Genomic DNA, 57,671 nt, shown 5'->3' on the forward strand with positions numbered 1-57,671 from the left:
ATAATCCCCACATTCATCCCATCAATATTTTTAATAATAAAAGGGGGAAATGCAGGCTTGCCTTGATACAAAATATTCGCAGAGATAAAAGGGAAACGGGATTTTTTATTTAGTGTCAGCAACGCCTGCCCGCCAAAAATAAAATCGGCATTACCTGGCGTAAAGGCATCATAGCCCATCATGTTCATGGCGGTAATATTTGTCTCGCCGAGCGATAAATCCGTAACCGGTACGCCGCTAACCGCATCACCGACGTCCAGAAACAGCACGTTATCTGTTGTATTACGCCGTTCCTTTACATAACCACTTATTTTTCCGTACCCAATTCCCTCTTTGCTCATCCCCCGGCCGTGCGTATCACCGGTATGCAGTATCGTTAGTGTGACGTCGCGGGCGCTGAGTGAAAAGGAGGTAATAATAAGCACACTACAACACAGCCATTTTTTCATTTTATCTTCCCTATATTATTTACAACTATACTTCGATATTACCCATGTTTATTCATGATGAATAAAAACAAAAAAAACCTGAAATCCAAAAACCGTCGAAACGGAGTGTGCGGATTTCAGGTTTAGCCTTAAGAGAGTAACAATCCTGATGTAAATAATTTATCGGGCATTAACATGAAGAACAATAGTGTTATTTCCGGGTATGTGAAGACCATCACCGGAAATAAGATACTTAAATTCATTCTGCTCTTTTTTCTTCGCCAGCAACAGGGTCCCCTATTTAAACACCGTTTTATGCCGCAATTCGCCGCAGCGCCTGCGCGAGCTGGATACGAGTAAAAGGTTTACGCAACAGTTCAACATCCGGCAGTGCGGGGTTATGCGCCGGACGCAGATCCTGGCCGCTAATCAGCAGCAACGGTAAATGCGGGTAGTGCTGGCGCGCGGCGCTAATCACGTCGGCCCCGCTTAAACGTCCGGGCAGCATCAGATCGCTTATCACTATGCCAATCTCTTGCGAGGCTTCCAGCAGTTGCAACGCCTGTTCACCGTTTTCCGCCTCCAGCGTCAGATAGCCCAGTTCATGGAGCTGTTCACAGAGCGTCTGGCGCACATCGGCTTCATCTTCCAGTACCAGGATCAGCGTGTCGCTGGTGTCGCGCACCTGCGCCTGGTCAGCTTCTGCATGACTGCGTGCCTGCACCGTCGCACGCGGGAGTTGCAAACGCACCGTCGTGCCCTGCCCTGGCGCACTCTCAATTTCAACCCGACCGCCAGACTGACGCACAAAGCCGTAAACCATCGACAACCCCAGTCCGCTCCCACCGCCGGTCTGTTTGGTGGTAAAAAAGGGCTCAAACACCTGCGCTTTAACCTCCTGCGACATCCCGCAGCCATGATCGATTACTTCCAGCGCTACCATATCCTGTTTGCGTCCGTCACGGCGGGTTACGCGCTGGTTCCAGGTCCGGATCTTGATGACTCCGCTTTGGCCTTCCATCGCATCGCGGGCATTCATCACCAGATTGATGATCGCATTCTCCAGTTGCCCGACATCTATCCAGGCGGGCCACGCCGGGTGCTGCGCTTCAATGTCCAGCGCCAACGTGGTAGGGAGCGAGTGGCGCATCAGCTCGCCAAGGTTCTCTAACAGAGGTTGCATATCCACCGCATGGGGATGCAGCGACTGTTTGCGGGAAAATGCGAGTAGCCGCTGCGTGAGCAACGCCCCTCGCTCAGCAGCTTTCAAGGCGCGGGAAATGCGCGGGGCATCCGGTGAAGCGGGATCCACCAGTTCGAGGCTGCCGATAATCACCGCCAGCAAGTTGTTGAAATCATGCGCCAGACCGCCGGTAAGCTGCCCCACTGCTTTCATTTTCTGGCTGTGCAACAGCGCTTCCTCCAGCCCCTTACGTTCCGTGCGATCCAGCACCACGTTAACCATCCCGCGCCCCGGCACCGGGCTGAAACGCAGTTCGATAGTGCGGTTGTCTGCCAGCCGCAACTCCTGCGCTTTCGGCAGCGGGCGGGCAAGATTCTCCTGCACGTGCGCAGGGAAATCGCTCACCTGCCGCAGCAGCATTTGATAATGCTGACCGCGCTGTAATGCCTGCGCCGTTAAGCCGAGCAACAGTGGATATTGCGGATTCCACACCACCAGGCAGCCCTGGTTATCAAACAACGCAAACCCATCGCGCATAGCGTGAAAGGTGGTTTCCAGTTGCGTACTTTTCTCTTTTAGCAGCTTCGACGTGTGCTCCAGCGAGGCGGTATTACGCGCAAAAACGTTGAAAGCGCGCGCCAGCTCACCCAGTTCATCACGGCGTTGCAGCGCAGGCACCGACACATCCTGTTCGCCATGCGCCAGCCGCGACATAGCGCGAGAAATCGCCGTCAGATTGGAACCCAGATTACGGTAGATATACCACCCGGCAAACCCGGTGATCACCAGCGCCAGCAGCGCAAATCCACTGATAAAGAAGATGATGGAGCGCATCTCCTGATGACGCTGAGCGGTGCGCAGATCCGAGGCCTGCGCCACGGCGGCAACATAGCGGTTGATATCACTGTTCAGCAGCGCCACCAGCGCTTTGATATGAAACATCGACCAGTTGATCGCCAAATCACTCTCTTCAAGCTGGAGCGACAGCGGCCCCAGCTTGCGCAGTTCGGCGCTAAAATCCGGCAAAATAAATCCTACCGCGGAACTATCGATACGCTGCGGTAACTGCCCCATGATATCAGTGAGTTGCCGGACGGTGGGACGTGGTGAGGGGGTCTGAATCGCAGCGATAATGAGCCGATCCATCTCCTCCAGCAGTTGCTTATCAGGAACATTGCCGCCATCACGGGCATTCACCTCTTGCAGGTGGCGCAAATAACTCTGGTTCTGGTAGAGCGAGCTGAGCAGCGCATTACGCTCCAGATGGCGGCGCTGCCCGCGTTGCAGCATCTCGGTGACGCTCTGTTGCAACTCATGGCTGCGCCGGGTGATTTGCGCCACCAATTGTGGCTCCTGATGTGCCAACGGCGCATTCGCCAGTTGGCTTAGCGAATACTGGAGCGCGTGTTGGGTTGCCTCCAGCCGTTCCGCTTCACCTTTGTATTCCAGCGCGCCAACCACCTGCGACAACCGCACCGCTGCCGTGGCAACGCTGGCGGTATCCCGCGCCAGATTCATGCTGCTGGTCATATCGTCCAGCGTCTGCTGCTGCACCTGCTCCTGGATCTGGCTGGCATGGCGAAAACCCAGCACCGCCACGCCGCAGACCATTAACGTTACCGCCACGACCAGCAAGTTGAAGAACAGCAGTCGCCCACGTGTGCTGACGAAAAACGAATTCGCGCGATACGGCATAACAGCTCCAGGAGAGAGTTAAAACAGTTTCTTAACGTCACTATGACAAATATGAACAGCTTCTGACATTTTGCATTTACTAACGTGTGATGAAGTGCGGATATCGTTCTTCTCAGGAGCCAAGACATGAGCAACATGCCCGTGCTGGAGATGCGCAATATTGCCAAAGCATTCGGCAAATTCTTTGCGCTCAAAGGGGTGGATTTGACCGTCTGGCCCGGTGAGATCCACGCGCTGATGGGCGAGAACGGCGCAGGAAAAAGCACGCTGATGAAAATCCTTGCCGGCGCTTACAGCGCCACCAGCGGCGAGATCTTGATCGACGGACAGCCCTACGTCATCAAAGGGCCGAAAGATGCACTGGCAGCGGGCATTACCCTGATTTACCAGGAGATGCAGCTCGCTCCTAATCTGACCGTGGCGGAAAACATCTTCCTGGGCAGCGAACTGGCGCGCGGCGGGCTGGTACAACGCAAAGAGATGGTAGCCCAGGCACAGGCGGTCATTGACCGTCTCGGTGCCCACTTTAAGGCCACCGACCGGGTGATGAAACTGACCATCGCCGAACAACAGCAAGTGGAAATCGCCCGCGCACTGCACCGCAACAGCCGCATTCTGGTAATGGATGAACCCACCGCCGCCCTCTCCTCCCGCGAAACGCACCGCCTGTTTGAACTCATTTTACGCCTGCGTGACGAAGGAATGGCCATTATCTACATCAGCCATCGCATGGCGGAAGTGTATGAACTTTCCGATCGCGTCAGCGTGCTGCGCGACGGGCAGTATGTTGGCAGCCTGACGCGCGACAAACTGAATGCCTCCGAACTGGTACGGATGATGGTCGGGCGTCCGTTAAGCGACCTGTTTAATAAAGAGCGCGATATTCCACTCGGTAACCCGCGGCTGAACATTCACCACCTGACCGACGGTGAAAAAATTCAGCCCGTCAGTTTGTGCGTTCGCGCCGGGGAAATTGTCGCGCTGGCCGGGCTGGTGGGTGCCGGGCGTTCAGAGCTGGCGCAACTGATCTTTGGCGTACGTAGAGCCACCGGCGGCATGATCGAAATCGACGGTGAACCGGTAGTGATCCACTCCCCGCGCGCGGCGATTGATTTAGGTATTGGTTTCCTGACGGAGAACCGCAAAGAACAGGGCTTGTTCCTTGAACTGGCTGCTCAGGAGAACATCACCATGGCAACGCTGGAACGCGACGCGGCCTGGGGCATGCTTAACCGTAAAAAAGCGCAGACTATCTCCGATGACGCCATCAAATTGCTCAACATTCGTGTCCCGCATGCGCAGGTTCGGGCAGGCGGATTGTCCGGCGGCAATCAGCAAAAATTGCTGATCTCCCGCTGGGTCGCAATAGGTCCGCGCATTCTGATCCTTGACGAGCCCACCCGTGGCGTCGATGTCGGCGCGAAAAGCGAGATCTACCGCATAATGAACCAGATGGCGCGCCAGGGCGTGGCCATTCTGATGATCTCCAGCGAACTGCCGGAGGTGGTCGGCATGAGCGACCGCGTCTACGTCATGCGCGAAGGCAGTATTGTGGGCGAGTTGCATAACGACAACATCACCCAGGAAAACATTATGACGCTGGCCACCGGCGTTAACGACTCTCATCACCAGGCGGTGCCTCATGACTGACTCCAAAAACAATACCGCTATGCCGGTGGCGAAATCAGCCTCCGCTAAAAAGATGCTAATGGGCGATCTGATGCAAACGGTCGGTATCCTGCCAATTTTGATACTGATCGTTGCCGTTTTCGGTTTTATCGCACCGAACTTCTTCACCGAAAGCAACCTGCTGAACATCACCCGTCAGGCGTCGATCAATATTGTTCTGGCGGCCGGGATGACCTTCATCATCCTCACTGGTGGGATCGATCTGTCGGTCGGCTCGATTCTCGGCACCACGGCGGTAGCGGCAATGGTGGTGTCACTGATCCCGCAATTCGCCATGCTATCGGTCCCGGCGGCGCTGATGCTCGGTCTGTTACTCGGCATGTTTAACGGCGCGCTGGTTGCGTTTGCCGGGCTACCGCCGTTTATCGTCACGCTCGGCACCTATACGGCGCTGCGTGGGGCGGCGTATTTACTGGCCGATGGCACGACGGTTATCAACTCCGATATCAGTTTTGAGTGGGTGGGCAACGACTACCTCGGCCCGGTGCCGTGGCTGGTGGTGATCGCGCTGGCGGTGGTGGTGCTGTGCTGGTTTATTCTGCGCCGCACTACGCTCGGGGTTCATATCTATGCAGTCGGCGGCAATATGCAGGCCGCACGGCTGACCGGCATTAAAGTGTGGCTGGTGCTGCTGTTCGTGTATGGCATGAGCGGCCTGTTATCGGGACTGGGCGGCGTGATGAGCGCCTCGCGGCTGTACAGTGCCAACGGCAACCTTGGTATGGGCTATGAACTGGATGCGATCGCGGCGGTGATCCTCGGCGGCACCAGTTTTGTCGGCGGCATTGGCACCATCACCGGTACGCTGGTGGGGGCGCTGATTATCGCCACGCTAAATAACGGGATGACGCTGATGGGCGTCTCCTACTTCTGGCAATTGGTGATCAAAGGGGCGGTGATCATCATTGCGGTGCTGATCGACAAATACCGTACCCGGCATCATCAGGCAGCATAACGAAACCCTACAAAACAGAAGCGAGGATTACAGCATGCGTCTTAAACCTCTTGTCACTGCGCTCTGCGCTGGCGCTCTGCTGGCCAGTGCACCTTTTGCGCAGGCCAAAGATTTGAAATCCATCGGCGTCACGGTGGGCGATCTGGCGAACCCGTTCTTCGTGCAGATCACCAAAGGCGCGGAGCTGGAAGCACGCAAACTGGCGGGCGATAAAGTCAAAGTTACGCTGGTCTCCAGCGGTTACGATCTGGGCCAGCAGGTGGGACAGATTGATAACTTTATTGCCGCAAAAGTCGACATGATCATTCTCAATGCCGCCGATTCCAAAGGCATTGGCCCGGCGGTAAAACGCGCCAAAGATGCCGGTATTGTGGTGGTGGCGGTAGACGTTGCCGCAGAAGGAGCTGACGCGACCATCACCTCCGATAACACCCAGGCGGGCGAAATCGCCTGTAAATACATTACCGACCGCCTGAAAGGCAAAGGCAATGTGGTGATCATCAACGGACCGCCGGTTTCCGCAGTACAGAACCGTGTCGAAGGTTGCCAGACCGAGTTTAAACGCCACCCGGATATTAAGGTGCTGTCTGATAACCAAAACGCCAAAGGCAGCCGCGAAGGCGGGCTGGAGGTGATGACCTCACTGTTGGCTGCGAACCCGAAAATCGATGGCGTCTTCGCGATTAACGATCCGACGGCGATCGGCGCAGATCTGGCCGCGAAACAGGCGCAGCGTAACGAGTTCTTTATTGTCGGCGTCGATGGCAGCCCGGACGGTGAAGAGGCGCTGAAACGTAAAAATTCACTGTTTGTCGCCACCCCGGCGCAGGATCCGCAAGTGATGGCGGCCCGCGCGGTGGAAATTGGTTATGACATCTTGCAGGGCAAACCCGCACCCAAAGAACCGGTACTGATCCCAGTGACCCTGATCGATAAACAGAATGTCGGCAGCTACAAAGGCTGGACGGTTAAATAAGGTACATCTCCCTCTCCTGCAAGGGAGAGGGAACGCCAACCCAGGGGATACCATGAAACGCTCTGCGATTAATGAAATTCTCGGTCATACGCGGCAGTTTTTCTCGATGCATGATGTGCACCTGCCGCCGTTCGCCAGTTTTCCACCGACCAAATGGCAACAACTAGACCGGGAAGCCTGGCGCGAAGTCTTCGATCTGAAACTGGGGTGGGACGTCACCGCCTTTGGTGGATCAAACTTCGCCGCTCAGGGTCTCACACTGTTTACCCTGCGCAACGGTTCGCCCAACGGCACACCGTATGAAAAGTGCTATGCGGAAAAGATCATGCATGTGCGCGACGCGCAGGTCACGCCGATGCATTTTCACTGGCGTAAACGTGAAGACATCATTAATCGCGGCGGCGGTAATTTAATTATTGAACTGTGGAACGCCGACGCGCACGAACAAACAGACATGCGTGACGTTACCGTGGTCATTGATGGCTGCATTCAGACTCACGCAGCAGGCAGCCAGTTGCGCCTCTCACCAGGGGAAAGCATCACACTGGCACCAGGGCTGTATCACAGCTTCTGGGGCGAACCGGGCTTCGGCGATGTGCTGGTTGGCGAAGTGTCGTCAGTGAATGATGACGAACATGACAACCGCTTTCTGCAACAGTTTGATCGTTTCAATCACGTGCTGGAAGACGAACCGGCACAGCTGGTGCTGTGCAACGAATACCACCTGTTTCTGAGCTAACTATCCGGTGTAGAAGGAGGCCATTATGCCGATGATTTCTCTTGCCGACGGGCTGGCGCACGCCCGCAAGCATCACTACGCCTTAGGTGCGTTCAACGTGCTCGACTCCCACTTCCTGCGCGCCCTGTTCGCCGCAGCAAAGCAAGAGCGCTCGCCATTTATTATCAATATTGCCGAAGTGCATTTTAAATATATCTCGCTGGATTCGCTGGTTGAGGCCGTGAAGTTTGAAGCCGCTCACCATGACATTCCGGTGGTGCTGAACCTCGATCATGGTCTGCATTTTGAGTCGGTCGTGCGCGCTTTGCGTCTCGGTTTTAGCTCAGTGATGTTCGATGGCTCCACGCTGGAGTATGAAGAGAATATTCGTCAGACCCGGGAAGTGGTGAAAATGTGCCACGCCGTCGGCGTTTCGGTCGAGGCAGAGCTGGGCGCGGTAGGCGGTGATGAAGGCGGCGCGCTCTATGGTCACGCCGATGAAGCGTACTTTACCGATCCTCAACTGGCACGGGACTTTGTGGATCGCACCGGTATCGATACGCTGGCTGTGGCTATCGGCAACGCCCACGGCAAATACAAAGGTGAGCCGAAACTCGATTTTGAACGCCTGGATGCGATTCGCCAACAGACCGGACTGCCGCTGGTGCTGCATGGGGGGTCCGGCATCAGCGATGCGGATTTCCGGCGCGCCATTTCGCTCGGCATCCACAAAATCAACTTTTACACTGGTATGTCGCAGGCGGCACTCGGCGCCATTGAGCGGCAGATGGCAAACCGCCAGCCGCTGTACGACGAGTTTGCGCAACTGCTGCTGGGTATCGAAGAAGCGATAACCGATACCGTTGCCGGGCAGATGCGTATCTTTGGCAGCGCGGGGCAAATCTGATGGACCGTAAAGGGGTTATCGCAGCGGGCAATATGCTCGTCGATCATGTTCACCAAATTGTGCAATGGCCAGAGCGCGGCTGGTTGGCAGAGATCACCCACAGCGAGCGGTCGACCGGCGGCGCGCCACTTAATGTACTACTGACCCTGGCGAAAATGCACACCGGCATGCCATTGCAGGCGGTGGGGCTGGTGGGTGAAGACAGCGACGGCGACTATATTATGGCGATGCTTGAGCAGTACCATGTCAACCGTCAGCACGTGCAACGCACCCACGCCGCGCCGACCTCCATGTCACAAGTGATGACCGATCCCACCGGGCAGCGCACCTTTTTCCATTCACCAGGGGCTAATCGCCTGTTGGATCTGCCTGCTTTCGAGCGCCTTGATAGCAGCATGAAAATCTTCCATCTCGGCTATTTACTGCTGCTCGACAGCCTGGATATGCCGGACGAGACATTTGGCACTCGCAGCGCGCGGCTGCTGGCGCAAATGCGTGAACAGGGTTACGAAACGTCGCTGGATTTGGTATCCCGCAAGGGCGATCCCCGCTACCAGCCACTGGTGCTGCCGTGCCTGAAGCATCTCGATTACCTGGTGATTAACGAACTGGAAGCCGGAGAATTCAGCGGTCTGGAGATGCGTACCGCAAACGACGGGCCGCATATCGATAATATTTCCTGCGCGGCGGCAAAACTGCTGGCAGCAGGGGTGAAACAACGGGTGGTGATCCACTGCCCGGAAGGCGCGTGGGGCGAGGCTGCCGGACAGGCTGGCGAGTGGATCCCTTCGCGCATGTTAAGTCAGGCGGAAATTATCGGCAGCGTTGGTGCTGGAGATGCGTTCTGCGCCGGGTTTTTATATGGCTGCCATGAAGCATGGTCGTTGCAGGCCAGCGTCCGTCTGGCGCACGCCTGCGCCCGCGCCAGTCTGCTGTGCGCCAACGCGATTGATGGCGCAAAAACGCTGGAGGCGTTGCAACAGGAGATGGATCTTTCGGCATAACGCCAGGCGCGAATGAAGGAGCTACGCTGCCTGATGGTTATGGGAAACATCCGCCGCAAACACGTAGCCCAGGCCGCGCAAGGTTTTGATAAAACCGGGTTGGTGAGGATTTGCTTCGATTTTGCGTCGCAGCCGCATAATCAGTACGTCGATGGTACGGTCAAAGACCTCCACGCTTTCGCTGTGGGTTAATGTCAACAGCTGTTCGCGGCTCAACACACGGCGCGCGTTCTGCACCAGCGCCAGCAACAAACTGTATTCGCCCTGCGTCAGGGCAACCCGTTGCTGCTGCGGGTTCAACAGTTCGCAGCGTTCAGGATCGAGATGCCAGCCATTAAAAAGGAAACCGGCGGATTTCGCCGTAGGCGTTTCGGCGGCCAGTACGCCAGTGCGGCGCAGCACTGCTTTAACCCTCGCGACCAGTACGCGTGCATTAAACGGCTTGCCAATGTAATCGTCTGCGCCCATCTCCAGCCCGACCACGACATCCGACTCGCTGCCTAAACCGGTAAGCATCACAACCGGCAGGTCGGGCCGCTGTTTTTGCAACTGCTGCAATACGCGCAACCCGTTGAGATCCGGCAGCACCATATCCAGCAGTACCAGCGCGATATCCGATTTTTCGCCAACCAGCGCCAGCGCATCCAGCCCGTTATGACAGACATAGACCGTAAAGACATGCTCGTTAAGCACATCCTCCAGCAGTGCGCACACCGCCGTATCATCATCCACCACCAAAATCGCAGGTTTCATCAGTTGCGTCCGCAGGCTTCGTTGGGCTAAGTGTGATCCATTCTGTTGGTAGCCAGAGATAAATGCAGTGAATAAATGCCGTTTTTTTAATCACGGTCACATCCCCTCGCCTTTCGACACGTCACTTTTGACGATGAACTGCGTTTCGTCAGTATTTTGACCAAAAATCCACCGTAATATCAGGCAATACCCCCAATAACGCTATGGCATAGAAGATGCATAGTGGGGGGCGACAATGTTAACTGGAGCGAAAGTGATGAAAAAAGTCGTCACGGTTTGCCCGTATTGCGCCTCGGGATGCAAAATCCATCTGGTGGTCGATAACGGCAAAATCGTTCGGGCGGAGGCAGCACAGGGGAAGACCAATCAGGGCGCCCTCTGTCTGAAGGGCTATTACGGTTGGGATTTCATTAACGATACCCAAATCCTGACGCCTCGTCTGAAAACCCCGATGATCCGCCGCCAGCGTGGCGGCAAACTGGAGTCTGTATCCTGGGATGAGGCCCTCGATTATGTCGCCGGGCGCTTAAAAGCGATCAAAGAGAAGTACGGTCCGGATGCCATCCAGACTACCGGCTCTTCCCGCGGTACGGGTAATGAAACCAACTACATAATGCAAAAATTCGCGCGCGCCGTTATTGGAACCAATAACGTCGACTGCTGCGCTCGTGTCTGACACGGCCCCTCGGTTGCAGGTCTGCACCAATCGGTCGGTAATGGCGCGATGAGTAATGCCATTAATGAAATAGATAACACGGACTTAGTGTTTATCTTTGGTTACAACCCGGCGGATTCTCACCCCATCGTCGCCAATCATATTATTCGGGCGAAACAGAATGGGGCGAAAATCATCGTCTGCGATCCGCGTAAAATTGAAACCGCGCGCATTGCTGATATGCACGTCGCATTGAAAAACGGGTCGAATATCGCCCTGCTTAACGCAATGGGGCATGTGATTATCGAAGAAAACCTGTACGACCAGGCGTTCGTCGCCAACCGTACAGAGGGGTTTGAAGAGTACCGGAAGATTGTCGAAGGCTACACCCCGGAATCCGTTGAGGATATTACCGGTGTGAGCGCGCAGGAGATACGCCAGGCCGCCCGCATGTACGCTGGCGCGAAAACGGCGGCGATTCTGTGGGGAATGGGCGTCACTCAGTTCTATCAGGGCGTTGAAACCGTGCGTTCACTGACCAGCCTCGCCATGTTGACGGGAAATCTGGGGAAAGCCCACGTTGGGGTTAACCCGGTGCGTGGTCAGAATAACGTTCAGGGTGCCTGTGACATGGGTGCGCTGCCGGATACGTTCCCTGGCTATCAGTATGTGAAAGAGGATGCGCACCGCGAGAAATTCGCTAAAGCCTGGGGTGTGGAGAGTCTGCCTGCGCATACCGGTTATCGCATCAGCGAGTTGCCGCATCGCGTGGAACATGGCGAAGTCCGCGCCGCTTACATTATGGGCGAAGATCCTCTGCAAACGGATGCCGAACTGTCAGCCGTGCGTAAGGCGTTTGAAGGGCTCGAACTGGTGATTGTGCAGGACATTTTCATGACCAAAACCGCCTCGGCGGCGGACGTCATTCTGCCGTCCACGTCGTGGGGCGAGCATGAAGGTGTCTACACCGCAGCGGATCGCGGCTTCCAGCGCTTCTTTAAAGCGGTCGAACCGAAGTGGGATCTGAAAACGGACTGGCAAATCATCAGTGAGATCGCTACCCGTATGGGTTACCCGATGCATTACAACAACACGCAGGAAATCTGGGACGAATTGCGTCATCTGTGCCCGGACTTCTACGGCGCTACCTACGAAAAAATGGGTGAGCTGGGCTACATTCAGTGGCCGTGTCGCGATACATCGGATGCCGATCAGGGGACGTCTTATCTGTTTAAAGAGAAGTTCGATACCCCGAACGGGCTGGCGAAGTTCTTCACCTGCGACTGGGTTGCGCCGATGGATAAACTGACGGAAGAGTATCCGATGGTGCTGTCTACCGTACGTGAAGTAGGCCACTACTCCTGCCGCTCCATGACCGGTAACTGTGCCGCGCTGGCCGCGCTGGCGGATGAACCGGGCTATGCGCAAATCAACACTGCCGATGCCGCAAGGTTAGGCATTGAAGATGAAGCGCTGGTGTGGGTGAACTCGCGCAAAGGGCGGATCATCACCCGTGCGCAGGTCAGTGAGCGTCCGAACAAGGGTGCTGTGTACATGACCTATCAGTGGTGGATTGGGGCCTGTAACGAGCTGGTGACGGAAAACCTCAGCCCGATTACCAAAACGCCTGAGTACAAATACTGCGCCGTGCGTGTGGAGCCGATCGCCGATCAGCGCGCCGCTGAGCAGTATGTGATTGATGAATACAACAAGTTAAAAACCCGCCTGCGTGAAAGCGCTCTGGGTTAATAACCGAACGTAATCATCTAGTAAAAGACCACCTTCTTAGAAGGTGGCTTTTGAGAATGCCCCCTGTAAGGGGGGCTATTGTCACTTTCCGCTTACTACTCTAGCAATTCCATTTGCTGTTCATGTATTTGTTCCGTTTTCTCCTGATGCCTCACATATCGTCTGATAATTTCCTCGTTCACACCGACAGTATCTACAAAGTAGCCACGTGACCAAAAGTGGTTGCCCCATAGCTTCTTTCTTATGTGTGGGAAACGATTGTAGAGTCTGATTGCGATGCGACCTTTCAGATGCCCCATTAGAGTTGATATCGAGATTTTCGGCGGGACTATTACGACCAGATGTACATGATCTGGCTGAACATTTAGCTCCAGAACCTCACAATCCTTTATTCCGCAGAGAATGTAGATTGTCCTGTAAAGTTCCTTGCCCAACTTATCTTTCAGGATTCTGAAACGGTACTTAGGCGTCCAGACTATGTGGTATTTACAACGCCAATATACATGTGATGAACTCCTGTAAAGCCCCATGTCGGTTTGTCTCCTTTTACTTGTGGTGAGTAAGCAGAGATATTCCGGCATGGGCATTCTTCAGGCTATAGCCTTACAGGATCAATCACCACCTCCCCAGGAGGTGGTTTAGGGGTGACAATTAAAGCGGAGTGATTAATTCACTCCGCTTTTTATTTATTTCAGTACAGATACGAAGCGAATTAATTATTCTGGATCGCGATGACATATAAAGAGGAATGACGCCTTTCTTTTTCGACGTGTGAAATTATGATGCCAGGCAGGGGAACGGACACGCCAGATGGGTTGATACTTCCCTCTTCAATGATTGTCGCCGCGAGCAACAGTGTCATCCGGGATGTGAGTGCAGCGACGCCTCCGCTCGTGTAATGTCGTGGACAGGATCCTCCGGAGTATCGCCTTGAAATTAGCAGAAACAGAGCTGCCGGTAAGTCAGCAGAATAAGAACATCATACGTCTGGCAACGGCGCAGGCGCTGGCCGGGGCGAATTCAGTGGTCTTTTACGCCACCGGGGCAATTGTCGGCAACGCCATTGCCCCAAGCAGCACGCTGGCAACACTGCCGGTTACGGTCTTTGTGCTGGGTATGGCGGCGTGCATTCTGCCGTTTGGCGCACTTGCCCGCCGCCACGGCAGGCGGGCTGCATTTATGACAGGTACGGCGCTGGGAGTGCTGACCGGGTTGACAGCTGCGCTGGCGGTCGTGCTGGGCACATTTACGCTCTTTTGTCTGGCGGCGTTTATGGGGGGTGCTTACGCCGCCGTGGCCTTGTCGTTCCGTTTCGCGGCCACAGATGGCGTGGGGAAAGAGCGACGCGCCAGAGCGTTGTCACTGGTGATGGGAGGTGGCGTAGCGGCAGGCGTGCTCGGGCCAATGCTGGTCACCGCCACGCTGGATCTTTGGCCTGCTCATACCTTTGCCGTCACCTTTCTCGCCCAGGCGGCAGTGGCAGCCCTCTCCGCCCTGGTGCTGATGGGCGTCACATCACCGCCCCCCACGCCGGAAGCCGCCAGCGGTGGGCGGCCACTGTCTGACATTGTCCGCCAGCCGGGTTTTGCGCGCACTGTCTTCGGCGGCGCGATTTCATATATGGTGATGAATTTCCTCATGACCGCCGCCCCTCTGTCGATGCATATGCACGGCATTTCGCTACAGGCCTCCAATCTCGGTTTGCAGTGGCATGTGATCGCCATGTACGGCCCGGGGTTCTTTACCGGTAAGCTGATTAACCGCTTCGGCGCGAATCAGGTTGGCGCTGCGGGGTTGCTGATCACCGCCCTGTCGGTGGCGGCGGGCCTGTCGGGAACCGGGGTGGTGCACTACTGGGTTTCGCTTATTCTGCTGGGGTTGGGCTGGAACTTCGGCTTCACCGGCGCATCGGCAAAAATCATCGACTTCCACCGCCCCGAAGAGAAAAACCGGGTGCAATCGCTGAATGATTTTATTGTTTTCGGCGTGATGATCGTCGGCTCCTTTTCCTCCGGCGCACTGCTGAATGCGTTTGGCTGGAACGCTGTACTCTGGGGCTCACTGGTGCCCGTGGGTGTGGCATTTCTGGCAATTATTCACAAAGGGGTAAGCGGAGTACGTTAAAAAGGGTCACCTGGCCGCGCAGAGGGTAAAACCCACTGCGCTTTTTTTATGCACGCTCATGTCCTTACCACCTGCAACGCAAACTTTTTGCGTCCTCACTTGAAAATTGAAACATTATTTCAATAACACATTGTTTTCACATACTTTCCTGTCTGGCCGCATAAAAAACAAGGATCGATTAGCTCACAGAATAAAAACGCAAAAAATTTTCGTATTGCGCATTAAAAAATCAAAGTGATTTAATCAGGTCATGACGTGTTTTTTAATGACAGGAAATAAAATGAAATCAGCTTCTCTTGAGAATCAGTTAGCGTTATTACTACGAGGATTTACCACCCTGAAAGATGAAGGTAAATTCAATGAACCAAATCTTGATGGAACACGCGGCGACTATATTTCCTTTTCCAGTTGGGAGTGGCCTCAGGGGGTCGGCTTATTTGGTCTGGTAAGACTGTGGGAATTTACCCGACAGGACGACATCTATAATATCATTGATCGCTGGTTTCAGGAAAATATTGAAAAAGGGCTCCCTTCATTAAATATTAATACCACTGCCCCCATGTTGCCGCTGTCGTTATTCTGGTCGCACAATCAAAACCCGGAATACCAACGCGTGTTGGATGCCTGGGCCGACCGTGTGATGAACGAACTGCCGCGTACACCGGAACAGGGTTTCCAGCACGTGGTGTCAGACGGTATCAACGAGAAGGAAATCTGGGACGATACCCTGTTTATGGTGGTGTTGTTTCTGGGTCATTACGGCACCGTTTCTGGACGTCAGGACCTGGTTGATGAAGCCGTTCGCCAGTTCCTGCTGCACGCCCGCTACCTTAACGATCCGCAAACAGGATTATGGTTCCACGGCTGGAGTTTCGCCGAAAAAAGCAATTTTGCCCGTGCCCGCTGGGCCCGAGGCAATGCGTGGATCACCGTTGGCATCCTGGAGTTTATCGAACTGACTGACATCAGCGGTGGCGTGCGCGACTACTTGTTGGAGTGTCTGAAAGCGCAGGTCAATGCGCTGCTTGCGCTGCAAGCAGAGAGCGGTGCGTGGCATACCCTGCTGGATCATCCGGACAGCTATGAAGAAATTTCGGCCACCGCCGGATTCGGTTATGGCCTCTTAAAAGGTGCCCGGCTGGGCATTGGCGATGCACGCTGGAAAGACGCCGGATTAAAGGCGCTGGCATCCGTACAACAGAATATCGATAGCCACGGCACGGTAAACAATGTGTCCTACGGCACACGTATGGGCCGCACTTTGCAATTTTATAAAGATATACCGCTACAACCGACAGGTTATGGTCAGGCGCTGGCCATTTTATGTTTAAGCGAAGGCATCCGCCTGTCAGAAAATAAATAAAAAAACACCTCTGCTATCTGGAGTAAATAATGACCATGCTTCAACACAGACATTATTGTTATTTCCCTTTATCGAATAATAATGCTATTCGCTACTGGCAATTATCAGCAATTTCTTCGCAGTGTTACGACGTCGCCGACGCGCCAATGCAGGGAGAAATGGACCCGTTCTTCTTTTTAAGCAAGCATAAAAATTTCATTCCTCATACGTATCCATGTCGTACGGAATTCCGTCAACAGTTTGCCGGGATAAAGCCCGTACCCTTTGGCGATGTACGGATGACGAAATGGTGGTTTCCCTTCGGTTCAGATCGCGTCGATCTCTCCGGTTTCTGGTTTCGTCCAACCCGTGTCGGTGCGCAGGCAGCAACCCACCTGGTTGCCGAACAGGACGGCGACTATACCTTTCGTCTGACTACCTGTGGTGCGGCCATTGTCACGGTTAACGGTGAAGAGGTCGCATGGAAAGCCGACTATCAGCGCAACCTGGAAAGTCAGTTTGAATTTACCGTGCCATTACAGGCCGGGCTCAACGACATTGCCGTCTGGTTTGATGACCTGGCGGAGCGCGATATCCGCTTCTTCTTTCAGTTAGATTTCCTGCACGGCGCGCCATTACACGTGGCGCTGGCCACGCCGGTTGTCGACACCCTTGCCCTGCAAATGGAACACTTGCTGGAGGGTATGTCGTTCGAGCACTCCACCTATACGGCTGGCATCATTCGCTTATGCTTCCCCACCGTCGCGCCGGAAACATTGCAGCTCCATGTGCGCATCGTCGGCGATTTTATCTCCCTTGATCAGCCTGTCGACATTGCGCTAACGCTGGAAAAAGGTGAGAAGGTAGTCGACATTGCCCCGAGCGAGTCCCTCCCGGCGGATTTCCGTAATTTTATCATTACCTTAGAAAAGGATGACTTTCGCATTACCCGCACACTGGGTGTCGAGATTTGCCACGCGCAGCAACAGCGCCAGGTTCCGGCAACACTCGATGCGCGTATTGATGAAGCGCTGCACTATGTCGCGACACAGGGGGAATACAGCAGTGTAAAAGCCCTGGCACGGCTGGCCTGTAACCTGAACGACACACAAACACACGCTATGCTGGAAGGGGTACTGCCCTCGGTGGAAGCATGCCACGATTGCGCCGACTTCACGCTAGTGCCGCTGCTGTGGTGCCGCATTGTCTGGGGTGAGCAGATTGCCGAAGCGACGCGTACTAAAATCGATCATGCCATCCTCAACTTTCGCTACTGGATGGATGAACCCGGTAATGATGTGCAGTGGTACTTCTCGGAAAACCATGCGCTGCTGTTCCATACCGCCGCTTACCTCGCGGGCAGTTACTTCCCGCAAGCGACCTTTGTCCGCTCCGGACGTACCGGTCGCGATCAGGCCGATGTCGGGCGCACGCGCGTGCTGGCATGGCTCGATCATTTTGAGCAGTGCGAAATGGCGGAATGGAACTCCGCGCCCTACTTCCCCATTGATTTAAAAGGTCTGAGCGCACTGGCGGCGCTGGCCGAAGACCCAGAGATTGCTACGCGTAGCCAGCGGGCTATTGCCCGTCTGCTGGAACAAATAGCCCGTTCTGCCCACCAGGGAATCCTTACCGCCTCTCAGGGGCGTTCATACGAATACACTTTACGCGCCGGACGCTCGCTGGAGCTTTCCGCCATCGCCCGTTTGCTGTGGGGAAAAGGGAACTACGGCTGCCGTTTCCATGCGTTACCCCAGCTCGCGCTACTGATGCGCCAGCAAAAAATTACCTTACCAGCCGCGTTAGCCGAGGTCGCGGTCTGGCAAGGCGATAACGCACTGGAGTGGCATTTTGCTCAGGGTGCTAACCGCATTGCCCGGCTCTATCACTACAAAACCCGCCACGTCGCCATGGGCTCCATTGCCGGGTATCGCTGGGGAGAGTGGGGTTACCAGGAGACGCCGGTGCATATGCGCATTGGTGATATTCCGGAAGCACAGTTGTGGATTAACCATCCTGGCGAAACGCTACACGGTGGCTTTGGCCGCCCCTCTTACTGGGGAGGCTGCGGTACCCTGCCGCGCGTACAGCAGTATCGCGGGCTGGCGGTGGTCTCCTTTCGCACCCATCCGGGGCAACCCGACTTCACGCATGCCTGGCTTGCGCAAAGCGCATTCAGCGAGGTACGTATCGCTGGCGATCGCATTCTGTTGCGCGGTGGCGAAGGCATGGTGCAACTCAGCGGCAATGTGCCGTTCGGGATCGTCACACATGGGCCAACGCGCCATTGCGAGGTCCGCCTGACAGGGCGCGAAACCTGCTGGTTAATTCGACTGAATGACGACCCACACATCACGTCGCTGGACGCCTTTGAGCGCGACGTTGCCGGTCTGGCGGTAGAAGAACAGGCGGATGGCGTGCTGCTGGTGCGCGATCCGCAATACGGAGAGGTGTTCTTCCACGCCGACGGCAGAGTACAGGCGCAAGGCCGGGTGCTGGACCCCAAAACCTGGACCGTTGCAGGCGAAAGCCGCGAACTTCCTCTGTAGTCCCCTGTCGCTTAATGACCCGGCCAGAGGCTGTCCGGGTCTGGAGAGATCCTATGGAAACACAGATTGATAAGCAGGCCAGCGTAGCTGGCAAACCACAACAAGACGTTAACCCAAATGCTATCCATAACCCGGCACGCGCGGTCGCGAAGCCAAAGCGCAATTACCGCTGGCTGGTTTGTTCCATGCTGGTGTTTGCCACCACCGTCAACTATATGGATCGGCAAATTTTGGGCTTGCTGGCCCCCATGCTGCAAAAAGACATTGGCTGGACGCAAATCGAATACAGCTGGCTGGTCAATGGCTTCACCATTGCCTATGGCGTCGGTACGCTGGTTTGCGGGCGTATTATCGACAAGCTGGGCACACGTATCAGCTATGCCATTGCGATGGTGGTCTGGAGCGCTGCGGCCATGCTGCATGCTGTGGTGGGTACCGTGGTGGGATTTATGGTGGTGCGGGTGATCCTCGGTTTGGGGGAGTCGGCTAACTTTCCGGCGGCAATGAAAGTCATCTCTGACTGGCACCCGAAAAAGGAGCGCACACTCGCCACCGGCATTCTTGGCGTAGCGGTGAATATCGGCGTGGTGATTTCGCCAGCGCTCATTCCTTTTATTGCACTGCACTATGGCTGGCATGGCGCATTTCTTATCCTCGGCGGCGTTGGGTTTCTCTGGTTGATCCCGTGGTTCCTTGCTTTTGGCAAAGCCAGCGACAAAGCCGATGCCGAAGAGTTGGCGTGGATCCGGCAGGACAAAGAAGAAGTTGTGAACGTGTCGGCCATTAAATGGACGCACTTACTCAAATACCGGCAGCTCTGGGCGTTCGCGCTGGGCAAAATGCTGACGGACCCAATCTGGTGGTTTTTCCTGTTCTGGCTGCCGAAATGGCTCAACGAGTCGCGCGGCATCCAAATGGAAGGTCTGGGTCTGCCGCTGATTGTTATCTATCTGTTCGCCATTGTCGGTAGCCTCGGCGCCGGGTGGTTGCCCGGTAAGCTGATGAGTATCGGCTTCAGCGCCGCCAAAGCGCGGAAAACCACCATGCTGATTTGTGCCTGCCTGGTGATCCCAATCTTTGCCGCAACGCAGGTTGAAAGCCTGTGGGCAGCCGTCGCTATCGTCGGATTAGCCGCCGCCGCGCACCAGGGCTGGTCGGCCAATATACTGACCTCTGTTTCAGATTTGTTCCCCAATGCGGCGGTCGGTTCCGTGGTCGGCATTGGTAGCACCTTCGGCATGATCGGCAGCGTTATCTTCTCTACGGTGATTGGCGCAGTGCTTGAGGCATCCGGAAACTACTGGGCACTGTTCGCCATCAGTTCGGTCGCTTACCTGGTGGCATGGGGTGTGATGTATTTGTTGTTAGTACCAAAAATGGAACGTGCGAAGTTTGACTGATGTACCGCCCGGCAGGTACGCCTGCCGGGTGATTTATGGTGCGACCGAAACCGACTGACGCTCCACCATTGAACAAGCCAGCTCAATACGGCGCGGGATCTCAAGGGTTCCCGCAATCATGTCCTGCAACAGCTCAAGCGCCAGCGTTCCCATTTCCTGTACTGGCAGGTGCACGGTGGTGAGTGCCGGTGAGGCAAATTCCGCTTGCGGCAGATCGTTCATTCCGACCACAGAGATATCCTCCGGCACGCGAATACCCAATTTGCCCAGCCCCGCTATTGCCCCCAGCGCCAACGAATCATTGGCGCACAAGATGGCGGTATGCGGGTGAGAATGCTGAGCAAACCACGTCATCACCGCCTGTTCAGCGAGTTCCGGCAACCAGTCAGTGACGCTCAAAATATCCACACTTTCGCAGGATAATTGCGCACAGCGCATCGCTTCGCGCCAGCCCTCTTCTCGCTGTTCAATAGTGCGCCGCCCGGGATGCGTCAGAAACAGGATATGGCGGTGACCACGGGCGATCAGGTAGTCGCAGGCCATGCGGGTCGCCGAACGGTTACAGGGCAAAACGCTGGACAGGCGCATCAGGGGATCTTCGCTATTGACCAGTACCGCTGGTTTTTTCAGGTTAGCCATCGCATTGAGAAAAACCGGATCATCGACGGTCAACGCCAGCACACCGCCAATGTCGGGTTCGTTTAGCAGCGCTTGCATCGCCTCGTCATCTTCCCCACTCAGCGCGTGTGTCGTCAGTTCCACGCCGATCACTTTCGCTCGCTCTTTTAACCCTTGCAGAACATACCAACTGAACTGATAGCGACTGTAATCAAGCATCGCCACCTGTGACACCGCCAGGACGATGCGCGTGCCCCCCATCTCTTGTGCCGGCGCGTAACGCATCGCACGGGCCACGTCCTGAATGCGGGTACGGAGCGCCTGGCTCACGCCCTTTTCCCCGGATAACGCGCGGGAAACAGTGCTCAGCGAGGTGCCACAACGCGTGGCGATATCTTCCAGCCGGACGCGACGATACGCCGCATCGCTGTTTTCCTCATCGGGTTTACGCGTGGTCATTTCAGCGTTAATCCTTCTGGTGAATATATCGAACCAGCATGGCATTAAGATAAGCGGTGTCAATCAGTTAGGTATACGGAAGAGAAGAAATGAGAGGCGTAACGGAATAACAGAAAACCCCTTTTCGTGCGGATGCACCAAAAGGGGTTCAGTAAGCTTACTGATCGGCGGTTTTGTCGAATTTACCCAGCACTTCGCGCTCATACGCCAGCGCTTTTTTGCGGTCAAATTTGTGTTCCCACTTCGCAATCACCAGTACCGCCAGCGCGTTGCCCACCACATTCAGCGCGGTACGGCCCATATCGAGGATACGGTCAACACCGGCGATGAACGCCAGGCCTTCCAGCGGAATACCGACGCTGCCCAGCGTTGCCAGCAACACCACGAACGAGACACCCGGTACGCCAGCAATGCCTTTTGAGGTCACCATTAATGTCAGTACGAGAATAATCTCCTGCCCGAGCGACAGATCAATGCCGTACAACTGGGCAATAAAGATCGCGGCAATACTCTGATACAGCGTGGAACCATCGAGGTTGAAGGAGTAACCGGTCGGCACCACAAAGCTGGTGATTGATGCCGGTGCGCCATAGGCTTCCATTTTCTCGATAATGCGCGGCAGCACGCTTTCCGAACTGGCAGTGGAGTACGCCAGAATCAGCTCTTCTTTGAGGATACGAATCAGAATCCAAATGCTCAGCCCGCAGATTCTCGCCACAATGCCCAACACCACCAAGGCAAAGAACAGAATGGCGAAATAGACGAGGATCACCAGCTTCGCCAGCGGCCACAGCGAGGCAAAACCGAAATTCGCCACCGTCACTGAGATCAACGCAAACACACCTACCGGCGCGTAGCGCATGACCATGTGGGTCACTTTGAACATGGTTTCAGAGATTGAGCGGAACACCGTCACCAACGGTTCACGGTGCGATGCTGGCAGAGAAGAGAGCCCCAGACCAAACAGCACCGAGAAGAAGATAACCGGCAGCATATCGCCTTTTGCCATTGACGCGATGATATTGGTCGGCACCAACGATAAGATCGTCCCCATCAGGCCGTGGGCGTGACTTTGCACTTCCGCGGTGGTGCTTTGGTATTTCGAAATATCCACCGTCGCCAGCTGCGACATATCGATACCCGCACCCGGCTGGAACACATTCGCCAGCGTGATGCCAAGAACAATAGCAACCGTAGTGATCACTTCGAAATAGATGATGGTTTTCGCGCCGATACGCCCGAGCTGTTTCGCATCACCGACACCGGCAATCCCGACAACAAGCGTGGAGATAACAATCGGCACCACAATCATTTTGATCAAATGGATAAAGATATCGCCTGCCGGAGACAGGAGATTGGCAATCAGCCATTCACGGCTGTCGCTTTGGTAATGCAGATAACTACCCAGAAGAATCCCCAGCACCAGGGCCAGCAAAATCTGCCAGGCCAGGCTGACTTTCATGTTTTTCATAACTACAGACATCCTCAATGAAGCACCATTCCATGCTCAGGAACGACACATACTGAAAGGGTATGATTAGCGTCGCACGGTATTGCGGGGTTTTTTAATGCGCATTATCAGTACCATTTGCGGGGTGTAACGCGCAACCCTATACCGGGAGGGGGTTTGACTGAATTTTTATCTAAAAACCGTCTTTTATTTTAGTTACGTCAAATAAGTTTTTGTTATAAAAAACTTTTTAGCCAGCCCAATTCCAATATTTACGTTTGGAAATTATTAGCGCGTATTTGTTCATTTGCGTATTTTTTAGGCAGGAAAAATGCCGTGCTGACAATTTATTGCGGGAAGCGTGCCTGCGATTGTTCAGTAGAAAAGTGAATAGTTGACACAAAAAATAATAAACACCCTATCTATCAGGCGATAAATTTTCAGAGACTTATCTTCACATACCGCCAGGCCACCCTACCAGGGTAATCGAATTGTCACTTTTCATAACCTGCTGTTATGAATCTATTTTATCCCCGCGCCGCTTTTTTTTGCTTCCAATGCACGCTAGTGCATTTATTTTGCTGCTTTTTCATACCATACAATTAATGCGTGATCTGTCGCGCAAATAATAAACAAAACGGGTAAGGGCTCTTCAATTAACTTTTACGTGACATATTATTAACATCCTACAAGGAGAGCAAATGCCATGAGCCAAATACATAAACACGATATTCCCGCAAATATTGCGGAACGTTGCCTGATTAATCCGGAGCAGTATGAGGCCAAATATCAGCAATCCGTAACAGACCCTGACGCTTTCTGGGGCGAACAAGGCAAGATCCTCGACTGGATCACGCCTTATACGAAGGTGAAAAACACCTCCTTCGCCCCTGGCAATGTTTCCATCAAATGGTATGAAGACGGCACGCTAAACCTTGCCGCCAATTGCCTGGACCGACACCTCGCTGAACGCGGCGACCAGGCAGCGATTATTTGGGAAGGGGATGACGCAAGCCAGAGCAAAACCCTTACCTATCGCGAGTTGCACCGTGACGTATGTCGTTTTGCTAACGTGCTGGTCGATCTCGGCATTAAAAAAGGCGATGTGGTGGCGATTTATATGCCCATGGTGCCGGAAGCCGCCGTCGCTATGCTCGCCTGCGCACGCATTGGCGCTGTGCATTCGGTTATTTTCGGCGGTTTCTCGCCGGAAGCCGTTGCCGGGCGCATTATCGACTCCAGTTCACGTCTGGTAATCACCGCCGATGAGGGCGTCCGTGCCGGACGTACTATCCCGCTGAAGAAAAACGTCGACGACGCGCTGAAAAACCCGCACGTGAATAGCGTTGAACATGTGGTGGTGTTGAAACGTACCGGTGGCAACACGGAGTGGCATGAAGGCCGCGACATGTGGTGGCACGATCTGACCGCTAACGCCAGCGACCAACATCAGGCTGTCGCCGTCGGCGCAGAAGATCCCCTGTTTATCCTCTATACATCAGGCTCGACCGGCAAACCGAAAGGGGTTCTGCATACGACCGGCGGTTATCTGGTGTATGCCGCATCAACTTTTAAATATGTCTTCGACTACCACCAGGGCGATGTTTACTGGTGCACCGCCGATGTCGGTTGGGTCACCGGTCATAGCTACCTGTTGTACGGTCCGCTGGCCTGCGGCGCAATTACGCTGATGTTTGAAGGGGTGCCAAACTGGCCGACCCCGGCACGAATGAGCCAGGTGGTCGACAAACATAAGGTGAACATTCTTTATACCGCGCCAACGGCGATCCGTGCACTGATGGCTGAAGGCGATAAAGCGATTGAAGGCACCGACCGTTCGTCACTGCGTATTTTAGGCTCCGTGGGCGAGCCCATTAACCCGGAAGCCTGGGAGTGGTACTGGTCCAAAATCGGCAATGGCAAATGCCCGGTCATGGATACCTGGTGGCAGACCGAAACCGGCGGCTTTATGATCACCCCGCTGCCGGGCGCAACCCAACTGAAAGCCGGTTCCGCCACCCGCCCGTTCTTCGGCGTTCAGCCTGCGCTGGTCGATAACGAAGGCAACACGCTGGATGGCGCAACAGAAGGCAACCTGGTGATCACCGATTCATGGCCGGGCCAGGCCCGTACCCTGTTTGGCGATCACGAACGCTTTGAACAAACCTATTTCTCGACCTTTAAGAACCGCTACTTCAGTGGCGACGGTGCCCGTCGTGATGAAGATGGCTACTACTGGATCACCGGACGCGTGGATGACGTGCTCAACGTCTCCGGTCACCGTCTGGGCACGGCGGAAATTGAGTCGGCCTTAGTGTCGCACCCGAAAATCGCCGAAGCCGCCGTGGTGGGCATTCCGCACAACATCAAAGGCCAGGCCATTTACGCCTATGTCACCTTAAATCATGGCGAAGAGCCTTCGCCAGAGCTGTACACCGAAGTGCGCAACTGGGTGCGTAAAGAGATTGGCCCACTGGCAACGCCGGATGTCCTGCACTGGACCGACTCGCTGCCGAAAACCCGCTCCGGCAAAATTATGCGCCGTATTCTGCGCAAAATTGCCGCAGGCGATACCAGTAATCTGGGTGATACCTCGACGCTCGCCGATCCGGGTGTCGTGGAGAAACTGCTCGAAGAGAAGCAGGCAATCACCATGCCATCGTAATTCCCCTACAGCCCTCCCCTTCGGGGGAGGGTACAAAAAAACGCCTCGACCTTACCTCTGGAGAATTCTGTGATGAATAATATTTATCAACAGATTGAAAACAGTGCGCATTTCAGGGAGTTAGTGGAAAAACGGCAACGGTTTGCCTTCATCCTTTCCATCATCATGCTGATTATTTATGTCGGCTTTATCGTGTTGATTGCCTTTGCGCCACAGTGGCTCGGTACGCCGCTGCATGAAGGCACCAGCGTAACGCGTGGTATTCCGATTGGCATTGGTGTGATCCTGATTTCGTTTGTGCTGACCGGCGTGTACGTCTGGCGGGCAAACGGTGAGTTTGATCGTCTGACAAAAGCGGTGATGAACGAGGTAAAAGCATCATGAAGAGAGTCCTGACGGCGCTTGCCGCCACACTGCCTTTCACAGCCAACGCCGCCGATGCCATTACCGGTGCAGTACAACGCCAGCCCACCAACTGGCAGGCGATCATCATGTTTGTGGTGTTTGTGGCGTTAACACTGTGCATCACCTACTGGGCGTCTAAACGCACCCGCACACGTAGCGACTACTACACCGCTGGCGGCAATATCACTGGCCTGCAAAACGGGCTGGCCATTGCCGGTGACTACATGTCGGCGGCCTCTTTTCTTGGGATCTCCGCACTGGTTTACACCTCCGGTTACGACGGTCTGATCTACTCGCTCGGCTTTCTTGTCGGCTGGCCGATCATCCTGTTCCTGATTGCCGAACGCTTGCGTAACCTCGGGCGCTATACCTTTGCCGATGTTGCCTCGTATCGTCTTAAACAAGGTCCGATCCGCTCACTCTCCGCCTGCGGTTCGCTGGTGGTGGTGGCGCTCTATCTTATTGCGCAGATGGTCGGCGCCGGTAAATTGATTGAACTGCTGTTCGGCCTGAACTACCACGTAGCGGTCGTACTGGTGGGTGTGCTGATGGTGATGTATGTGCTGTTCGGCGGCATGCTGGCTACCACCTGGGTACAAATCATCAAAGCGGTATTGCTGCTGTTCGGTGCCAGCTTCATGGCCTTTATGGTGATGAAGCATGTGGGCTTTAGTTTTAATAACCTGTTTAGCGAAGCCATGTCCGTGCACCCGAAAGGCAGCGCGATCATGAGTCCTGGCGGGCTGGTTAAAGATCCTGTCTCGGCCCTCTCTCTCGGGCTGGGGCTGATGTTCGGCACTGCGGGTTTACCGCATATCCTGATGCGTTTCTTCACCGTCAGCGACGCGCGTGAAGCCCGTAAGAGCGTCTTCTACGCCACCGGGTTTATGGGATACTTCTATATCCTGACCTTTATCATCGGCTTTGGCGCCATCATGCTGGTGGGCGCGAACCCGGCGTTTAAAGACGCGGCGGGCGCGCTGATTGGCGGCAACAATATGGCGGCAGTGCATCTGGCTAATGCGGTCGGTGGCAGCCTGTTCCTCGGTTTTATCTCCGCTGTCGCCTTCGCCACCATTCTTGCGGTGGTGGCCGGGCTGACGCTGGCGGGTGCATCTGCGGTTTCTCACGATCTCTACGCCAACGTATTCCGTAAAGGTGCAACGGAGCGTCAGGAACTGAAGGTCTCGAAAATCACCGTGCTGGTGCTTGGCGTGGTGGCTATCCTGCTTGGGATCCTGTTTGAAAACCAGAACATCGCCTTTATGGTCGGACTGGCCTTCTCGATTGCCGCCAGTTGCAACTTCCCGATCATTCTGCTTTCCATGTACTGGTCGAAACTGACCACTCGTGGCGCAATGGTTGGCGGCTGGCTTGGCCTGTTAACCGCCGTGATTCTGATGGTGCTTGGCCCAACTATCTGGGTGAAGATCCTCGGTCATGCTACCGCTGTCTTCCCGTATGAGTACCCGGCGCTGTTCTCCATTGCGATTGCGTTTATCGGCATCTGGATCTTCTCCATCACCGATAACTCCGAAGAGGGTAACCGCGAGCGCGAACTGTTCCGCGCGCAGTTTATCCGTTCGCAGACCGGTATTGGTATCGAACAAGGCCGCGCACATTAATGCTCTACCCCGGCCAGTAATGGCCGGGGATCACATTTTCCCCACCTGCCAGTACCCCTCTTCCGCCATCGCGCTACAGTAAAAAATCCAACCTGAAACATCGTTTTTAATACATCAACACGTTAATTCATTTATGACTTGCGAGGATGCGATGAAAAAATATGCGCTGGTAGGTACAGGCGGACGCGCCGGATTATATATCTCCGCCATTGGTGGTCAGTGGAAAGAGAATGCCCGCATGGTAGCGTTTTGCGACAGCAACCAGACACGGATGGAGTACGCCAATCAGCTGTTAAAAAACGAAGGCGCTGCACCGGTTTCTACCTGGAAAGCCGCGCAGTTTGAAACGATGATTGCGGAAACCCGGCCGGACATCATTATCGTCACCACCCTGGACCGTACCCATGATGACTATATCGTGCGGGCGCTGCATGCCGGCTGCGATGTGATCACCGAAAAGCCGATGACCATTGATGAACAGCGCGCACTACGCATTCTGGATGCCATTGAACAGACCGGGCATACCGTGCGCGTGGCGTTTAACTATCGCTATGCGCCGCACCACAGCAAAGTGCGCGAGTTGCTGATGAACAACACCATCGGCGAGGTCTACTCGGTGCATTTCGAGTGGCTGCTGAATACCGAACATGGCGCGGACTATTTTCGCCGCTGGCATCGGGAAAAACGCAACAGCGGCGGATTGCTGGTGCACAAATCGACCCATCATTTTGATTTGATGAACTTCTGGCTCGACAGCTATCCCCTTCGGGTTTATGCCGAAGGCGGGCTGCGCTTTTACGGTAAAGAGAACGCGGAAAAACGCGGCATCAGCCACTTTTACCCACGCGCCCATGGTTATGCTGCTGCGAAAAACGATCCCTTTGCCCTGCACATGGATGAGAATCCACAACTGAAAGCGCTGTACCTGGATGCGGAGCATGAAGACCACTACTGGCGCGATCAGAGCGTCTTCAGCGATGGCATCACCATTGAAGATACGCTGTCGGTACTGGTGAAATACCAGAACCAGTGCCAGTTGAGCTATTCACTGAACACTTACCTGCCGTGGGAAGGGCTCAACGTGGTTTTTAACGGCAGTCAGGGGCGGCTGGAGATGAAAATCGTCGAAAAATCTTACGTTAACGCCGGAGGCGAGCGCGCCAATGAGGGCAGCCTTGAATCCTGTGACATTACCGTCTTCCCGATGTTCGCCGCACCGTGGAAAGCAGACTTTATCCTCGGCGAGGGGGGACATGGCGGCGGCGATAATGCCATGCTGGCGGACCTGTTTGGCGAACCGGGTCATGATCCCTTAAAACGCGCCGCCGATCACCGCGCGGGTGCCATGTCGATCCTGACCGGCATCGCCGGGAATATCGCCATGCAGCAACAGCGCCCGGTTAATTTTAACGAGTTTGAACTGGTCGCCCGCCTGAAAAAACAGTAACCCCTGCGCCCCGTCAGCGCTGGCGGGGCATTAAAACATCACCCATGCCACCAGCGGAGCACTCAGCACCATCACCACACCAGAGAGCATCATTACCAGGCTGGCAACGACGCCCTCCTGCGGCCCCAACTCATACGATCGCGCCGTGCCCGCACCGTGGGAAGCCGCGCCAAAGCCTGCACCTTTTGCCATCCCTTCGCGGATCGACAAACGCAGAAACAGCATATCGCCCACCGCCATGCCGAACACGCCCGTCACCACAACAAACAGCGCCACCAAATCAGGCTGCCCTCCAAGGGGTTTCGCGGCAGCAAGCGCAAACGGCGTGGTAACCGAACGGACCGCCAGGCTACGCTGGATCGCATCCGGCAATGTGAATAAGCGCGCCAGCCAGACCGAACTGGTGACCGCCACCACGGTAGCGGTGATCACCCCCGCGGACAGCGACATCCAGTGGCGACGAATGATCGCCAGGTTTTCATACACCGGGACGGCAAAAGCGATGGTCGCCGGTCCCAGAAACCATATCAGCCAGTGCGACTCGCCCATATAGCTTTGGTACGAGATATGCCCAAACACCAGCAGCAACACTAACAGCACAGGCGTGCAGACCAGCGGCATTAAGGGCAAGGTGTGGAAACGCCGGTAAATACGCTTATTGAGAAAATAGCACCCCAGCGTCAATAACAGGCACAGTACGCTTAATGAGAACTCATTCATTTTTTAGCCTGCTCACTTCAAAGCGATAGACCTTATCCACTACCCAGGCCGTCGCGCCAAGCACCAGTAACGTACTCAGGCCAATGACGGCAAAAATACGCCAACCGTCCACCATCAACAATTGCGCATAATTCACCACTGCGACCACGGCAGGCACAAAAAACAGCAACATTTCCGCCAGTAGCCAGCGCGCCCCCTCCCGTACCCAATTCAGCGGGATCACCCGGCACACGATTAAGCCCAGCATAAGCAGCATGCCCACCAGGTTGGCAGGTAACGGCAGATGCAACCACTGGACAAGGTATTCAGCAACGATGAACAGCCCGGCGTACAGTACGACCTGAACCGGGACCTGAAGACGACGCACAAGGGCAGGCGTAACACGTCTTAACGCCACGTCCATATTGATTTCCCATGAAATATGCAGGCGCTCAGTATAGAGAGCCGCCAGGCGTGACAGAAATGAATTAAAATCATCGCGGGCATAGTTGAAAGGAATAGTTATGGACATCCGAACGCTGCGTTATTTTGTGGAGGTGGTTCGCCAGCAAAGCTTCACTCGCGCGGCGGAACGTCTTTTTGTCACCCAACCAACCATCAGCAAAATGCTGAAGAATCTGGAAGATGAACTGGATTGCACGCTGATCATCCGCGATGGCCGCAAACTTCTGCTTACCGATACCGGGCGGGTGGTGTTTGAGCGCGGCGTGGCGATCCTGGCGGAATTTCGTCAACTGGAAGCCGAACTCAATGACATTAACCATCTGAATAAAGGCGTGTTACGCCTTGGCATTCCGCCGATGGTCGGTATGTTGATGGCCGGACCGATCAGCCTGTTTCGCCAGCGCTACCCTGGCGTAGAGCTTAAAATCTCTGAATTTGGCGGTTTGGTGGTGCAACAAGCGGTGGTCAGCGGCGATCTGGATCTGGCCATGACGGCGCTGCCAATAGAAGAAGAGAGCGGTCTGTCGACGCTGCCGCTGTTCAGCCACCCAATGTGTGTGCTGGTGCCGCGCTCCGGAGAGTGGGTTGAACGCGAGGTGGTCACACCGGAAGAGCTGGGAGAGCACCCGTTGCTGATTTATAACGAAGATTTCGCCCTCAGCCGCCAGTTAATGCAGTTGTTCAATCAGCACGGCGTGAAGCCGCGCATTGCGGTGCGCAGCGGCCAGTGGGATTTCCTTGCGGCCATGGTGCAGGCCGGTGTGGGTATTGCGATATTGCCGGAGCCGATATGCCAGCGGTTAGATAAGCAGACGCTGCGCTGGCTGCCGTTACAGAGCGATTTACACTGGCAACTGGGGATGATTTGGCGCGAAGGGGTTTACCTTTCACGTAGTGCTCAGGCGTGGCTGGAGTGCTGCAAAGGGTTCTGGCTCTAACCGCCGGACGGTGTGACGCGGAGTAAACCGACAAACCTGTCTGAGTTTGTCGGCTGCGCAACGTCGCCATCCGGCACGTTTTTTTACTTATGCTCCAGCAACAACGCTTCCAGCAGGTCGAGATCGTGCAGCAATTTTTGCAGCGTCTCGTTGCTGATCTGACGGGTAGCGCGCAAATGGTAAAGCTCGGCGCGTTCAGAGCGTAGCGCCGCCAGGCGAAAACGGCGCTCCAGGTTCTCTTCCTGTAGCGAGCTTTCCACGTTGTTACGCCCATCAGCACGTCGCCGCAGATTACCAATCACCCGCGAACTGACTTCAGTCAGCAGTTGATCATCGATATTCTCTTCGGTATCCGCGGCCAGGCGTTCCTCCATTTTCTGGATCGCCACAATCGCCACATCGGCCGTGGCGGCCCGCGCCATCCGCTCCTCTTTATGCTGCTGCGCGTGATCGCGCACCTCAATATGCTGCAACAGCGACGGCAGCGCGATCACACCGACAAACAGCGAGAACAGGATCACCCCGGCGGCCAGGAACACCAGCTCATATCGCGCCGGGAAGACATCGCCGCTGGGCAGCAACAGCGGAATAGAGAGCACACCCGCAAGGGTGATCGCCCCGCGCACCCCGGCAAAGGTGGCAATCAATAATTCGCGATCGCTCCAGGAGGCAAACTCCATCGGTTTTTTGGAAAGGAAACGGCGGCTGAATCTTTTCATCGTCCACAACCAGCCAAAACGCACCAGCATTAACGCGGCGTAAATCAGCACGATATCGGTGAACAGCATCCAGGTTTCAACATTCGGGTCGGCTTCCGCCGCCACCAGAGAAGACTCCAGGATACCCGGTAATTGCAGCCCCAACAGCAGAAACACCATGCCGTTAAAAACGAACTCCAGCATCGCCCAGGTGCTGTTTGCACGCAGACGCATCGCCAGTGGCGCGGTACGCATCACGCCGGAACGGGTGATGGTCATCCCGGCCGCCACCGCCGCGAGGATGCCGGAAACGCCGACATGCTCGGCAATCAGATACGAGGCGAACGGTAGCAGAAACAGCAGGACGATTTGCGTCGCGGGTTCATCGCCGCCCCAGCGGCTGAGAAAGCGCAGCGAACGGCCATACAGCCAGCTTACGACAAAGCCCGCCAGCAAGCCGCCTATCGCCACTTTCATAAACTCAACCGTTGCGCCGCCCACGGTAAAGACCATGGTTCCCATCGCCACGGCGACGGCGAATTTCAGCGACACCAAGCCAGAGGCGTCATTCATTAACGCCTCGCCCTGCAAAATCCCCATGATTTTCTTAGGAATTCGCCCTTCGCCGACGATGCCGGAAAGCGCCACCGCATCGGTTGGCGACAGTACCGCCGCCAGCGCAAAAGCAGGCACCAGCGGGATCCCTGGCACCACCCAGTAAATTAAGAAGCCGATACCTACCACGGTGACCAGTACCAGCGCCAGCGCCAGACCGAAAATTTCACGACCATGTTCGAGAAACTCACGCGTGGGGGTTTTCCAGCCATCGGCGAACAGCAGCGGCGGGATAAACAGTACCAGGAACAGTTCCGGGTCAAACTCCACATGCAGGCCAAAGGTGGGAAAAGCCAGCAGTGCGCCAATGGCGATTTGCATCAGCGGTAGCGGGATTTGAAACGGCAGAACACGGGTGACGACACCCGAAAGCGAAACCACAAGGGTCATGATGAGAATGGTAAAGAATATTTCCATGCGTTCCCTGTTTGCGATGTGTTGTTATAAAGGCCTCAGACCTTGATGCCAGAACATCCAGCTTAACGCAAAGAAACCGGGCTGTGGGCAAAAAAAATGGGCGACCGGAGTCGCCCATTGTTAACACGTTTCGCGATCAGATAGCCCAGCCGCCTGCATAGAATATAACCAGCGCAACCGCAATCACCACGGTACCGATGTTCAGCTTACGCCACTCGCCGGAGACCACGCGGCCAATGACCAGCGAGGCAAAACCGATCATGATGCCGGTAACGATATTACAGGTCAGCACGATGAAGACGGCGGTGATCAGGCCTGACATGGCGTCTACGAAATCGGCAAAATCGATTTTCGCAACGTTGCTCAGCATCAGCAGACCCACATACATCAGCGCCGGTGCGGTGGCATACGCCGGCACCAGGTAAGAGAGCGGGGAGAGGAAGAGGATCAGCAGGAACAGTACGCCAACGGTGATCGCTGTCAGACCGGTTTTGCCGCCCGCCGCCGTACCGGCCGCAGATTCGATATATACCGCTGCCGGTGCTGCGCCAACCAGACCAGAGAACACGCTGCTCAGGGAGTCGGTGGTCAGCGCTTTGCCACCATCGATAATCTGACCGTCTTTATCCAGCAGATTTGCCTGCCCGGCTACCGCACGGATAGTCCCGGTGGCGTCAAACACCGCGGTCATCACCAGCGCCAGCACGCTTGGCAGCACAACCGGGTTCAGCGCGCCCATAATATCCAGGCTACCGATCAGGGAATTACCCTTGTCATCGCTCAGCGAAGGCATGGCGAAAATACCGGAGAAGTGTACGTTCGGATCGAAAATCAGCCCCACAATCGACACACCGATAATGGTCAGCAGAATGCCACCCGGCACTTTCAGTTTTTCGAGACCAATAATGACCGCCAGGCCAATCAGCGACATGATCACCGGGAAACTGGCGAAATGCCCCAGCGCAACCGGCAGACCATCCAGCGGGTTTTTGATAACCAGGCCTACGCCGTTTGCAGCGATAAGCAGCAGGAACAGGCCGATACCGATGCCGGTACCGTGCGCAACGCCCTGCGGCAGGTTGCGCAGGATCCAGCTACGAATCCCGGTCGCGGAAATCACGGTAAACAGCACACCCATCAGGAACACGGCACCCAGCGCAACCGGCACGCTAATGTGCTGACCCAGCACCAGACTGAACGCGGTAAACGCGGTAAGAGAGATAGCGCAACCGATAGCCAACGGCAGGTTCGCCCACAGCCCCATCACGATGGAGCCAATGCCTGCAACCAGGCAAGTGGCCACAAATACAGCCGCAGGTGGGAAACCCGCTTTACCCAGCATGCCGGGAACAACGATGACCGAGTAGACCATCGCCAGGAAGGTGGTTAAACCAGCAACGATTTCCTGACGAACAGTACTGCCGCGGGCAGAGATTTTAAACAGTGCGTCAAGCGAACCGCCGGTACGCGCAGAAGGCGTAGACATAGGAAACATCCCCTGAGAATTTTATTGTTCGTTCGCATGCGTGGTGGACAGTCCACTGCCGGTTAAACGTCATCTCCCTGTGCTGCGTTGTGGCAAGGGGGCCACAAAAAAGCAAACGTTTAACTCCGCGCATACAACGGTTGGTCGAAAAAAGGCAAACGATTATCCAGCGTTTAGATACCGCTTTTCAACTGAACTTTGCCGCTTTTCGCTAAATTTCGCTTATGGTGATTAAGAAGTCACCGACCGATGCGCAAACGTTATCGTCGATGCGCAACTTTGCAACATTTTCGGATCATTTTAACCACCGGGAAGATCGAACGGACCGCCCTGCACGATAGCGCGTTGCCAGGCAGGGCGCATTTCGATGCGTTTTTTCCACGCCCGCAAGGCAGGCAGGTTATCCACCCCACCGCGCGACAGCAACGCGAAGACCGGAAAGCTCATCTGCATGTCTGCCATACTCAGTTGCTCACCGGCAAACCAGCTATGGTGCGCCAGTTCCTCTTCAAGAAAACGCGCATGCGTGGTGATTTGGCGGTTCAGCCAAGCTTTCTGAACACCATACGAAAGCAGCTTGCCGATACTACGAACGCCAAAGGGTACCGGTGGCTTACCCAGACTGGCGAAAACCAGCTTCATGAGTAACAGCGGCATCAGCGACCCTTCTGCATAGTGCAACCAGAAGCGGTAATCCAGCTTTTGCTGCATCGCCTGCGGCTTAAAGCGCTGCGCTGTGTCGTAGGTTTCCTGTAAATACTCCAGGATTGCGCCCGACTCCGCGAGGATCAACCCGTTATCTTCGATGACAGGCGATTTGCCTAACGGGTGAACCTGGCGAAGTGATGCCGGCGCGAGCATCGTTTTTTCACGCTGGTAGCGAACAATTTGATACGGCACGCCCAGTTCTTCTAAAGCCCAAAGAATACGCTGTGAGCGGGACTGATTCAGATGATGCACCGTAAGCATGTTTTTCTCCCGAGGATCCATATGAATTAACTATAGAAAATCGGCATCGTTGCGGATGAAAGAGCGAAGAAAAAAAACTGAAAAAAATTGCTCAAAAAAGTGGCAATTCTGCTACGGTGACCTAGACTAAAAGTGTCAGCACAACCCGGAACCTCCAACATGATGAGGGGTGCTGATGTCGGGGGAAACCCTCCTGCAGAAGAGCGGGATAGAGAGAAAGACAAAGACCGGAAAACGACTAAAGCGCCCCAACGGGCGCTTTAGTTTTTTATGCGTCTCAGTCGTCTTCCAGCAGGCGCGCGCCGGTACCCTGTTGCCCAAGCTGGTCGCCAGGGTTACGTAACGGGCAGTCGCTGCGCGACAGGCAACCGCAACCAATACACCCATCCAGCTCATCACGTAGCGCAACCAGCGTATGAATACGGCGATCCAGTTCGTCGCGCCATTGAGACGACAACTGTTTCCACTCTTTTGCACTGAGCGTGTGCCCTTCCGGTAAGACGCCGAATGCTTCACCGATGGTCGCCAGTGGAATGCCAATGCGTTGCGCAATCTTAATGATTGCCACATAACGCAGCACATCACGGGTATAGCGCCGCTGATTACCGGTATTACGGGTACTTTTAATCAAGCCTTTGCTCTCATAAAAGTGCAGCGCCGAGACAGCCACCCCGCTACGTTTCGCCACTTCACCGGGGCTCAGCAGGGCTTTTATACGCGGCATTCTCTTTTCCATAAAACCTCTTTACCTCAAGTTAACTTGAGGAATTATACTCGCTCCCAGACAAAACGACGAATCGGGAAATGAGGAAGCTTTATGTCCCATCAGCAGATTATTCAGACCCTTATTGAATGGATTGATGAACATATCGACCAACCAATGAACATTGATGTTGTCGCAAGAAAGTCAGGTTATTCAAAGTGGTATCTGCAACGAATGTTCCGTACCGTAATGCATCAAACGCTTGGCGACTATATTCGTCAGCGCCGTTTGCTGCTGGCAGCGGAAGCACTGCGTACGACACAACGCCCTATTTTTGATATTGCGATGGATTTGGGGTACGTCTCACAGCAGACGTTTTCGCGCGTATTTCGCCGGGAGTTTGACCGCACCCCCAGCGATTACCGACATCATGCCTGATGGGCAATCAGTTTAACGACGGCGGCTGCTGCACCCAGCGTTTGAATTCCTGTGGCGGCAGCGCCTTCGCAAAGTACCACCCCTGGCAAAACTGAACGCCCCGTTTTAGCAACCAGGTCACCTGTTCCGCCGTTTCCACCCCTTCCGCAATGATCTTCAGACGCAGACTCTGCGCCATCTCGATAATGTGTTCGGCAATCAGGTGACTGGTACTGTTGGTGGTGAGCGTATCAATAAAGGATTTGTCGATTTTCAGGATATCGACATTAAGGGAGTAGAGATTGTGCAAATTGGAGTAGCCGGTGCCGAAATCATCTATTGCCACTTCGTAGCCAGCCTGGCGAAACGCCTGAATCACCGGCGTGGTTTTCGGTACATCGATAAACCCGCGTTCGGTCACTTCAATCTTGATTTGCCCGGCGCGCACGGCATGCTCCCTGGTTTTGTTGGCAATTAACGAAATCAGGCGTGAAGAGTGGAAATCCGCAGCAGATAAGTTGATGGAGATGTAGAGATCGGGAACTTGCGGCAGAAAATCGCCCAAATCATTAAAGACTTCATCGACGACATAATCGGTCACACGTTCGATCATGCCCTCTTTTTCTGCCAACGGAATAAATTCAGCCGGACTCATGACCTGGCCGTTAAAACCCGGCCAGCGCAACAACGCTTCTGCCCCCACGCAAGTGCCACTTTTGATATCAATAATAGGTTGGTAATGAAGGCAGAGTTGGCGCTTCGTTAATGCCCGATGGAGCAGACGGCGCGGGGAATTAAATTCCTGCCGCGTTCGTGACCATATTAATAAGATGATCACGCTGCAGACCATCCCCAGCGGCAGGGTGAACGTCACCTGGCGGTAAAAGGCCTGAAGATAGTGGTCGCTGGAGGTGGACACGATAATAGCAATCGGCCGTTTGTCAGAGTGGGCAATGGTGTAAAAACGCGTGCCCTGCTGAAATGTCGCGTCGTTCCGGTTCACCAGCTTTGACAGCGTGCCGATATCCGTCGAACGACTCACTGAGAAGAATAAATGGGTTACCGTATCGTAAACACCGTATGCCAGTTCATTATCTTCTGACATGACATCGCTATAGGCGAGCGGGTTAACCACCGCAACATAATTTCCACGCTGCATGTAGACCATTTTATAGCCAGCGTAAAAAGGGGTATCCCGGTAGTAATAAATAGCAATATCAGGACGGCGTTTATACTCAGCTGGTGAAATAGCATACGGTTGTTCGGGCGTTATTACGCTCGAACATAAAAAATGTCCACTGCGTGCATAAATTAAATCGGAGACATACAAACTGCCGCGCACGATATTGAGCATTGCAGCCCGATGCTCTGGCGTACAAATTTGACCTTGATATTTCTCTGCGGCTAAACGAGCCGTATCCACCTGCTGAACTACCGCTTCTGTTTTATTTAACGCCAATTGAGCAAAGGAGTGGAGTTGCTCGCCTGTTTCTTTTACCGCACGGATATGCGCAAACCATAGCGAGAGCATCACTGGTAGTAGAACTACCAGGATTATCCCAATGACCCAGAGCATCTTGCGACGCACGCTATGATTCATGTCCGCCTATATCCATGCATTTTATGTGCCTTTTAATTGTACGGCAGGATGCTTTGATAAACAGGTGATTACGTTGCATGAATCATACGACATTAGCAACTGACTTTTATCATTAAAAACCTAATATTTGGTTATGACGATAATATTCGACCGTAAGCCAAACTAAAAGTCGGCTCGATGTTTATATTAGGGAAAATATTAATCCGTAGTTCAGGTTAGTTTTTACTTAATGCAACCAGGAATCGCTGATTAAGCCAAACTAACAACAGGATAAAAAAGAACAGGCCATGCGGAAATTTTTTCATGCGGATTTTGAGTTTCCTTCATAATTCCTCCTTTATTTATAAAAAGGCTCCAGCAATCACGGTTTTACTGCGTCCGGCACGCTTCGCATCGTACAACGCATTGTCTGCAAGCGTAAGTAAAACTGAAGTATCCACCTGGTCGCTCGTGACAAATACTAAACCAGCGCTAAAGGATAAGGTGATCTTTTCACCAATGCTTAATAATGGCGTTTGCGTTAAGGTAGCACGCATTTTTTGGCTAAAACGCAATGCCGATTTGCTACTGGTGTACGGCATCAAAATCAGAAATTCCTCACCACCCAATCGCCCAAACAACCAGGAGGGATCGCTATGCTCACGGATCTTATCGCAGAAATGGATCAGTGCCGCATCGCCCGTGAGGTGCCCCCAGCGATCGTTGATATTCTTGAAGTGATCAAGATCGAGCATTAACAGACTGAAATGACTACGCGGATCGCTTGGATTACAACTGACCAGCAACGCTTTTAAATGTTGCAGGATAGCAAATCGGTTGTAGCATCCCGTCAGATCGTCAATGGTGGCTTTTCTCTCCATCTGCTGCTCCGCCTTTTTACGCGCAGTGATATCCAGCCCGATACTGAGGATGGAATGATCGGGCAGCAGGATGTTTGACCAAAGTACCGTCAGTACCTGGCCGTCACGGCGTACAGGGTGCCACTCGTGCATGTCGACAGCCGGTGAAGTATTAACCGAAGCGCGAACTTGCTGACGCACCAGTGGATCAGGGAAAAACAATGCTAATGGATCGGGCTGCTGGTTGAGCTGCTCCAGCGTCCAGCCGAAGAGACGCTCGCATTCACCATTCCATAAAATACAGCGGTTATTTTTATCAAAGGAATTCATTAATACCGGGGCGCGATCAAATAACGCTTTATATTGTTCGATAACGTGTTGTATCTCTTTCGCTGCGCGATCCCGTGAAATAATCTCTACAAGAAAACTCTTTAGCTTTTCAACTAAAATGATGACGACATTCTTCATGACAGATAATGATAAAGTGGACTGCGGAAATGCCACAAAGAAATAACCACTAAGACCAGACTCCTGCACATGCAATTTACACAGGATGCCACTTTTTAATTTATTACCGACGATAGTATTCTCAGGGAATAATAGTGTACCGACATGACGTCGCCAACAAATAACGCGCCAGGCACGCAGATTCCGTCGTAACTGTGACTGTTCCAGCAACGTTACCGCATCCTGCAATGTGCATGTTATCTCACCCACGCGGGTGAATTGCGGCACGCCCTCTTGCTCGACCAGCACCCACACCAGGCTTGCGCCCAAAGCCGCATTGATAGCATGAAGAATCTCTTCCAGCGAATGTTTCCCGGTTAGCCACGGCATCAGTTTCGCCAGCAGCGCCAGCGCCGCAGTCCCATCTTCCAAAGGTGCAGCGGAAATCTCTGTTTTCATGTTTTATCATTCGCAGGTTATTAAGCACCAGGCCGGCCTGAAATGATTGAATCAGGAAGGAAAAGTCACACCCACGAATTAGCCCAGACAGCAGGCGAAAAAACAACACTGAACGACGTAACGAAATCGTGCCAGTAGAAAATATACCGCTTAAAATCAAATCCCCTGAATAATCACTCACAGGTAGAGACTACTGTCCAGAAAAGCATAATAGATGTTTTGTAAACTGTAAATATTGCAGTAATAAGTCTGCTAAATATTCACGGCGCGGTATCAATAAATTTAAGTTAAATCAATTTCCATCCTGGTTAAATATAACCGTAAGACAATAGCGGTATAACGCAGCCCAACATATCGACGAAAAAAGAGACAAAATGGCCTGTTTTCACGCTGGCGAATAAACAACCAAGTGTGATATAGTTCACACATTCGTGAAATGGAAAACACCGTTTCACTTTGTTGTGCTACTCCGCGGACGCCTGCGTCATCTCTGCCACTCGTGCATAACGCCAGTCCGCCCGGTATTTGATTCTTCTGAGGATGGTTTCATGGCTACCTTTACCACCAGCGTCGTGTTGTTGCGCTGGCAGATATTGAGCGCAGTGTTGATGTTTATGGCCAGTACACTGAACATTCGCTTTCGCAGAGCAGACTATGTGGGTCTTGCGGTGATCAGTAGCGGTCTGGGTTTGGCCGCAGCATGCTGGTTTGCCACCGGCCTGCTTGGCATGACGGTTGTGGACTTTTCCAATATCTGGCACAACCTGGTTGTGGTGATGGAGGAAATCTCCCGCAAAGCACCGCCAGAGTGGCCGATGGTCATTACCTGATGAAAAAAAGCGCCGACAGGCGCTTTTTTTCATTCCAAACAGCCGGTTAGCATACCTTCACCACACCAGCAGCGCACATATCGCCCCCTATTTCCCCAGCTTCGACAACATTTCCGGGCGCATAAATCTTTGAATAATGAGCATAAAGAGCACTGACGGCACCAAAAGGATCAACGCCGTAATGGATGAGACCTGGTAATTGCCGGACATACTGGCGGTATAGAGCAGGATCGGCAGCGTAATAATGTCCGGCGCGCCAACAAAGAAGGTGGCAGTAAACTCATCCAGCGACTCGAGAAAAACAAAGATACTGGCGGCAATCAGCCCGGGCGCGGCCTGCGGCAGGACGATATGGAAAAAGGTGTACACCGGCCCCGCGCCAAGATTGCGCGACGCGCGTGCCAGCTGCGGATCGACGGATGAAAACGCCGCCACGCTGATCCAGATGGCGTACATCAAACCATGCACACTGTGCACCAGTACCACACCGGCAACGCTGCCATTTAATCCCCACTGATAAAACAGACGCGCCACATTCATATACACCGTCAGGTTCGGAAATGCCTGCGGGATCAGAAATAGCAGCATAAAGAAGGCACGCAACGGCATGGATCGCTGCGCCAGCGCATACCCCGCCGGCACCGAAATGATCAGGCAGACGATCACCGCCAGCACGGCAATCAGTACACTGATCGACAACGATCCGGAAACATCGCTGTAAGGGCTAAAGACCTGGCCCCAGTACTTCAACCCCCATTGCCCCGGTAACGCATGGGGAAAGAACCAGCTCTCCGCCACCGTCCAGATCAACAGGTTAAGCAGCGGACCAAACAGCGCCAGCACCAGAAACGTCAACAGCAGCGTTTGCAGAATAAAGCTACCGTGAATTTTATACCGAATAGGGTTCATCAGTTGACTCCTTTGGCTTGCAGGCTGTGGCGTAAATAGAACCAGGACAACAGGGCGCAAATCAGGTATGAAATCACCCCCATCGCATTGGCAACCGGGTAGTCGCCATAGGAGTTAACACGAAACGCCATATCGACGGTCATCATCGTTGGCGTACCGGTGCCGATCATCAACGGCACCGAGAGCACCGACATCATGGTCACGGTGGAGAGCACTGTCGCCACGCCAATCGTCGGCATCACCTGCGGCAAAATAATATCGAAGAGCATGCGCAGCCGCGACGCACCCAGATTTTTCGCCGCCAGAATGTGCGACGGATCCACCGCCGACATCGCTCCGCAAATCAACAACGTTGAAAACGCCATCTGTTTCCAGACAAAGGTAATGATGATCCCGCTCCAGCCCAACAGCGAGGTAGTATCCATGGGGGTAAGTATGCCCGCAGCCACCAGCGCATTATTCATCAGGCCGTTTTTCGCCAGAAATGTCCGCATCATCTGCGCAGTGACAATAAAGGGAATGAACAACGGCAGGCGATATAAAAAGGCCAACGCTTTAACGATCCCCCGAAAGGGCGAAAGGACAATCACCGCCGAAAGGGTGATGGACAGCAGCAGCAGGATCGCCAGCGATGCCAGCACAATGACTACCGTGAACAGGATATCGTTCGAATACAGGCTCAGCACTTTCGCAAAGTGCATCAGCGTCAGGTGATGTGACTCGCGGGTAAATGCGGAAATCAGTGAAAAACCCAACGGCCAGAGAAAAAACACCGCAATCATCAGCGTGGCCGGGGCAACCAACAGTAAATATTTTATTGCGTGTCGCATGGTAAACCTGAGTCGTTGCCGCAAAAAAGATGCCCGCAGACACAGCGCTGCGGACACCAAGGTTAATCAGTTAGATACCTGGCTCTCGTAGCCTTCTTTGATATCGGTGAAGTACGGGTTAATCGGGAAGCTTTTACCGTATTTCGTCAAATCTTCCGGCGAAATTTCGGCAAACAGTTTCTGCCAGGTGGCCTCATCCAGCTTGCCTTTGACGTATTGCGCATCGATACCCGGATACCAGTTAAACTGTTTTACGATCCCCTGTGCCTGAACGTCCGGGCTGGTGGCCAGCGCGATAAACGCCTGCGCCAATTTTGGCTGCGCTGCATGTGCAGGCACCACGTAATACATTGGCTGGCCTGGCATGCCGGGGGAGATCAACGCCAACTTGATGGATGGTGGAAGCTTGCCCTGATCTTTCCAGCTATAGAACATATCCACCCACACCGGCCCCATGGTGATCTCGCCACGGCTCAACATATCCAGCGTTCCGGCGTTGCCCGGCGTAAAGGTCACATTCTTATTGAATTCTTTCAGTTTGGCCCAGGCCTGCCCCCACTCTTTTTCCACACCTTTGTCATACGGCAGCGCAGACAAACGCTGTGCATCCGTGCCATAGGCATACATCCAACCCACCACAAAACTCACACCGGACATGCCGTTTTTAATGCCGTTATAGCCAAACGCTTTCGGGTTCTGTTGCGACCACTGCACCAGTTCGTCATAAGATTTCGGCGGCGTTTTGATCATCTCGCTGTTAAACGCGATCGCCGTCTGACTTAAAAACATCGGCATCACGTAGCCATCAACATTCACGCCCAGAGCATTTTTGGCATTTTCCGCTGAGACCATCGAACCGGTGTTAATGGCCTGGCGGTATTTCTCCAGCAATCCTTTTTCCACCAGTTGCCCCCCGACAGCCTGGTGAACCACCGCCACGTCGATATCCCAGTTTTTCGCGCCGCTTTGTTGCTGAGCGGTCAGTTTCTCCATGATTTTGTTTGATCCGGCATCTCCCGGCCCGGTTCCGACCACCTGCACTTTCACACCAGGATGCGCAGCCTCAAACTTCGGCCCCAGCCAGGTTTTCACGTAGTCCACCATATTTTGATCGCCCGCCGTCGCGACATTGAGTACCGTTTCGGCGTTCGCAGCGTGTATTCCATAGCCCAGACAGAGAGTGGCCAGTACAGCAAGTTTCGTTTTTACGGACATGATGTATCCCCAGGAAAAGAGTGTGTCGGTTGGCATTACAAAGCGGTTTCAAAAACATGCAGCGCGGGCTGCGGTACATGCAAAATGACGTTCGTGCGGGGGGGCCAGCATTGTGGCGAATCCGCCAGTAATAACTGCCCGTCACAACGCACGCTATGGCGGTACTGGTGACCAAGAAATGCGCTCTCTTCCACCACGCCATCCAGCAATAATCCTTGTGCGTCAGGCGGTACAGATGCCCCGTGAATGGTCACATCAGCGCTACGAAAATAGAGTGTTTCCCCACGCGCATCCTGGCGGGTAATGCAGTTATCGGCCCCCATAAAATCGGCGACAAAAGGCGTTGCCGGGCGGTGGTAAATCGCTTCCGGCGTGCCGATTTGTTCAATGCGACCGCGGTTAAGCACCGCAATACGATCCGCCATGACCAACGCTTCCTGCTGGTCGTGGGTGACAATCAGCGAGGTAAATCCCAGCCGCTTTTGCAGCGCTTTTATTTCGTGGCGCACATTGAGACGCACTTTGGCGTCCAGGTTTGACAGAGGTTCATCAAGCACCAATACGTCCGGTTCAATGGCCAACGCGCGCGCCAGCGCCACACGCTGTCGTTGCCCGCCTGAAAGCGCGGTGACTTTACTCTCCGCATAACCGTCAAGATTGACGATTTTTAATAATTCCTCTACCCGCTGTTGGATCGCCTCTTTTTTCCAGCGACGGACTTTCAACCCATAGCCAATATTTTGTGCAACGGTAAAGTGTGGCCACAGCGCATAACTCTGGAACACCATAGTGATATTTCGCTGTTCCGGCGTAGTGTGAGTAATGTCTCGACCGGCAATCGCTATTTCGCCCGACCTCACCGGAATGAATCCGCATAATGCATTGAGAAGTGTGGTTTTTCCGCAACCTGATGGCCCTAGTAGCGCAATCATTTCGCCTTTTTCTACCGACAAATGAATATCGTGCAAAACAATCTTATCGCCATAGCCAATTTTCAGATTTTCAATTTGCAAATAACTCACGGGCGATCCTTTTATTCGATTTTTTAGCGTCGATGAACACGTGTTCATTTATTTGTAAAAAAAATGCAACTTTGCACCGACATTATGTGAGCCTACTTTGTCGTCTATTTGTGACAATTTGATTAAGTCATCAATAAATTTGGTGGGCGAAATGAAAATAGATGTCCTGGGGTGCGGCAGCGCCTTTTCCGTGCAGCAAAATACCTCGGCAATTTGCGTGACTGACCCTGATCATCGCCAGTGGCTGATCGATTGTGGCCCCACGATCCCACGCGCACTCTGGCAGCGGCGTGGCGATGTCAATGACATCGATGCGATTTACTTTACCCATGTCCATCCGGATCACTGCACCGGGCTGACAGCGCTGCTCAATCACTGGAAGAGCTTTGGTCGCCGCAAGCCATTGATAATCTGGTCGCAACGCGAGCAGCGCCCGGTGTTGATGCAACTGGCAAGCCTCGCGAACTGGCCTGAGAGCGGCCTCTGTTTTCCTATTGACTGGCGAGACAGCGAACCCGAATGGCACTGGCAAGGCTGGCAAATCCGCACGGCGTTTTCCCATCATGAAATCCCCAACCTCGCGTTGCGCATTGAGATGGGTGATAAGGCACTGTTCTACAGTGGCGATGGTCGCCCGACACCGGAAAGCACCGCGCTGATGCATCACGCCAGCCTGGCCTTTCAGGAGTGCGCGTCGCTGACCGCACTCGCCAGTGATGCCTCGCACGGCGATTTTCCTGGCTGTCTGGCGCTGTTTGAACAATTGCGTTTACCGCGCATGGGCTTGTATCACTGTCATGATGCAGCGCTACCGGCACTGGCACAGGCGTGCGCGGCACATCCAGGGTTATTTCTCAGCCAGGATGGCATGACCATCGACCTCAATCCTTATGCGGAGGCGACAGATTGAGTCAGACAATGCGTAAGCAGACCGTCACCGCCGAGGACGTGGCAAAACGGGCGGGCGTTTCCCGCGCCGTGGTCTCTCGCGCCCTGAGCAGCAATGGCAGCATCTCCCCGTCCACCAAAGAAAAAGTACTGCGCGCGGCGCAGGAACTGGGTTACCAGGTCAATTTCCTTGCCCAAGGACTGAACCGCCAGCGCAGCCATTTGATCGGCGTGATCGTCGCACGTATTGGCGATCCGTTTCGCAGTAGCTTACTGGAGGGCTTATTGCACGAAATCCAGCGTCGCGGCTATCAGGCGTTGGTGACCGAAATCACCGGCGAGCAGGATCTGACGCCAACGCTGCGCCGCTTTACCCAGTTTCGCGTGTCCGGCGTCATCGTGACCTCCGGCAAGCCGCCGGAAACACTGGTCAATGAGTGTGTCAGTCAACAGATCCCGGTGGTCGGCATTAACCGCCAACCGGATATTCCGCTGGTGGACTTTGTCTGCTCGGATAATGACTCCGGCGCATATCAGGCCGCAGAACAGCTGTTTCACTCTGGCTGCCGCCGTTTTGGCTGGCTGAATAATAGGGGATCCACCTGGGCCGGGATGATGCGCGGCGAAGCCTTTTATCAGGCTCTGCATCAGCTCGGTGTGGATACGCAACGCCACATAAGCGACATCACCGCCAGCGAAGAGGGTTACGAGGGAGGTTTTCAGGCCGCTCGCGCATGGACAGGTGAATTACCGGCAGGTATTTTCTGCGCCAATGCGCAACTGGCGTGCGGCTTCCTCGACGGCATGCGCCAGCGCGGCAAATTCGCCCCACAGGATTTTCACCTGATTGGCTTTGATAACACACCGCAAAGCGGTCAGTTCAGTTACCAGTTAACCACCTTGCATCAGGATGTGTCTGAGATCGCCCGCCGGGCATTGACGCGTCTGCTGGAGCGGGCAAAAAATCCGTTGCAGCCTTCCCGCATTGAGTGGGTTAAGGTGGAACTGATTCACCGACAAACCTCACCACGCATTGGCTAAGAGTCCAGATATGACAGAACAGTTTACCCACGCGCTGTGCGCATTGATTCGTCGTCTCGGTCAGGAGGCGAAACAGCTACGCGATAACGGGCTGACCATTGAACAGAAAGGCCGCCAGGATTTTGTTTCACAGGCGGATGTGTATGTGGAAACCGCATTGCGCACCTGGCTAAAAGCGCAGCGTCCGCAGGACGGCCTGCTTGGCGAAGAGCGAGGTCTGGAGCCGGGCAGTGAAGGAGTGTGGGTTATTGACCCTATTGATGGCACCACCAACTTTATTCTTGGTATGGATTACTGGTGTATTTCCGTCGCCTATGTCAGGGGCAATCACATTGAACTGGGCGTGATTTATGCGCCTGATCGCGAGGAGTTTTTCTTCGCCGAACGCGGGAAAGGCGCGTTTTTAAATGACCAGAAACTGACGATCACCGACCCGGCACCCGATGCCGTGGTTCTGGGATTAGGGCGTTCAAGCCGCACTGCGCCGCGCGACTATACCCGCACCATTGAAACGTTGTTTGAACACGGCGTTGAACACCGCCGTTTCGGCGCAGGCGCGTTGATGCTGGCCCATGTTGCCGCAGGCCAGGTACACGGCTACTTTGAGGCGCACCTGCATAGCTGGGATGCGCTGGCGGGTCTGGTGATCATCAAAGAAGCAGGCGGCATGCACAATGACTTTCTCGCCAGGAATGGGCTGACGCAAGGCAACAACGCCTGGGCTGCCAGCCCGGCGGTATGGCAACGTCTGCAACCCATTTTGTTGCCCGATAACTGAGTTAACCCGCCCGCTCATAATGGATCGCCAGCCAGATGGTTGGCGGTTCGGCCTGCGTCCAGTTCACCCGGTGGCGACAACGCGCCGGAATATTGGCAAAATCCCCCACCTGCAACACACGTTCTTCCGTTTCGCCTTCAAGCTGCAAACCGGCGGCGCCTTGTAGTATCAATACCCATTCTCCTTGCGGCTGGCAGTACCAAAAATCCGGCGGACTGGCCTGCCCGGTAGAGATGATCCGTTCGATTTTCACATCGGGTCGCACCAGCAGATCGTCGAACGTCTCCTCTTCGCCTGCACGGGCAGTCGCGGGAAAGTGTTGCAGCAGATTGGTCAACATGGTCTTCGCCCTCTCTGGAAAGAGCACCCAGAATGGCAGGTTGCGCCCGCCACGGCGAGCGCTTTCACTGCGGTTTATTTTGCCGGCCACTGACTCAGTTCAATTCCCCGCTGCGGCGCGTTTTCGGCAAACTCGCTCAACACCGCTTTAACATCGGGATCGAAATAGTGGGCGTTGTCATGCTCAACAATCACCACACTGCGCTCCGGGATCTTCGCCAGTAGCGCCTGCAAACGCGGGTTGTGCAAAAACGTCAAGTTCTGATGAATACGCAACACATAGTGATCGTCAAAGCGGGCCAGTTGCAACGCATTGCGATGGCTGTAATAGATGCTTAACGCCACCTGCATCACCAACCCAAGGGCAATACCCACCAGCATGCCAAACGCGATGATCCCCACCACCGTGGTGAGAAACGGGACATACTGTTGTGGCCCGGCGCGGAATTGCTCAATAAACAGACGTGGCGTCGCCAGCTTATACCCGGTATAGAGCAGCACCGCAGCCAGGCTCGCCAGCGGGATCACCGACAAAAAGCCGCCGAACCACAAACCGCACACGAGCAACAGTACACCCTGCAACAGCACCGAGAATTTTGATTGCGCGCCGTTGCTGACGTTGACCGAACTGCGCACAATCACGGCCGTGATCGGCATTGCTCCGACGAGCCCCGAAAACAGGTTACCCACCCCCTGAGCCACCAGTTCTTTGTCGGGTGACGGCGGTGGGTTTTGCGGGCGCAGCTTCTTCAGCGCTTCCTGGCTGAGCAGCGTCTCAAGGCTGGCGACCAGCGCCAGCGTAATCGCCACGGTATAGACGGCCGGATTTTGCCATGCCATCCAGTCCGGCCCTTCCAGCTCGCCGAGCAGATCGCTAAACGAGCCAAACTCCGGCAACGTTATACGCGGCAACGCAGGTAACAGATGCGGCGCTGTGGCGATAAGCACCAGGGACACAGCGCACCCGAGAACCACTGCAACCAGCGGGCCGGGGATCCAACCCAGGCTTTTCAAGCGCTTAATTGACCGTGAATCCCAGCACCACAACAGCAACAATCCCCCTGCCGCCACGGCGAACGATGTCAGTGAAAACGCAAATTCATCGCTGAACATCGCGCGTAAACTGCTCTCTTCCACCGCACCAAAGGCAACCGGAATCTGCTGCATAATCAACAATAAACCAATGGCTGCCAGCATACCTTTGATGACACTGCCGGGAACCAGCGTAATAAAGCGTCCGGCGCGCAGAAGTCCCATCGCCAGTTGCAGGACGCCTGCCAGCACCAGCGCAAACAGAAAGGCAGAGAACGATCCCAGCGCATCAACCGAAGCCACTACAATGGTCACCAGCCCCGCCGCCGGGCCGCTGACAGCAAAGCGCGACGGGCTGAGCGCCGTGACCAACAAACCGCCGATAATGCCGGTCAGCAGACCAACAAACGGCGGTAACCCGCTGGCCTGGGCAATCCCCAGGCACAGCGGCAGCGCCACAAGGAAGACAACCACTCCGGCCAGCGTATCCTGGCGCAATGCATTGCTCTTCATACCGCCTCCTCCGCCGTTTTCTCAATCAACGTCTTCAGGTGGCCTGTCGCCAGTTCATAGACGCAGCCGTAAATATTCAGCTCGCGTTGACTGCGCCACACGTCCAGTACCGGTTGTGTCTGCACCAGCCGGGAAAACTGGGTGATGACGTTGGTTTCCACCAGGTGGTTGAGGGTTTCCGGATCAGGCGTTTTGGGCGCGGCGCCCTCAATTTTATGCCCGAGCACATCGCGCAGTTGACCAATACGCCGCGACAGCGCCGAAGACTCGTCCGCCAGTGCCATTTGCGGTAATTGCAGTGCAGCCTGCACGCCACCGCAACCGTAATGGCCGCACAGCACGATGCGATGCACCTTCAGGTAATGCAGCGCGTACTGCAACACACTCATAAAGTTGTCGTCCGCCGGGTCGACCATATTGGCGATATTGCGGTGAACAAATAATTCACCGGGATGAGAGCCGGTTAGCACCTCAGCTGGCACACGGCTGTCGGAACACCCTATCCATAACGAATGCGGCTGTTGTTGATGAAGATGTTGCTCAAAATAGTGCGGATCGCTGTTCAGCTTTAATAGCGCCCAGCTACGGTTTCTGGCCAGCAGCGGTTTCAACGTGTTCACAGTGCGACTCCCTTATTGTCAATCGGCATATTGGCAGGTTTTATGCGGGAGCTTTTACTACTAGCACTGACTGGAGAAATATATGCGTAAGGAAAATCTTATTATGGAATTTAAATAGTAAAAAAAGTCAAAGTGTAAAAAAACGAAAATAGCGAAGCATTGCACTATACAGATATAGAGGTTTTCTTGAGATTATTGATATGTATGCTAATAGTCACAAATAACAACCCTGACATTGGTAAGGGAAATCATCACGGAAATATATCGACATGCGAGGCTGAATGACTCAACCGTAAAAAGAAGTTGATAATAAGAAATATGATTTGCATCGCCATTCAGACCAGATCAATAATTCTCTGGTCTGCGGCCATGCTTTCACTCCACTCTCTGTTACAGCAAGCCTGTATGCTGCTTATTGAGTGCTAAAAATCCGTTATCAACCGTTCCGAAAAAGAACACCTACTTTTTTTTGCGTTCCAGCAGATAAAAGTCGAGATACTTTTTCTCGCGGCCCTGAAATGCCTTCTTTTTCCCATAACCGTAAGCAAGATGAAAATGTTCGTATGCTTCGTCATACTGCTTAAGTTCATAGCACACCATGCCCATGATGATAGCAGGTGCCGTATCCCTGTCGGTTCGCAGATTTAACAAAAACTGAGCCCAGGGTTTGGCACGGACGAAATCACCTTTATCAAACCAGGCGGAGCAAAAACCGGAAGCGATCCACAATGAAGGCATCAACCAGTCGCTTTTAGGCTCCGGCACCAGCACCCAGGCGTTATCGTACAATGAGAGGGCGCTCTCCATATCGCCACGCTGCCTTGCGTTGTCGCCCTCTTTGACAATCTTATCGATGGTATCGCCTAAAACCGGGTTTACGTCGTATAAGTCATGCACTGGAATGCGCTCCTTAATAACAGGGTGGAGTGAAAAAACTCCGAACCATATTGTCGACCGCCCCAGGAGAATGAAATCGGGCGAACTCTTATTTGCTTTGACGCGATAAAAAGGCAAATTCTGCTCTTATCCTAAATTTAATCTGAGGCCACATTTATGCCAGACACATTGTGCCCTCACGCAAGACATAATTGGTAGTTGAATACATTATGTAGCCATTCAGGGTTATCAACGACAAGCACCACATCAATATCAGACAATAGTTTAAATAACATGCACCGTTCACTATGTTCTTAATAACCATGTTTAGCATGGTTTCATCAAATAATCAAAATTTTGCGAGCATAAAAAAATAGGAAAATACAACTTAAGATAAATTGAGAAGGGAGTTTTCTGGCAGCAACGCGTTGTATTATCATCGAATAACGCATTTTTTAAAGGCCGTAAATCAGTATATCCGGCCTTTCATTTTATAAACAACAAGGCTGTTATTGTCTTTATCGATATATCGAATATTTATCAATTTTCTTCCAGAACATTAACAAATAAATTATATATTTTCTGACAAAAATCCGCACTATCAATAAAGTCAGGTAAAATGAGCACATAATAATAAATATGATTAAAGCGTAGGTTTATATCATAAGGCTCAAAATCCGAGTCGTTTTCAAACTCAAATAAGGTCGCAGCGCCATTCAACGTGGCTGATTTCGCCTCAATGCAAAAACACCCTTCCCCGCCAATATCTAAATTATAACCATTCTCCAGATGGTAATTCAGCATTTCCTCATCTTTATAGAACAGCAAAAACTCTTCATCACGCACACTGTTGCGCTGATGTTGATAACCATCAGGTTTTACTTTCGCCGCCATCGAGGAAAAAACGTCCTCTAGCGGTTTATTGGTATAAAACCCATACATTACACCCGTCCATTCAGCCATATATCGCTCCTAAATTAGTTACATCCAGAAAGGCCATGAACAACATCATCGCGCAACTTATTATTGGCATTTCTCAGCGGTATATCTTCTTCGATATAGAGTCGCAGATACGTATTCTGTCGGTCTACTGTTTTTACCTTACTGCTATCAATCTCAAAAGAAATATAATGCGTACTTTTATCTTTCGTCAGGCCCATTTTACCTCTTAACCCGGATGAATTTAATTCTTCTGGCGACAATTTGGTCACATAAACGCCTTTAGGTTTACCCTGAATCGACCCGCGTCCCCTGGCACCAGGATCACTGGATTTAATCACACCGGAACCCATAATCGCATTATATCCTTCTTTGCTTGTGTAGTGATAAACACGCACCACCTCTAAACCAAGAGGATCCATCCATGTGAGAGGATTTGGAGCATATTGATAAACATTTAATCCGCCCGCCAGCCCTATCGGATCCTGGCTTATATACGCGGCGATTGCCGGGTCGTAGTAGCGATAGCGGTTATAGTGCAGCCCGGTTTCCGCATCGTAATAGTGCCCCTGGAAGCGCAACGGATTATCGATGCGGTTAACATACACATACCCTTTTTCCCCCCAGACACCGATATTCTCCGACCAGACGATTTCCCCGTCAGGCGAGGTCAGTCGCACTGGCGCACCGTTCGGATCGCAGTGATAGTGCCAACTCTGTTTTGCCTCTCCTTCCTGTGTCAGCAGCGCCAGCGGCCGGAAGCTGTCGGGATAGTAGATATATTCACGCATGCTGCTGAATAATGTCGCCTGGGCTTTCTGCCGTTTTAGCCTGCCACCGGCATCGAAAATGCTTAACGCCGCCAGCGGCTCTTGCGTAGCAGCAACGGTCTCGCCTGCCAGCGCATCACGCTGCCAGTAGAACCAGTGCGTTTCCGTGGCGGTCTGTTTGAATACCCGCCGCCCCAGTCCGTCATAACCGTAGCGCACCAGGCTGTCGCCTTTGCGCACAGCAATGAGCTGGCGGTGATCATCCCAGGTAAAATCTTCTTTTTCTTCGCTCTCGTCCTGCATATGGCGGCGCTGGCGCAATTCCCCTGCGCGGTCAAAGACATAGCGCACGCCATGATGGATGCCTTCACGGAACCAGCCGCCCGCACTGTCGTTCACATCGCGTGTCTGCGTCTGCAAATGGTTCCCGGTTGCATCCTGCACAAACTGCCGCAGCACGCCATCCGGTGAGGAATGCGCCATCAACCGACCGGCCGGATCGTAAGTATAACGATCACTGCCCCACTGACTCTCTTCGCGCAACGTCAGGTTACCTGTGCGGTCATAGGCAAAACCGCTGGCAAATAGCGGTAAATCGTTTTGCAGTACCTGCTGCGAGGTGAGCCGCCCAAGTCGATCGTAACTGAAGTTACGTCTCACTGCGTCGGAGAGCTGCTCGCTGATCCTGTACCCGCTGTCGTCGTAGGTGAAAATAATGGGCGCGTCATCGTTAAGCTGCACCTGCGCAAGGCGATCATGCTCATCCAGTCCATAACGCACCTGATGGCCGCTGTCGCTATCGCGCGCGATCAGCAACCCGCGATCATTGTAGCTGTAACGCAACTGGAAACCGTCCTGCTCTTCCAGTAGCAGCCGCCCGGCATCGTCATAGCGCCATGTCAGCCTGCGCCAGGGGTTCTCACATAGCACCATCCGGCCGCACAAATCATAGTGATATTTCGCTTGTAGCGTGTCACCACTGCGCCGTTCGCTTAGCCTTCCGGCTTTGTCATAGCCATAGCGCACGTTGCGCCCCAGTGCATCTTCACGGCTGATCAGGCGACTGGCCCTGTCCCAGCCGTAACGCGTCACCTGACCCCAGTAGTCGCTTTCCGCCGTCACTCTCCCGAGGGCATCGCGGGTCAATTGCCAGCGCTGACCGCGTTGATTAATCACCGCCAACAACCGATCTTCCGGGTCATACTGGTAACCGAGCGTCGTCCCATCGGGCGTTTCGCAGGCGGTCAGCATCCCGGTGCCGTTATAACGGAAACGGGTTACATTGCCCTGTTCATCGGTAAAGTGAACCGGGTTATCTTCCCGATCGTAAGCGATACGGACTTCGCCACCTGCCGGATTCACTGTCGCCACCAGCCGGTCTTTTCTATCCCAGTGATAGCGGGTGCTCCCCTCACCAGCATCAATACGTTCGATCAATGTGCCACGCACGGCGTGGCGGAAACGGGTGGTGCCTGCCCCACCAGGGCTTACCGATTCCAGAAAACCGAAACGATCGTAGCGATAGCAGCACGACGGCAAACCGGGTTTATGAGCCTCAGCAAGCTGCCCAAAGCGATCATAGTGATAACGTGAAGCAACGCCCGTCGGGTCAATCGTGACAATCAAATTCCCGTGCGCATCATACTCTGAACGCCAGATAGCGCCCTTCTCATCGGTCAGCGCCAACACCTCACCAAACGCATCATATGTCGCCTGAATCACGCTTCCGTCCGCCATATATTCGGCTGTCATGCGCCCCAGTTCGTCATACTCCCAGCGATGGCTACTGCCGTCCGGCTCAATCAGCTCCAGCGTGCGGCCAAAATCGTCATAGCGGAACACGGTGTTGCCACCCAGCGGATCGATTTCCGACACCGGCAAGCCGTTTTCGTCAAAGGTAATGCGCGAGACATGCCCCAGTGAATCCGTGATCTCCACTTCGTTAAGCAGGTCGTGATACGCAAACCGATAATCCCAGACACCGCCGTCGCCCCAGGCATGCACCACTTGCCAGATGTCGTTGTACTGGTAGTGAAACCCTTGCCCATTGCGGTCAACGTGACTGACCAGGTGATGCTGCTGATAATAAAAACGGCGCGGATGCGACAGGGCATCGATCTCCGCACTCAATTGCCCTTCCTCGTCATATTCGTAGCGGGTCAGCGGCGTGATGTCGCCATCCAGCGCATTACGCAAACGCAGGGCGAGCAGGCGGTGATTCTCCTGGGTGACGAGGATTTCACGCGCGGTCATTCCCTGATGGGTGAACTCGCGAATTTGCAGCAGTTCGCTACCGTTCCACTCAAAACGCCAGCCATTGCCGTTACGATCGGCAAGCTGGCGGATCGGCAACACCCCCTGTTCGCCACTAAATTGCAGTTGCGGGCCACTCTCCTGCGCCACCTGCCACAGCACTTCGCCGTTAACCGTTTCCCGCCACAATCGGCTACCGTCCGGCAAACCCGGAATGCCCTGCTCATACCCGTCGACCTGCGGCAATCCGGCAAACAGCGTCATCCCTTCCGGTTGCGTCAGCATGGCGATGCCTTCATCCACCATCACCTCCAGGCGGATATCCGCTGGCGTCGACCAGCCGTGGCCGCACACCCCTTCAACATCAAGATCCGCCGAAGAGTAAGTGCGGTTCCACGCCAGCGGCAGACGCCCCGGCAGCAGAAAATCCTGGTGCTCAAGGCTGACGCTGCCATCACGAATATCGACCGGTTCGGCGCGAAGGACCCGGCACTTCAGGAAACCAGGATCCATATTGCGGAACAGCTTTTGCCGAAGCTTGCGAAAACGGCGCATAAACAACCGCCACTGCGGCGTCTTCTTCAACTTTTTGAAGCCCTTACCCAGGCCGCTTAACCCGGCGCGCATCAGCAGCGCCATCAGGTTGATGGTCGGCGGCCCGCCCACAATCACATTGTTGGGGATAGCCAGGTTAAAGGTCAGCGGTAGCGTCAGTGACAGTGGCTTCGGCTTGGTGGCGCGTTTCAGGCGAAATGGCGGGATCAGGCCAAGAATATTACAACTCAGCACCGGCATGCCGATGCGGGAGAAGGGCTCGCCGTCCACAGAGACGGTTTTACTGCCCATAAACAACTCATCTTCGATTTGCGGACCACCCGGTGCACGCAGCGGTGGGATCCACGCTCCGCCCACGGGAATATGCACCGCAATCCCGCCCGTTCCGGCGCTGGCACGCTTAATGCTGTTGACGTGCACCGTGGTGCCAATCAGCGGGAGATAATCAAACACATCAAACACGATGCCGATATGGGGTGTCGGTAGCGGCCACGGGTAGGTGTGAATATCCAGCCCAAGCTGCGGATCGAAGTGAGCGCCGGAGTGCATCAGTCGCGCCTCAGAACATAGCCCGCAATAGCGCGCGCAGGAAGGTACGGATCTCGGTGGCGAGATCGCTATCGGAGAGACTCAAAAACAGCAGCGCGAGCAGCGTCACAACAACAATGATAATAATACGGGTCTTCATAAGGGGTTGCTTCCTGCAGATTCAGATAACAATACGTCGGTTTCCCCCCATGCGGGCAGGCTTTGCCACTCACCGGGTGGGGCATCAAAGGGGTGGGCGATATCCGGCAAACCATTCCAGTGCGGGTGCAGTTTCTCCCGCGCCAGCCGGATAACGCGTCGAAAACTTTCATCTCCGCGGCGAATAAGATTCTCCCGCTCTTCACGGATCACGGTAAACATGGCTTCAAGCTGTAATTGCAGACGGCTTTCCGCCTGTTTCACCTGTTCAATACCCGGCTGCGCGGGCAATCGCGCTTCCGTCTGTTGGATTAAATCGCGTTTCTCGCGTTGCCAGCGCGCGGCACAGGCTTCAATGGCCTCGGTACGCCGTTTGTCATGTATACGCAGTAAATCCTGAAACACCAGCGGCAGCGTGGTTTGCCCGCGTTCGGGTAAAGGAACGCTTTCCGCCGCCTTCACCGCACGGGCGTACTCCTCCATCGCCGTTGGACGATGCCCGGCCAGCCAGAGGCAAAAGCCAGACATGCGCCAGCCTTCCATTTCAAAGACCGGGTGAGGGATCGCCTGCGCCTCCAGCGCGGCCTGACGGTAACGTTTCGCCGCCTGGAGATACTCTTTCTTTGCAAACCACGCACCGGCTTCGCCAAACGTACTCTGTGTGCGCAACTGTCCTTTCAGCGTTGGCTCGGCAATCTCACCGGAGATATCCTGTGCTTGTCGGTAGTGCGCGACCGCCTGTGCAGGATCATTGCCCTTCAGCCAACCGCCCGCTATCAGGTTATGCATCATCGCCTGCTGATCGGCCCAGCCGCGTTGCCGGGCAATCGCCAGCGCGAGGTCGCCGCGCGTAGCTACTTGCGCGGCAGTGCCTTTTTCCAGCAGCAGCATCGTATCCGCCAGGTAGCGGCGAAACAGCAAACGATCGCCATCGGGATCGGTCTGTTGCTGTGCGGTCTGGTGCATCACCTTCATGCCATCAATGTCATCGACTATCAGCTGAACCTCATGGGGATGTGCATCAAGCAGCGGTTGCCACACCGGCTGTTCAACGGTATCAATCAACAGCAATCGCGGCGAGGGTTCACCCTGTTCCAGCCAGCCGTTAAGCCAGCGTGTTAATGCGCTGTCGTCGCTTACGGCGGAAGGTTTGAGCACCAGCACCAGGTAGCGAAGATCTTCTGCAAACCGGTCGGCGAACCCTTGTAGCAACTGGCGCAACTGTGCAGGGGAGTAACACGGTAGATAGGGTTCCGCCTGCCACTCTGCGGCATCTGGCGTGGCCTCATAATGTTCAACAAATTCACGGCCCAGTGCCTCGCTGTAACCGAAGCCGGTTTCAAAAGGCGTTGTCAGCCCAAGAAACAGATCCGGCAGCGTGCGTCCTTCCGGGTGCTGTTGCAGCGCGATAAAACCGTCCAACAGCGATTCTCCTCCCGCCGGGATCCGCCAGATAAACAGGCGGGTCTGTGCTGAGTGCTCACTGGCATCCAGCCAGCTTAACTCCAGGTCGGTCATCACTTTTTCGGTGGGGTTTTTCGCGGTGCTCATTCACATTCCCCGTCAGGCGTTAAGCTCAATTTTTTTGCCATTCACCATAACGCCGGCGGCATTAATGGTGATGGTCGATCCGCCTGCGGTAATTTCCACGCTGCCGTTACCGATCAGAATGCCGCTTTCCCCCACATTGATGCGGAACGTATCCGTGGCGCTATCCGCCACGCTTCCTTGCGTAAAACGTGTATCGCCGCCGGTAATGCTCAATGTGCGCCCGGCACCAATGCTGACATCCTGCTTTTGCGTCACCGTGCGCACTTCACTGCTGTGCACCGTCACATTGCGGTTGCCGATGACATCAAGCGTCTGGTTGCCGGTGACATTCACGGTCCGGTTCTGCTGAACGCTGACCGTTTCATTGCCCTGAACGGTACGACTGCGATCCTGCACCACTGTCAGTGTCTGATTGCCTTCGACCGTACCGGTGTTATTGCTTTTCACCGTGGTGGTGTGATTGCCGGTAATGGTT

The 57,671-nt window shown here is 54.2% G+C and carries 48 protein-coding genes (2 of these 48 only partly in view); 21 read left to right on the forward strand and 27 right to left on the reverse strand.

The annotated features are described in order from the left end of the window. Window positions 1-449: the start of a bifunctional UDP-sugar hydrolase/5'-nucleotidase gene (locus ABGA49_RS11220; RefSeq protein ID WP_347665563.1), read on the reverse strand. Its footprint begins 1,015 nt before the window's first position; only the first 449 of its 1,464 coding nucleotides appear in the window; its start codon is at window positions 447-449; its stop codon lies beyond the left edge, outside the window. A gap of 292 nt (window positions 450-741) precedes the next feature. Next, window positions 742-3,306 carry an ATP-binding protein gene (locus tag ABGA49_RS11225; RefSeq protein ID WP_088237244.1) on the reverse strand — a complete coding sequence of 855 codons (2,565 nt, stop codon included), beginning with the start codon at window positions 3,304-3,306 and terminating at the stop codon, window positions 742-744. A 126-nt stretch (window positions 3,307-3,432) separates the two neighbouring features. Here ABGA49_RS11225 and ABGA49_RS11230 point away from each other — a divergent pair, with 126 nt between their 5' ends. The 6 genes from ABGA49_RS11230 to ABGA49_RS11255 are packed head-to-tail and all read left to right on the forward strand — an operon-like array spanning window position 3,433 to window position 9,555. Beyond that, window positions 3,433-4,956, forward strand: a complete 1,524-nt coding sequence (locus ABGA49_RS11230; RefSeq protein ID WP_134318983.1) for a sugar ABC transporter ATP-binding protein — start codon at window positions 3,433-3,435, stop codon at window positions 4,954-4,956. Then, window positions 4,949-5,950, forward strand: coding sequence for a ribose ABC transporter permease (locus ABGA49_RS11235; protein ID WP_061498646.1), 1,002 nt, complete (start codon window positions 4,949-4,951; stop codon window positions 5,948-5,950). The genes ABGA49_RS11230 and ABGA49_RS11235 overlap by 8 nt, the downstream gene beginning before the upstream one ends. Before the next feature lie 34 nt (window positions 5,951-5,984). Continuing rightward, the gene (locus ABGA49_RS11240) at window positions 5,985-6,926 is read left to right on the forward strand and encodes an ABC transporter substrate-binding protein (protein ID WP_061498649.1); all 942 of its coding nucleotides are present in this window, start codon (window positions 5,985-5,987) and stop codon (window positions 6,924-6,926) included. A 52-nt stretch (window positions 6,927-6,978) separates the two neighbouring features. Continuing rightward, window positions 6,979-7,665, forward strand: a complete 687-nt coding sequence (locus ABGA49_RS11245) for a D-lyxose/D-mannose family sugar isomerase (protein WP_061498652.1) — start codon at window positions 6,979-6,981, stop codon at window positions 7,663-7,665. A gap of 25 nt (window positions 7,666-7,690) precedes the next feature. After that, window positions 7,691-8,551, forward strand: coding sequence for a ketose 1,6-bisphosphate aldolase (locus ABGA49_RS11250; RefSeq protein ID WP_061498655.1), 861 nt, complete (start codon window positions 7,691-7,693; stop codon window positions 8,549-8,551). Then, window positions 8,548-9,555, forward strand: coding sequence for a carbohydrate kinase family protein (locus tag ABGA49_RS11255; protein WP_347665591.1), 1,008 nt, complete (start codon window positions 8,548-8,550; stop codon window positions 9,553-9,555). The genes ABGA49_RS11250 and ABGA49_RS11255 overlap by 4 nt, the downstream gene beginning before the upstream one ends. A 21-nt stretch (window positions 9,556-9,576) precedes the next feature. Here the strand turns inward: ABGA49_RS11255 and ABGA49_RS11260 are convergent, their stop codons facing one another. Beyond that, window positions 9,577-10,308 (reverse strand): response regulator transcription factor, encoded by a 732-nt coding sequence (locus ABGA49_RS11260; RefSeq protein ID WP_134318985.1) that lies wholly within the window; start codon window positions 10,306-10,308, stop codon window positions 9,577-9,579. Window positions 10,309-10,564: 256 nt separating this feature from the next. Here ABGA49_RS11260 and fdhF point away from each other — a divergent pair, with 256 nt between their 5' ends. Further along, complete coding sequence (gene fdhF, locus ABGA49_RS11265; protein WP_134318986.1) at window positions 10,565-12,712, forward strand: formate dehydrogenase subunit alpha; 2,148 nt, start codon at window positions 10,565-10,567, stop codon at window positions 12,710-12,712. 95 nt (window positions 12,713-12,807) lie between these two features. On the opposite strand, the gene tnpA is transcribed toward fdhF, so the two are convergent. Continuing rightward, entirely contained in the window at window positions 12,808-13,242 is a 435-nt protein-coding gene (gene tnpA, locus ABGA49_RS11270) for an IS200/IS605 family transposase (protein WP_347665592.1), read from the reverse strand. 400 nt (window positions 13,243-13,642) lie between these two features. Here tnpA and ABGA49_RS11275 point away from each other — a divergent pair, with 400 nt between their 5' ends. The 4 genes from ABGA49_RS11275 to ABGA49_RS11290 all read left to right on the forward strand — a co-directional run bounded on the left by ABGA49_RS11275 (window position 13,643) and on the right by ABGA49_RS11290 (window position 20,127). Next, window positions 13,643-14,836, forward strand: coding sequence for an MFS transporter (locus tag ABGA49_RS11275; RefSeq protein ID WP_347665564.1), 1,194 nt, complete (start codon window positions 13,643-13,645; stop codon window positions 14,834-14,836). Between the two features lie 280 nt (window positions 14,837-15,116). After that, complete coding sequence (locus ABGA49_RS11280) at window positions 15,117-16,199, forward strand: glycoside hydrolase family 88 protein (RefSeq protein WP_061498678.1); 1,083 nt, start codon at window positions 15,117-15,119, stop codon at window positions 16,197-16,199. Window positions 16,200-16,234: 35 nt separating this feature from the next. After that, the gene (locus tag ABGA49_RS11285) at window positions 16,235-18,727 is read left to right on the forward strand and encodes a hypothetical protein (RefSeq protein WP_347665593.1); all 2,493 of its coding nucleotides are present in this window, start codon (window positions 16,235-16,237) and stop codon (window positions 18,725-18,727) included. Window positions 18,728-18,780: 53 nt separating this feature from the next. After that, window positions 18,781-20,127, forward strand: a complete 1,347-nt coding sequence (locus ABGA49_RS11290) for an MFS transporter (protein WP_347665565.1) — start codon at window positions 18,781-18,783, stop codon at window positions 20,125-20,127. 33 nt (window positions 20,128-20,160) lie between these two features. On the opposite strand, the gene ABGA49_RS11295 is transcribed toward ABGA49_RS11290, so the two are convergent. Together ABGA49_RS11295 and gltP are read right to left on the reverse strand one after the other, a co-directional pair. Beyond that, complete coding sequence (locus tag ABGA49_RS11295; RefSeq protein ID WP_134318987.1) at window positions 20,161-21,204, reverse strand: LacI family DNA-binding transcriptional regulator; 1,044 nt, start codon at window positions 21,202-21,204, stop codon at window positions 20,161-20,163. 157 nt (window positions 21,205-21,361) lie between these two features. Further along, window positions 21,362-22,675, reverse strand: coding sequence for a glutamate/aspartate:proton symporter GltP (gene gltP / locus ABGA49_RS11300; protein WP_061498683.1), 1,314 nt, complete (start codon window positions 22,673-22,675; stop codon window positions 21,362-21,364). A gap of 685 nt (window positions 22,676-23,360) precedes the next feature. Between gltP and acs the strand changes: the two genes are divergently transcribed. The 4 genes from acs to ABGA49_RS11320 all read left to right on the forward strand — a co-directional run bounded on the left by acs (window position 23,361) and on the right by ABGA49_RS11320 (window position 28,796). Beyond that, window positions 23,361-25,319: an acetate--CoA ligase gene (gene acs, locus ABGA49_RS11305; protein WP_347665566.1), complete on the forward strand. Its 1,959-nt coding sequence runs from the start codon at window positions 23,361-23,363 to the stop codon at window positions 25,317-25,319. A 72-nt stretch (window positions 25,320-25,391) separates the two neighbouring features. Beyond that, window positions 25,392-25,703: a DUF485 domain-containing protein gene (locus ABGA49_RS11310; protein WP_061498690.1), complete on the forward strand. Its 312-nt coding sequence runs from the start codon at window positions 25,392-25,394 to the stop codon at window positions 25,701-25,703. After that, the gene (actP, locus tag ABGA49_RS11315) at window positions 25,700-27,349 is read left to right on the forward strand and encodes a cation/acetate symporter ActP (RefSeq protein ID WP_061498693.1); all 1,650 of its coding nucleotides are present in this window, start codon (window positions 25,700-25,702) and stop codon (window positions 27,347-27,349) included. The genes ABGA49_RS11310 and actP overlap by 4 nt, the downstream gene beginning before the upstream one ends. Before the next feature lie 151 nt (window positions 27,350-27,500). Beyond that, window positions 27,501-28,796: a Gfo/Idh/MocA family oxidoreductase gene (locus tag ABGA49_RS11320; protein WP_061498695.1), complete on the forward strand. Its 1,296-nt coding sequence runs from the start codon at window positions 27,501-27,503 to the stop codon at window positions 28,794-28,796. A gap of 30 nt (window positions 28,797-28,826) precedes the next feature. Here the strand turns inward: ABGA49_RS11320 and ABGA49_RS11325 are convergent, their stop codons facing one another. Together ABGA49_RS11325 and ABGA49_RS11330 are read right to left on the reverse strand one after the other, a co-directional pair. Next, window positions 28,827-29,516: an LrgB family protein gene (locus ABGA49_RS11325; protein WP_347665567.1), complete on the reverse strand. Its 690-nt coding sequence runs from the start codon at window positions 29,514-29,516 to the stop codon at window positions 28,827-28,829. Next, window positions 29,509-29,919 (reverse strand): CidA/LrgA family protein, encoded by a 411-nt coding sequence (locus ABGA49_RS11330; protein WP_061500235.1) that lies wholly within the window; start codon window positions 29,917-29,919, stop codon window positions 29,509-29,511. Before ABGA49_RS11330 ends, ABGA49_RS11325 begins: the two co-directional genes overlap by 8 nt. A gap of 100 nt (window positions 29,920-30,019) precedes the next feature. On the opposite strand from ABGA49_RS11330, the gene ABGA49_RS11335 reads away from it, so the two are divergent. Further along, window positions 30,020-30,898 carry a LysR family transcriptional regulator gene (locus ABGA49_RS11335; RefSeq protein WP_061498701.1) on the forward strand — a complete coding sequence of 293 codons (879 nt, stop codon included), beginning with the start codon at window positions 30,020-30,022 and terminating at the stop codon, window positions 30,896-30,898. Window positions 30,899-30,981: 83 nt separating this feature from the next. Here the strand turns inward: ABGA49_RS11335 and ABGA49_RS11340 are convergent, their stop codons facing one another. The 4 genes from ABGA49_RS11340 to soxR form a co-directional block, all read right to left on the reverse strand. Beyond that, a complete protein-coding gene (locus ABGA49_RS11340) occupies window positions 30,982-32,628 on the reverse strand; it encodes a Na+/H+ antiporter (protein WP_134318989.1) in 1,647 nt (548 codons plus the stop codon). Window positions 32,629-32,764: 136 nt separating this feature from the next. Continuing rightward, window positions 32,765-34,114, reverse strand: a complete 1,350-nt coding sequence (gene ghxP / locus ABGA49_RS11345) for a guanine/hypoxanthine transporter GhxP (RefSeq protein ID WP_061498709.1) — start codon at window positions 34,112-34,114, stop codon at window positions 32,765-32,767. Window positions 34,115-34,414: 300 nt separating this feature from the next. Further along, the gene (locus ABGA49_RS11350) at window positions 34,415-35,083 is read right to left on the reverse strand and encodes a glutathione S-transferase (protein WP_061498712.1); all 669 of its coding nucleotides are present in this window, start codon (window positions 35,081-35,083) and stop codon (window positions 34,415-34,417) included. A 277-nt stretch (window positions 35,084-35,360) separates the two neighbouring features. Continuing rightward, window positions 35,361-35,819 carry a redox-sensitive transcriptional activator SoxR gene (gene soxR, locus ABGA49_RS11355; RefSeq protein ID WP_061498714.1) on the reverse strand — a complete coding sequence of 153 codons (459 nt, stop codon included), beginning with the start codon at window positions 35,817-35,819 and terminating at the stop codon, window positions 35,361-35,363. A gap of 81 nt (window positions 35,820-35,900) precedes the next feature. On the opposite strand from soxR, the gene soxS reads away from it, so the two are divergent. Next, window positions 35,901-36,224: a superoxide response transcriptional regulator SoxS gene (soxS, locus tag ABGA49_RS11360; protein ID WP_061498717.1), complete on the forward strand. Its 324-nt coding sequence runs from the start codon at window positions 35,901-35,903 to the stop codon at window positions 36,222-36,224. A gap of 7 nt (window positions 36,225-36,231) precedes the next feature. Here the strand turns inward: soxS and ABGA49_RS11365 are convergent, their stop codons facing one another. Both ABGA49_RS11365 and ABGA49_RS11370 read right to left on the reverse strand, forming a co-directional pair. Continuing rightward, window positions 36,232-37,803 (reverse strand): EAL domain-containing protein, encoded by a 1,572-nt coding sequence (locus tag ABGA49_RS11365; RefSeq protein ID WP_061498720.1) that lies wholly within the window; start codon window positions 37,801-37,803, stop codon window positions 36,232-36,234. Window positions 37,804-38,144: 341 nt separating this feature from the next. Continuing rightward, complete coding sequence (locus ABGA49_RS11370; protein ID WP_347665568.1) at window positions 38,145-39,548, reverse strand: sensor domain-containing diguanylate cyclase; 1,404 nt, start codon at window positions 39,546-39,548, stop codon at window positions 38,145-38,147. Between the two features lie 548 nt (window positions 39,549-40,096). On the opposite strand from ABGA49_RS11370, the gene ABGA49_RS11375 reads away from it, so the two are divergent. After that, the gene (locus ABGA49_RS11375; protein ID WP_061498726.1) at window positions 40,097-40,378 is read left to right on the forward strand and encodes a YjcB family protein; all 282 of its coding nucleotides are present in this window, start codon (window positions 40,097-40,099) and stop codon (window positions 40,376-40,378) included. Window positions 40,379-40,465: 87 nt separating this feature from the next. Here ABGA49_RS11375 and ABGA49_RS11380 read toward each other — a convergent pair whose 3' ends face one another. The 4 genes from ABGA49_RS11380 to ABGA49_RS11395 all read right to left on the reverse strand — a co-directional run bounded on the left by ABGA49_RS11380 (window position 40,466) and on the right by ABGA49_RS11395 (window position 44,354). Continuing rightward, window positions 40,466-41,287 (reverse strand): ABC transporter permease subunit, encoded by an 822-nt coding sequence (locus ABGA49_RS11380; RefSeq protein WP_088237240.1) that lies wholly within the window; start codon window positions 41,285-41,287, stop codon window positions 40,466-40,468. Beyond that, window positions 41,287-42,117 (reverse strand): sugar ABC transporter permease, encoded by an 831-nt coding sequence (locus tag ABGA49_RS11385; RefSeq protein ID WP_061498732.1) that lies wholly within the window; start codon window positions 42,115-42,117, stop codon window positions 41,287-41,289. The genes ABGA49_RS11380 and ABGA49_RS11385 overlap by 1 nt, the downstream gene beginning before the upstream one ends. Window positions 42,118-42,183: 66 nt before the next feature. After that, a complete protein-coding gene (locus ABGA49_RS11390; RefSeq protein WP_088237239.1) occupies window positions 42,184-43,332 on the reverse strand; it encodes an extracellular solute-binding protein in 1,149 nt (382 codons plus the stop codon). 35 nt (window positions 43,333-43,367) lie between these two features. Further along, on the reverse strand, window positions 43,368-44,354 hold the full coding sequence (locus ABGA49_RS11395) for an ABC transporter ATP-binding protein (protein WP_082794190.1): 987 nt from the start codon (window positions 44,352-44,354) through the stop codon (window positions 43,368-43,370). 151 nt (window positions 44,355-44,505) lie between these two features. On the opposite strand from ABGA49_RS11395, the gene ABGA49_RS11400 reads away from it, so the two are divergent. The 3 genes from ABGA49_RS11400 to ABGA49_RS11410 are packed head-to-tail and all read left to right on the forward strand — an operon-like array spanning window position 44,506 to window position 47,061. Beyond that, window positions 44,506-45,264, forward strand: coding sequence for an MBL fold metallo-hydrolase (locus ABGA49_RS11400; RefSeq protein WP_061498741.1), 759 nt, complete (start codon window positions 44,506-44,508; stop codon window positions 45,262-45,264). 8 nt (window positions 45,265-45,272) lie between these two features. After that, window positions 45,273-46,283 carry a LacI family DNA-binding transcriptional regulator gene (locus ABGA49_RS11405; RefSeq protein ID WP_170933835.1) on the forward strand — a complete coding sequence of 337 codons (1,011 nt, stop codon included), beginning with the start codon at window positions 45,273-45,275 and terminating at the stop codon, window positions 46,281-46,283. Window positions 46,284-46,293: 10 nt separating this feature from the next. Further along, the gene (locus ABGA49_RS11410; RefSeq protein ID WP_061498747.1) at window positions 46,294-47,061 is read left to right on the forward strand and encodes an inositol monophosphatase; all 768 of its coding nucleotides are present in this window, start codon (window positions 46,294-46,296) and stop codon (window positions 47,059-47,061) included. A gap of 1 nt (window position 47,062) precedes the next feature. Here the strand turns inward: ABGA49_RS11410 and ABGA49_RS11415 are convergent, their stop codons facing one another. The 9 genes from ABGA49_RS11415 to tssI all read right to left on the reverse strand — a co-directional run. Next, window positions 47,063-47,401 (reverse strand): cupin domain-containing protein, encoded by a 339-nt coding sequence (locus tag ABGA49_RS11415; protein ID WP_347665569.1) that lies wholly within the window; start codon window positions 47,399-47,401, stop codon window positions 47,063-47,065. 74 nt (window positions 47,402-47,475) lie between these two features. Next, complete coding sequence (locus ABGA49_RS11420; protein ID WP_347665570.1) at window positions 47,476-48,945, reverse strand: SulP family inorganic anion transporter; 1,470 nt, start codon at window positions 48,943-48,945, stop codon at window positions 47,476-47,478. Continuing rightward, window positions 48,942-49,565, reverse strand: a complete 624-nt coding sequence (locus tag ABGA49_RS11425; protein WP_061498755.1) for a carbonic anhydrase — start codon at window positions 49,563-49,565, stop codon at window positions 48,942-48,944. The genes ABGA49_RS11420 and ABGA49_RS11425 overlap by 4 nt, the downstream gene beginning before the upstream one ends. Before the next feature lie 459 nt (window positions 49,566-50,024). Next, the gene (locus ABGA49_RS11430) at window positions 50,025-50,462 is read right to left on the reverse strand and encodes a hypothetical protein (protein WP_347665571.1); all 438 of its coding nucleotides are present in this window, start codon (window positions 50,460-50,462) and stop codon (window positions 50,025-50,027) included. A gap of 519 nt (window positions 50,463-50,981) precedes the next feature. After that, window positions 50,982-51,404 carry a hypothetical protein gene (locus ABGA49_RS11435; RefSeq protein WP_061498763.1) on the reverse strand — a complete coding sequence of 141 codons (423 nt, stop codon included), beginning with the start codon at window positions 51,402-51,404 and terminating at the stop codon, window positions 50,982-50,984. Window positions 51,405-51,418: 14 nt separating this feature from the next. Beyond that, window positions 51,419-55,507: an RHS repeat-associated core domain-containing protein gene (locus ABGA49_RS11440; protein ID WP_134318996.1), complete on the reverse strand. Its 4,089-nt coding sequence runs from the start codon at window positions 55,505-55,507 to the stop codon at window positions 51,419-51,421. A gap of 10 nt (window positions 55,508-55,517) precedes the next feature. Further along, window positions 55,518-55,646 carry a hypothetical protein gene (locus ABGA49_RS11445; RefSeq protein WP_088237235.1) on the reverse strand — a complete coding sequence of 43 codons (129 nt, stop codon included), beginning with the start codon at window positions 55,644-55,646 and terminating at the stop codon, window positions 55,518-55,520. Further along, entirely contained in the window at window positions 55,643-57,196 is a 1,554-nt protein-coding gene (locus tag ABGA49_RS11450; RefSeq protein WP_347665572.1) for a hypothetical protein, read from the reverse strand. The genes ABGA49_RS11445 and ABGA49_RS11450 overlap by 4 nt, the downstream gene beginning before the upstream one ends. Window positions 57,197-57,208: 12 nt before the next feature. Next, a protein-coding gene (gene tssI / locus ABGA49_RS11455; protein ID WP_347665573.1) for a type VI secretion system tip protein TssI/VgrG crosses the window boundary here: on the reverse strand, window positions 57,209-57,671 show its 3' portion. It continues 1,754 nt past the right edge of the window; the window shows 463 of its 2,217 coding nt (coding positions 1,755-2,217); its start codon lies off the right edge, out of view; the stop codon is at window positions 57,209-57,211.

The sequence above is a fragment of the Kosakonia sp. WA-90 genome (assembly GCF_039871955.1).
Classification (GTDB): Bacteria; Pseudomonadota; Gammaproteobacteria; order Enterobacterales; family Enterobacteriaceae; genus Kosakonia; species Kosakonia oryzendophytica.

What these genes read in the sequence shown, in the direction of transcription:
- ABGA49_RS11225 (WP_088237244.1), bottom strand. Translation starts at nt 3,306, where the DNA reads ATGCCGTATCGCGCGAATTCGTTTTTCGTCAGCACACGTGGGCGACTG.
- ABGA49_RS11230 (WP_134318983.1), top strand. Translation starts at nt 3,433, where the DNA reads ATGAGCAACATGCCCGTGCTGGAGATGCGCAATATTGCCAAAGCATTC.
- ABGA49_RS11235 (WP_061498646.1), top strand. Translation starts at nt 4,949, where the DNA reads ATGACTGACTCCAAAAACAATACCGCTATGCCGGTGGCGAAATCAGCC.
- ABGA49_RS11240 (WP_061498649.1), top strand. Translation starts at nt 5,985, where the DNA reads ATGCGTCTTAAACCTCTTGTCACTGCGCTCTGCGCTGGCGCTCTGCTG.
- ABGA49_RS11245 (WP_061498652.1), top strand. Translation starts at nt 6,979, where the DNA reads ATGAAACGCTCTGCGATTAATGAAATTCTCGGTCATACGCGGCAGTTT.
- ABGA49_RS11250 (WP_061498655.1), top strand. Translation starts at nt 7,691, where the DNA reads ATGCCGATGATTTCTCTTGCCGACGGGCTGGCGCACGCCCGCAAGCAT.
- ABGA49_RS11260 (WP_134318985.1), bottom strand. Translation starts at nt 10,308, where the DNA reads ATGAAACCTGCGATTTTGGTGGTGGATGATGATACGGCGGTGTGCGCA.
- tnpA (WP_347665592.1), bottom strand. Translation starts at nt 13,242, where the DNA reads ATGGGGCTTTACAGGAGTTCATCACATGTATATTGGCGTTGTAAATAC.
- ABGA49_RS11280 (WP_061498678.1), top strand. Translation starts at nt 15,117, where the DNA reads ATGAAATCAGCTTCTCTTGAGAATCAGTTAGCGTTATTACTACGAGGA.
- ABGA49_RS11285 (WP_347665593.1), top strand. Translation starts at nt 16,235, where the DNA reads ATGCTTCAACACAGACATTATTGTTATTTCCCTTTATCGAATAATAAT.
- ABGA49_RS11290 (WP_347665565.1), top strand. Translation starts at nt 18,781, where the DNA reads ATGGAAACACAGATTGATAAGCAGGCCAGCGTAGCTGGCAAACCACAA.
- ABGA49_RS11295 (WP_134318987.1), bottom strand. Translation starts at nt 21,204, where the DNA reads ATGACCACGCGTAAACCCGATGAGGAAAACAGCGATGCGGCGTATCGT.
- gltP (WP_061498683.1), bottom strand. Translation starts at nt 22,675, where the DNA reads ATGAAAAACATGAAAGTCAGCCTGGCCTGGCAGATTTTGCTGGCCCTG.
- acs (WP_347665566.1), top strand. Translation starts at nt 23,361, where the DNA reads ATGAGCCAAATACATAAACACGATATTCCCGCAAATATTGCGGAACGT.
- ABGA49_RS11310 (WP_061498690.1), top strand. Translation starts at nt 25,392, where the DNA reads ATGAATAATATTTATCAACAGATTGAAAACAGTGCGCATTTCAGGGAG.
- actP (WP_061498693.1), top strand. Translation starts at nt 25,700, where the DNA reads ATGAAGAGAGTCCTGACGGCGCTTGCCGCCACACTGCCTTTCACAGCC.
- ABGA49_RS11320 (WP_061498695.1), top strand. Translation starts at nt 27,501, where the DNA reads ATGAAAAAATATGCGCTGGTAGGTACAGGCGGACGCGCCGGATTATAT.
- ABGA49_RS11325 (WP_347665567.1), bottom strand. Translation starts at nt 29,516, where the DNA reads ATGAATGAGTTCTCATTAAGCGTACTGTGCCTGTTATTGACGCTGGGG.
- ABGA49_RS11330 (WP_061500235.1), bottom strand. Translation starts at nt 29,919, where the DNA reads ATGGACGTGGCGTTAAGACGTGTTACGCCTGCCCTTGTGCGTCGTCTT.
- ABGA49_RS11335 (WP_061498701.1), top strand. Translation starts at nt 30,020, where the DNA reads ATGGACATCCGAACGCTGCGTTATTTTGTGGAGGTGGTTCGCCAGCAA.
- ABGA49_RS11340 (WP_134318989.1), bottom strand. Translation starts at nt 32,628, where the DNA reads ATGGAAATATTCTTTACCATTCTCATCATGACCCTTGTGGTTTCGCTT.
- ghxP (WP_061498709.1), bottom strand. Translation starts at nt 34,114, where the DNA reads ATGTCTACGCCTTCTGCGCGTACCGGCGGTTCGCTTGACGCACTGTTT.
- ABGA49_RS11350 (WP_061498712.1), bottom strand. Translation starts at nt 35,083, where the DNA reads ATGCTTACGGTGCATCATCTGAATCAGTCCCGCTCACAGCGTATTCTT.
- soxR (WP_061498714.1), bottom strand. Translation starts at nt 35,819, where the DNA reads ATGGAAAAGAGAATGCCGCGTATAAAAGCCCTGCTGAGCCCCGGTGAA.
- soxS (WP_061498717.1), top strand. Translation starts at nt 35,901, where the DNA reads ATGTCCCATCAGCAGATTATTCAGACCCTTATTGAATGGATTGATGAA.
- ABGA49_RS11365 (WP_061498720.1), bottom strand. Translation starts at nt 37,803, where the DNA reads ATGAATCATAGCGTGCGTCGCAAGATGCTCTGGGTCATTGGGATAATC.
- ABGA49_RS11370 (WP_347665568.1), bottom strand. Translation starts at nt 39,548, where the DNA reads ATGAAAACAGAGATTTCCGCTGCACCTTTGGAAGATGGGACTGCGGCG.
- ABGA49_RS11375 (WP_061498726.1), top strand. Translation starts at nt 40,097, where the DNA reads ATGGCTACCTTTACCACCAGCGTCGTGTTGTTGCGCTGGCAGATATTG.
- ABGA49_RS11380 (WP_088237240.1), bottom strand. Translation starts at nt 41,287, where the DNA reads ATGAACCCTATTCGGTATAAAATTCACGGTAGCTTTATTCTGCAAACG.
- ABGA49_RS11385 (WP_061498732.1), bottom strand. Translation starts at nt 42,117, where the DNA reads ATGCGACACGCAATAAAATATTTACTGTTGGTTGCCCCGGCCACGCTG.
- ABGA49_RS11390 (WP_088237239.1), bottom strand. Translation starts at nt 43,332, where the DNA reads ATGTCCGTAAAAACGAAACTTGCTGTACTGGCCACTCTCTGTCTGGGC.
- ABGA49_RS11400 (WP_061498741.1), top strand. Translation starts at nt 44,506, where the DNA reads ATGAAAATAGATGTCCTGGGGTGCGGCAGCGCCTTTTCCGTGCAGCAA.
- ABGA49_RS11405 (WP_170933835.1), top strand. Translation starts at nt 45,273, where the DNA reads ATGCGTAAGCAGACCGTCACCGCCGAGGACGTGGCAAAACGGGCGGGC.
- ABGA49_RS11410 (WP_061498747.1), top strand. Translation starts at nt 46,294, where the DNA reads ATGACAGAACAGTTTACCCACGCGCTGTGCGCATTGATTCGTCGTCTC.
- ABGA49_RS11415 (WP_347665569.1), bottom strand. Translation starts at nt 47,401, where the DNA reads ATGTTGACCAATCTGCTGCAACACTTTCCCGCGACTGCCCGTGCAGGC.
- ABGA49_RS11420 (WP_347665570.1), bottom strand. Translation starts at nt 48,945, where the DNA reads ATGAAGAGCAATGCATTGCGCCAGGATACGCTGGCCGGAGTGGTTGTC.
- ABGA49_RS11435 (WP_061498763.1), bottom strand. Translation starts at nt 51,404, where the DNA reads ATGGCTGAATGGACGGGTGTAATGTATGGGTTTTATACCAATAAACCG.
- ABGA49_RS11440 (WP_134318996.1), bottom strand. Translation starts at nt 55,507, where the DNA reads ATGCACTCCGGCGCTCACTTCGATCCGCAGCTTGGGCTGGATATTCAC.
- ABGA49_RS11445 (WP_088237235.1), bottom strand. Translation starts at nt 55,646, where the DNA reads ATGAAGACCCGTATTATTATCATTGTTGTTGTGACGCTGCTCGCGCTG.
- ABGA49_RS11450 (WP_347665572.1), bottom strand. Translation starts at nt 57,196, where the DNA reads ATGAGCACCGCGAAAAACCCCACCGAAAAAGTGATGACCGACCTGGAG.